We start from the raw sequence: 55,870 nt of genomic DNA on the forward strand, positions 1-55,870 counted from the left end.
GGTTCCACATCAAGTGCTGGCAACATCGGTCAGGGGCCCCAGCGCCGCGCCCTTCGGGAGCCACTGAGAGCCTTGATAGCTGCGTTGCTCTGACTCGATTTGGAACCACCAAACCTTCGCCATCGCGCCTTGCTCTCAAGGCTCTCAGTGGCTCAGTAGGTCAGCGAATTAACCAGACGGGACACTAGGCAGTCGGGTTCTGATCAGAACAACGGCAGGGTCCAGATTCCGAAAAGGATGAGCAAGGCACCACTGGCTTTCCGGACAGCCTGGTGTTTTTGCAGGCCGCGCACCCAACTGGCGGCATAGCCGGTCGCCAGCATGGAAGGCAGGGTGCCGAGACCAAAGAAGAACATGGTCAGAGCAGCCGAAGTAACGGTAGGCTGTAGCGCAGCCCATCCCAGGGTGCTGTATACCAGGCCACAGGGCAGCCAGCCCCAGAGTGCGCCCAGTGCCAGCGCCTGGCCCGGATGGTGGATCGGCATCAGGCGTCGGGTCAGGGGCGAGAGCTTCTGCCAGACCGGAGCGCCGATCTTCTCCACGTAGCGGATACCCTGCCACCACTGCCCCATGGAAAGGCCCATGAAAATCAGCAGAAGCCCCGCGATGGTCCGCAGCACGATCCCTGCCAAAGTCCACTGGCTGGCGGCCCCGGTACTGAGCACCGCGATCAGTGCCGCGATCAGGGTATAGCTTCCGATTCTTCCGAAATTGAAGGCCAGCAGCATCAGCGACTGGCGAAAGCGGAATCCCCGGCCCACTGGCAGGGCCATGGAGAGGGAGGCACTGATGCCGCCACACATGCCCAGGCAGTGGGTGCTGCCGAGCAGCCCGATGAGAAAGGCGCTGGGATAGCTCAGGTAAAGGTCTGCTGTCATCAGCTCTTCGGCCCGGTACTGTCCCGGTCTTCCTCCCCGGTACTCTGCTCCGGTTCTTCACCTTCCTGTTCAGGTTTGTCGGTTCTGGCTTCCCGGGGAATCATGTCCTTGTCATCATCATAGAGGATGCGATGAGCCGGGCCTTCCACGTCGTCATACTGGCCGTTCTTGACCGCCCAGGCAAACAGGGCAATTCCCACGGCAACCAGAATGAGCATCAATGGCACGAGGACCATTACAATCTGCACGGCACTTACCTCATCATGAAGTGTGTCTTTTACGTTATCAGGACAATGCCCGAGTACCAACCGGTGTTGGTTCCGTCGGGGCCTGGTCGGGGCTGGCGCCCAATCTGAGCGCGTTAAGCACCACAATCAATGAGCTGGCGGACATGCCGATGGCGGCAAGCCACGGGGGGACCAGGCCGGCCGCAGCCAGAGGCAGGGCGCACAGGTTATAGGCCAGGGCCCAGATCATGTTCTGACGGATGACCCGGCGGGTCTGCCGGCTGGTATTGAGCGCTTCCACCAACTGCATGAGCTGGCCATTCAGAAGAACCGCATCAGCTTTCAGCTGGGTCAGGTCGGCGGCACTTCCCATGGCCACCGAGAGGCCGGCTCCGGCCATGGAGGGCAGGTCGTTCAGACCGTCGCCGACCATCATCACATGGCGCCCTTCGCCGGTGAGCTTTTCCAGCACTTCCAGTTTCTGCTCCGGCGATGCCTGCCCAATGGCTTCGGTGATACCCAGTGCCTCGGCGACACGGGCCACGTGGCCACTTCGGTCACCACTGAGCAGAATGGTACGGATGCCCTGATCCTGCAAGGCCCTGATCGTTTCGGCAGCATCCTCCCGGGGCTGGTCGTCGAGCCGGAAGCAGGCCAGCCATTCGGCTTCGGAGGCCAGCCAGATTTCCATTCCGGTATGCTGACCACGTTCCGGCACAGGGGCGTTGGTGTGTTTCGCCACAAAATCCAGATGGCCGATGGCGTAGTTATGTTCCCCGTACTGCCCGGTCAGGCCGCCGCCGAGATGATTGCGGACGCCTTGCATGGCCGTTGCCGCGCGGTCGTGGAAGACTCGGGCGATGGGGTGCTCGGAAAATTTTTCCAGGCCGGCGGCCAGGCGCAGGCAAGTGTTGTCATCGAGGCTGCCAACACTTTGCTGGCCCACCAGGCTCAGTTCGCCCCGTGTAAGCGTGCCGGTCTTGTCGAAGATGACCGTATCGACGGTATTCATGGACTCCAGGGTGTGCCCCCGGGTCGGCAGGAACCCCAGTTTCCGCAGACGGATGGTCGCCGCGGTGATGGCGGTCGGTGTGGCCAGAGACAGAGCACACGGGCAGGTTACCACCAGCACTGAGAGAGTGATATCGAACGCGTTGTCTGCTCCGGCCAGCCACCAGCCGATCCACACAAGCGGGGCCAGGATCAATACCCGGCCAACAAACTTGCCCGCGATCCGGTCAGCCATTCTGGCAACCGGCGGTTTCTCCGACTGGACCCGGTCGAGGACCCGCAGGATGCCCGAGAGCCGGGTCTGGGCGCCGGATTTTTCCACCAGTACATCCAGGGGGTTCTCGCCGTTGATGCTACCGGCGTGGACCCTGTCGCCGGGGCCTCGCGACTCCGGCAGATATTCTCCGGTCAATGCCGCCTCGTTGAGGGTGGATTCGCCCCGAACAATGCTTCCGTCTACAGGCAGGGTTTCGCCAGGCCGCACCCGGACCACGTCGCCGGGCCGGATGTCGTGGGCCGGAACTATATCGGTTTTCTCACCGTTCACCCTCGCCGCAACCGCCGGCTGGAATCCGGCCAGGGCATTGCCGGTCAGGCCGGCCCGGTAGCGGGCCTGGACTTCCACATAGCGACCAAGCAACAGGAAGAAGGTGAACATGCACACCGATTCGAAATAGACCTCATCACCGCTGAATACCGTCACCCAGGCGCTGGCGGCATAGGCCAGACCGATGGCGATGGCGATGGGTACGTCCATGGTGAGATGCCTGGTCCGGAGATCACGACGTGCATTGCGGAAAAACGGCCGGGCACTGTACAGCACCACCGGAGTGGCAACCAGCAGGCTGAACCATCGGAAAAAGGAGACAAATTCTGGTGAAAGATCATTGACCAGTTCGAAATACAGCGGAAACGCCAGCATCATGCTCTGGAAGGAACCGATGCCGGCCACCGCGAGCCGGATGAGCATCGAGCGGTGTTCCGCTTTTAACTGTTGCTCGATCTCATCGGCCTGGTAGGGACGGGCGGTGTAACCGAGCTGGTGGATCGCGATCAGCAGGTCACTCAGCTTCGCCTGATCCGGCGACCAGACCAGGCGTGCCCTTTGGGTCGTGTGGTTCACCGAGAAGCTCTGTACTCCCGGCTGTTTCTTCATGTGGTTTTCAAGCAGCCAGATACAGGCGGCACAGGTGATACCGCCAATCAGAAGGTTTGCTTCCTGACCACTTTTGACGGGCGAGACAAAGGATTGCTGGACCAGCGGGTGGTCCAGCTCCCGCAGACGAGTGAGCTCCGAGGAAGACAGTTCCCGGGGTGTTACCGCCGGTTCTGTCCGGAAGTCGTAGAAGCCGGTGAGACCCTCATTGTGGATGGTCTCGCAAACCGCTTTACAGCCCTGACAGCAAAAATGCCTTGTGTTGCCTTCAAGCTCCAGCGTGATCGGCGGATTCCCCTCGGCTGGTTCACCGCAATGGAAACAATCCAGTGTACTCACCCCTTGACGGGTTTTTCCGCCCGAATGGTCAGGCCATCTTTTGCCGGCAGCCAGGCTTCACCTTTCAGGCGCCACTTGTTATCAGGCCCCTGCAGGTCGTAATACCAGCGGCCTTCAATGTCCTGGTACATGGTGCCGGAGAAGTACCCGCCACCTTCGTTACGGAACTGGATGGTGCGGTCCCGTTCGGCCAGAGTCGGGTGGAACAGATTCAGGATCACATAGGGAAATTGTGCCGGACCCTCCTCGGTATTGAGCTTCAGCGTAACCTCACGCTTGTCAAAGCTCATTTCACCAACCATGCCCATCTCATAGGCCTGCTGGTCACGGGCAATGGCAAGGTTGATGCCTCGCCCTTCCTTGGAGTAGTCATCCGTCACCATGGTGTCCTTCATGTTGCTGGCGACAACGATCATGACGGTACACCAGACGATAGCCGCCAGCGGAAAAATGGTCAGGAACCAGAACCAGGGCTGGCGGTACCAAGGTGCAACCGGAGCGTGTTCACTCATAATGCTTCATCTCTTTTCTAGCCGGTGTGTCGGGGCCAATTCAACAAATCAGCGCGTTGGACCGACAAACCGGCTTTCAGTTTCAAGTTTCAGTGACGAATCTGTTTCGGATACCGCCTGGAACCTGATCTCGTTGTTGGATTCGGAGATGGCTTCCGGTGGAACGTCCACGACGGTCGGTAACGAGCGGTTCTCGCCACTTTCAACGGTTACCCTGGTGTCGGTCAGGATCTGGATGCCCTCAAGGCCGCTCACGGAGATGGAGAAGACCTGAGGCACTTCGGTCATGTTGGCAATTTTCAGGGTATAGGAGTTTTCAATCCGCCCCTGGCCATTGAAGCTGTAAAGTGCGCCCCGGTCACGCAGGGCATCCATCTGGGCCGGCACCCGGGTAGCAATGGTGAAGATGATCGCTGAAATCATCAGTGCCAGCATGATGCCGTAGCCGAAGGTACGGGGGCGAAGCAGCTTGGATTGCTTGCCCTCCAGCTCATTCTCGGTGGTGTACCGGATCAGGCCCTTGGGATAGTTCATTTTCTCCATGACCTCGTCACAGGCGTCGATACACAGGGCGCAGCCAATACACTCGTACTGAAGGCCGTCCCGGATATCGATACCGGTGGGGCAGACCTGGACACACTGGCCACAGTCAATGCAGTCGCCGAGGCCCAGTTCGTTCGGGTCAACGCCCTTCTTGCGGCCGCCCCGGGGCTCGCCACGGTTCGGATCGTAGGAAACCACCCGGGTGTTCGGGTCGAACATGACCGACTGGAAGCGGGCATACGGGCACATGTACAGGCATACCTGTTCACGCATCCAGCCAGCGTTCAGGTAGGTGGCGACGGTGAAGAATGCCACCCAGAAATAGGCCCAGCCATTGGCCTGCAGGGTAAATAGGTCTGCAATCAGTTCCCGGATGGGGTAGAAATACCCGACAAACGTGAGACCGGTTGCCAGAGCAATCAGCAGCCAGACCGTGTGTTTGGCGGATTTCTTGGCGATCTTTTGACCGGAGTTCGGGGCCTTGTCGAGCTTCATCCGCTTGTTGCGACTGCCCTCGATCCGCTCTTCAACCCACATGAAGATGAAGGTCCACACCGTTTGCGGACAGGTATAGCCACACCAGACCCGGCCGAACAGGGTGGTGATGAAGAACAGGCCGTAAGCACAGATAATCAGCAGGCCCGATAGCAGGATGAAATCCTTGGGATAGAAGGTCATGCCGTAGAGGTGGAATTCCCGCGCCGGAAGGTCGAAGTGGATCAGTGGCTGACCGTCGATGGTGATCCAGACGAAAAGGAAGTACATGCCCATCAGCAGGGTCAGGCTCACATTCCGGATACGCTGGAAGAAGCCTTTCACTTCCCTGACATAGATTTTCTTTCGACTCGCATAGAGCTCGACGGTCTCGGCTTTTTTGTTCTTGTTGGAGGAATCAGACGAAGGGTCAACCTGTTTGACCGGAATCTCACTGCTCATCGTAACCTCCCGATGAAATGGAAAAGCGGGGGAGCGGGCCTCGGAGGGTCTGCTGATCTTCTCAAGCCTGTGGCCGCAGGGGCAGACACAGGGTTGAAAAGACCGGGCCAGGGCAGGAGCCCTGGCCGGATCATTCTCAGTTGGACAGGCTGTACACGTAAGCTGCCAGGATCTGGATCTGATCCTCGGACAGACGTCCAGCCTGGGCCGGCATCTGGTTCTGGCGACCGTTCATGACGGTTTCCTTGATCCAGTCATACGTGGAGCCGTAGAGCCAGGTGTTGTCAGTCAGGTTGGGGGCGCCCATCGCCTGATTGCCTTTGGCGTCCGGTCCATGACAGGCTACGCAGGCCTGCTGGAATACCTGGGCGCCGGCCTTGGCTGCCTCGGCATCCATTTCCCGACCACTGAAGCTCAGCACATAGTTTACCACCTGATCGACCTGTTCGTTGGTCATTCCGGGCATGGTACCTTTGGCGGGCATGTTGCCCATGCGGCCATTGTGCAGGGTTGCCAGGATGGCATCAGGCGTGCCGCCGTAAAGCCAGTCGTCGTCGGTCAGATTGGGGAAGCCAACCTGGCCACGTGCAGCAGAGCCGTGACAGACAGCGCAATTGTTGGCGAAAAGACGCTGACCGATCTTCAGGGCGTCGTCATTGGTTGCCAGCTCGGGAACCGGAGTGTTGCCGTACTGGGCATAGATTTCGCCGTATTTCTTTTCCGCCGCGGCCACTTCCGCTTCCCACTGATTGGTGGAAGTCCAGTCCAGCAGGCCCTTGTAGTTGCCCAGGCCCGGGTACAGTGCCAGGTAACCGAGGGCAAACACACAGGTTGCCATGAACAGATAAAACCACCACTTGGGCAGCGGGTTATCGTATTCCTCAATGCCATCGAAGGAATGGCCCATGGTCCGGTCTGTTTCGACATCAGTGGTCTGGTTCTTGCGGGTTGCCCACAGCAGCCAGACACAGCCAAATACAGTACCGAGCACGATCACACTGATCCAGATGCTCCAGAAGGTACTCATTGTTTCTTCTCCGTCTTTTCCTGTTCGAGAGTACGCTTGTCCACGTCTTCATCATCGAACGGCAGGTGCGCCGCTTCGTCATTGGCCTTCTTGCGGTGGGCGCTGTAGGCCCACCAGACGATGCCGAGGAAGACCGCCATTACCAGAAAGGTATGAATGCCGCGTAGCTCATTGATATCCATGGGATCACCGTTTGCCTGAAATCACGGTACCCAGCTGTTGCAGGTACGCGACCAGCGCTTCGATTTCGAATGTACCCTGTATGTCAGCTGACGCAGCGGCAATCTGCTCGTCCGTATAGGGCACCCCGAGTGTTTGCAGGGTCTTCATCCGCTCATCGATGCTGTCATGATCGACACGGTTCTCGAACAGCCAGGGGAACGCCGGCATGTTGGACTCCGGAACCACACTGCGCGGGTTATACAGATGCTGACGCTGCCAGGCATCAGAATAACGACCGCCAACGCGGGCCAGGTCCGGACCGGTACGCTTGGAGCCCCACAGGAACGGGCGATCGTAAACGAACTCACCCGCAACGGAGTAGTGGCCATAGCGCTCGGTTTCCGCCCGGAACGGACGGATCTGTTGGGTATGGCACACGTGGCAGCCCTCACGGATGTAGATGTCACGGCCTTCCAGCTCAAGCGCGGACAGTGGCTCGAGGCCCTCGACCGGCTCGTTGGTCTGCTTCAGGAAGAACAGGGGCACCACTTCCACCAGGAAACCACCACTGATGGTCAGGATGATCAGGATGATCATCAGACCAATATTCTTTTCAATAATTTCGTGTTTCATCTGATCTCTCTCCCGTTACGCCGCCTGAGCCGCAGCATTGTCAGCTGCAACCGCTTCTTTCTGACGAACGGTCATATACACGTTGTAAGCCATCAGCAACATACCGGTCAGGAAGATAACGCCACCGAGGAAGCGGACGAAGTAACCCGGATAGGAGGCTTCCAGAGCTTCCACGAAGCTGTAGGTCAGAGTGCCGTCCTCGTTCACCGCGCGCCACATCAGGCCTTGCATGATGCCATTAACCCACATGGCAACGATGTAAAGCACAGTTCCGACGGTCGCCAGCCAGAAGTGCACGTTGATCAGAGCCGTGCTGTACATGGCCTGCAAACCCCAAAGCTTGGGAATCAGGTGATAGACCGCACCGATACTGATCATGGCAACCCAGCCCAGGGCACCCGAGTGAACGTGGCCAATGGTCCAGTCCGTGTTATGGGACAGCGCGTTGACCGTCTTGATAGACATCATCGGGCCTTCGAAGGTGGACATGCCATAGAAAGACAGGGAGACCACCAGGAAGCGCAGGATCGGGTCGGTACGCAGTTTGTGCCAGGCACCGGACAGGGTCATCATGCCGTTGATCATGCCGCCCCAGGATGGAGCCAGGAGGATCAGGGACATAACCATGCCTGCGGTCTGGGCCCAGTCCGGCAGCGCGGAGTAGTGCAGGTGGTGACCACCGGCCCATACGTAGGTCGCGATCAGCGCCCAGAAGTGAACGATGGAGAGACGATAGGAATAGACCGGGCGGTTGGCCTGCTTGGGGACGAAGTAGTACATCATGCCCAGGAAGCCGGCGGTCAGGAAGAAGCCTACGGCGTTGTGGCCGTACCACCACTGCATCATGGCGTCGGTCACGCCGGCGTATGCGGAATAGGATTTGAAGGCCGTGGCTGGCAGGGCCATGTTATTACCGATGTGCAGAGCCGCAACTGTGATGATGAAAGCGCCATAGAACCAGTTAGCCACATAGATGTGCGGGGTGCTGCGCTTGGTAATGGTCCCGAAGAAGACAATGGCATAGGTTACCCAGACCACCGCGATGGCGATATCGATCGGCCATTCGAGTTCCGCGTATTCCTTGGTTGATGTCAAGCCCATTGGCAGGGTAATCGCTGCTGCCACAATGATTGCCTGCCAGCCCCAGAACGTGAACGCCGCCAGGCCGTCCGAGATCAGGCGGGCCTGACACGTACGCTGTACGACGTAATAGGCGGTGGCAAACAAGGCACTTCCACCAAAGCCGAAGATAACGGCGTTGGTATGCAGCGGCCGGAGCCGGCCGAAGTGGGTAAAGGGCAGGTCGAGGTTGAGGGATGGCCAGACGAGCTGCGCTGCGATCAGCACACCCATAGCCATTCCTACAATACCCCATACCACTGTCATGATGGCGAATTGTCTCACCACCTTGTAGTTGTATGTCAGGTTTGCATTTACTGTGCTCATAGCCTTACCAATGGGTTTAAGATGGGAAATTATGCGGGCGCAAGTATGGAGAAACCATTAGCTGTTTGCAATGACTCAGGTCAACTCATGATATCTGTCAAATTCACCGAAATCAGCGACATGGCGAGCATGTGAATCATTCTCTAAGATGAGGTTGCGCCCCGGGAAATTGCTGCTTGCTCCGGCTATGATAGTCCCTGATCTGGCAGAGGTGAATTCAGTGGAATTGATTAAGAGCAATCACTACGAAAATCAGCCGAAAGTCGTAATGATTCTGGCGCATGGTGCCGGCGCACCGGCCGATTCTCCGTTCATGGAAGAACTGGCCGGAGCGCTGGATGCGGAAGGGGTCGCCGCGGTGCGATTCGAGTTTCCGTATATGCAGAAGCGCCGGCAGGATGGCAAGAAACGGCCGCCAGACCGGCAGCCCCGGCTTCTTGAGAGTTTTCGCGAGGTTCTTGCGCAGGTCCGGACGGAGGCTGGGGAGGTATGCCCGATTCTTGTTGGCGGCAAATCCATGGGCGGGCGGATGGCCAGTTTCCTGGCAGCGGAAGAGAGTGGGATCGACGGGGTAGTGTGTTTCGGTTATCCGTTCCATCCCCCGGGAAAACCGGATAACTGGCGTATTGACCATTTTCGCCGGATTGAGTGCCCCATGCTGGTGATTCAGGGAACCCGGGATCCATTCGGTAAGCCCGATGAGGTGGCTGAAAGACAAAAGGACCTCGGGGCCTGCCAGCTGGTGTGGTTGGACGGTGGTAACCACGACTTTCAGCCGCTGGCCCGGCAGACCGAAATCCGGCAGGATCTGATCTACCAGGCTGCCAGCCACGTCCGGACATTCATTGAATCGCGGGTACGCCCGAGTTAGCAAGCCTGGTCTCTGCGAACTGTACCCGGTCACGTCCGGAGGCCTTGGCCTGGTAGAGCGCATTATCCGCCCGGTGGAACAGCGAGCTCTGGTCCTCCGGGGCCGTGAATTCCGCTACGCCTGCGCTCAGGGTCATGGTGAGAGTCTTGCCGTCAGGGGTTTCCAGCGGTGTGTTCCGAAGCTCATCGAGTATCGCCTGGCACACCTTGCGGGCGCCTTTGCTGTCGGCGCCGGGCAGCAGGACGGCGAATTCCTCGCCACCAAAGCGGATGGCTATGTCCCTCGGCCGTTTCACATGTCGGGAGAGGATATCGGCAATCAGCTGTAGGCAGGTGTCCCCGAAACCATGTCCCCAGCTATCGTTCACCGCCTTGAACCGGTCGGCATCGATAAGGGCAAGAGCCAGGGGTTGCCCGGTCCTCTTGGCCTCGGCACAAAGTTCCGGAAGAATGTTGTCCAGATGCCGGCGGTTATACAGGCCGGTCAACGGGTCGTTCAGGCTTAGTGCCGCCAGTTTCCGGTTGGCTTTTTCCAGTTCCCGCATGGCGTTGCGCAACTGCGAGGTGCGTTCGTGAACCTTGAATTCCAACTGGGTGCGGGCCTTGTGCTCCACCTCGAGGAGTTTCTGATTCAGCAGGCGCCAGCGCTGGACCATGGCGTAATTCAGAAGAAGGACCTGACCGCCGATGGTTACCTGCATCAGCGATTCCCGGGCCAGGAAGTCGGCGAGGTAGCCGAAAGCTGCCAGTGCATAGATCAGTGCGCCGGCCAGCATCACCATCCATGACAGCAGGTACCAGATAGCTGGTTGATAACCCTGGCGCCAGCGAATCCCTGCTGAGATCAGAAGGCTGGCGATGACGCTCAGGGCCAGAACCGTATTCAGGATGATGGTCTTGTTGTAGGGCAGAATGAAGGTCAGTGCCAGAAAGACCATACAGAACCAGGCCTGGGCCTTGAGGGTGGTGTTGGCGAGGGTATTCGGCCTCACTTCCAGGAAAGACCGACCGAACAGGGTCATGGCCAGGGCGCACAGTCCCAGGGCCAGAGGAATCGAGGTGTTGGCAAAGCCGGCGCTCTCGGGCCAGAAATACTGGTTGGCGAAACCGCCCATGGCAAACAGGAACAGACCCATCGCAGCCATGTAAAAGGCATTGTAGAAGTAGTAGACAGTCCCGGAACTGAAGAATAGCAGCAGATTGAAGGCGGCAAAGATCGCCAGCGCTCCGTAGAACAGCCCGTGGGTCAGGGTCAGGTGGTTGCTGGTGGAGATGACCTCGGCCGGGGTTTCCAGGGACAGGGGAACGTTGAGCGCGCCACTGCTGCGGATGCGGATCGTGACACCAAGCAGCTCCTGCGCCCCGAGGGTGACGGGCAGCAGGAAATACCGATAATCTATGCCCCGGGATGTAAACGGGTATTGGTCGCCGGTTGCCAGTTTCCGGGTGGTGCCATCGCTACTGGAGGTCCAGAATGTCACCTCATCGAGCAGCGGGTAATCCAGCTTGAGGTACCAGAACCCCCGGGTATTCGCGGTATTATTCAGTTGCAGGTTCAGCCAGTACACCGATTCTGTGTGGCTGAATACCAGGTCATGGCCGTCAGCCGCGGTCCAGGCCAGTGACCGCGGCAGGTCTTCCGGGGATATAGCCTGGTGGGCGCGATCCCCCGGATCGGCGCTGTGATAACAGACATAGTCCATCAGGTTGTGCCGGGCGCTGTCGTCTGCGACATCCAACACCGGACATGTGCCCGGAGTGGGGGGGTGATTGGCCCAGGCCAGGGCAGACAGGCAGCAGATCGTGGCTGCAGACATAAGCCGGGTCAGAAGTGGCATTCAGCGCTTCCAGCAAGAAAGTGAGCTGGAAGTGTAGCCAACATACACTATTTTCACTGTTAAACAGGTTCAAATTTGCGGGGTTCAGGCAGGAGTCCGCTACAGGGGCAACATGGAACAGATTCTCGCATTTTGTCGGCCCGGCTTCGAGACCGAGGCCGGGCGCGAACTTACCGATTCTGCTATGGAATCAGGTATTTATGGTTTTTTTGAGCCGGTCAGGGGCGAGGGGATTGTCTGGTTTTCTCTGCCGGGGCCGGAGCCTGCCAAGGAGCTGTTGGCTCGGGTCAGGCTCGAGAGCCTGGTGTTTGTGCGGGACTGGCTGGTGGTGCTTGGCCGGCTGGAGCTGCCGCCAGAAGATCGGGTAGGTGCGGTCATTGAAGGGCTTCGACAGATAGAAGGTGGCTGGCCGGAGTGTGCCCGGGTGGAAGTCCGCCTGCTGGAAAACAAGGCTGACAAGGATCTGGGCAACTTTGCCCGGAAGTGGGTGGCACCTCTGTCAAAGGGACTCAGGGGCGCAGGGCTCCTGCAGGACGTAGAAGCGGACACGCCTGCCCGGCTGGAGATTTTCCTGCCGGATTTCAGCCATGCGGTGGTTGGCTTCAGTCTCCGGGCTAACCGGGCCCGCTTCGCGGGTGGCATCCCACGGCTTCGGCTTCCGGCGTCGGCTCCAAGCCGCTCGGCACTGAAACTGGAGGAAGCCTGGAAGGTGTTCCTGCCTCCTGAACAGGAGCTGGAGTATCTTGGGGGCGGAAAGAAAGCCGCGGACCTGGGCGCTGCGCCTGGTGGCTGGACCTGGCAACTGGTCCGTCAGGGCATGCTGGTTTCTGCGGTGGATAATGGCCCGATGGACCCGGAACTGATGGCCTCTGGTCAGGTTGAACATGTTCGTGCCGACGGCTATGGCTGGCGGCCGAAGCGCGGTATCGACTGGATGGTCTGCGATATTGTTGATCAGCCCAGAAAGACGGCACGCCTGTCGGTGGACTGGGTGGGTTCCGGTTTATGCCGGTTTACCGTGTTTAACCTGAAGCTGCCCATGAAAAAACGGTATGAAGAGTGGCTGATCTGCCGGGAAATCATTGAGGAGGGGCTGACCCGGGCGGGCGTCGGCTTCCGAATGCGCGCCCGCCACCTGTATCATGACAGGGAAGAGATCACCTGTTTCATCGAACGCACGAGCTGATCCGAAAGGGCCAGGGGCAATCAGAGGGAATCAGATCGCGTTCTGCTGAAGCACCGTGATGGCTTCTTCCTTGTCCATCATCGGGACGAGTTCTGCCATCACGTCCCGACGCTCCTGGGAGCGGTACCAGCGGTCCCAGTCGGCTTCCGAGCGCCAGTTGGCCAGGGTGATCCGGTGATTGGAGTCGTGGCTGTCGACCAGGGTCTCGCCGGAGATGAAGCCCGGCGCCGCCACAGCCTGCTGTAGCACCAGACGGGCCCGCTGTTCATAGGCTTCTTCCAGGGATTCGGCGATATGGCGCTCGATCAAAACCCGTATCATGGTTTTCCTCCGTATATTTTTACCTGTTATAAACAGGAATTTAGCACGTATTTCTGAAAAATCAGCTTAACCAGAAGGAGTGATCGTTTGACGGCCACTGAATTTGACGCCGAACTTGATGCCCGGGGCCTGTTCTGCCCGGAGCCGGTCATGATGCTCCACAACCGCATCAACGACGTCGAGCCCGGCGGCGTTCTGCGTGTGGTGGCGACCGACCCTTCCACCACCCGGGACATTCCTCGATTCTGCCAGTTCCTCGGGCACGAACTGGTGAGCCAGGCGGAGCAGAAGGGGGAGTTCGTCTACCTGATTCGTCGTGGCGGATGATCCGGCCGTCAGGTCCGGATCGGTAATCGCTCAAGGTGGGTCAGAAATTCCCGCTTATCCATCTCGCCGAGGATTCGTTGGTCTTCGAGTTCGTCGCCATCAGCCTGGAAGAAAAGGATCGCAGGTGGTCCGAACAGGCCAAGTTCGTTCAGCAAGGCCTGCTGCTCGGGCGTATTCCGGGTCATGTCGATCTGCAACAGCGTATAGGATGACAGTGCCTGGCCAACCTGGGCATCGCTGAAGACGTTGCGCTCCATGACTTTGCAGGAAATGCACCAGTCCGCATAGAAGTCGAGCATGACCGGTTGATTCCGGTCCCGGGCAGCCTGCAACAGCCTCCGGATTTCCGCTGGTTCCTCGACCCGTTGGAACTCGGCGTGGCTGCTGGCCGCCTGAACTGAGGGTGTCGACGAGGCCACCGTGAATGGTGCCAGGGGTTTGAGTGGGTCGTTGGCGCCACCGACGGCCCCGGCAAGCAGTGCCACGCCATAAGCGAACATGATCAGTCCCACTCCCTTGCGGGTCCTTTGCCAGCCGGCCTTGGCGGCGTCAAAGGCGCCGAGCTGGACCCCGGTAATGGCAATCAGCAAACCCCAGAGGGTCAGTGCCACCCAGGCCGGAACGAGTCGTTCCACCAGCCAGATGGCCACCGCCAGCAGCATCACGCCGTAAAAGTGTTTGACGGCAGTCATCCAGTGGCCGGTGGTGGGCAGTAGCTTACGGCCGCCAACCGCAACCAGAATCAGCGGGACACCCATGCCCAGACCGAGCGCAAACAGGGCGACACCGCCGGTGACTGCATTCTGTGTGGTGGAAATGTACAGCAGGCTGCCCGCCAGTGGTGCCGAGACACAGGGCGAAACGATCAGCGCCGACAGGGCCCCAATGCCGAAAATGCCTGCGACCCGGGACCCGGTGAGCTTGTGGCTGGCGTTGTTGAGGGAATCCCGGACGAAACGCGGCAGCTGGATGTCGAACAGGTCAAACATGGACAGTGCAAACACTACGAACAGCGTGGCAAAGACGCCCAGAACCCACGGGGACTGCAACTGGGCCTGCAGGTTGAAGCTGGCGCCCAGCAATCCGGTCAGGACGCCGGCAGCGGCATAGGTCAGCGCCATACCCAGTACGTAGCTCCCCGAGAGCATAAGGGCATGGCCCGTGGTGCGGGTATTATGACCTGACACCAGGGTGGAGATGATGGGAACCATGGGCAGGACGCAGGGCGTGAAGGTCAGCCCCAGGCCCAGCAGGAAAAACAGACCGGCAATGATCAGGACAGATTGCTCGGAGAGGAAACCCGCCAGGCCGGTGGCCGAGTTGGTATCGACGGACCTGGCAGCGCCTGCGGCAGATGCAGATCCGGTCGCGCTGCTCGTCGCAGTTGCCGCAGAGCCAGTGCCAGCATCAGAACCGCCGGGGTAATAAAGTACCTCCCGGGTCTGAGGCGGGTAGCACAGCCCGGCCTCGGCGCAGCCCTGGTAGGTGACCTCGAGAGTGGCCTCGCGTGCACCCTCCGGCAGGTTGACGGGCACGCGAGCCTCAACCGGCTCATAGAAAACAGTGACTTCACCAAAGAATTCGTCGTTGGTGGTTTCACCCTGCAACGAGAAGGATGGTTCCCCCACGGTCACGCCGTCGGTGGCCGAGGTGACGGCAACACGGTTCTGATAAAGGTAGTGACCGGGCGTTATGTTCCAGCTCAGGGTAACCGCGCCCTGATCGGTGGTGTAGGTGAAGGGCAGCGCTTCGTCTACCGGAAGAAAATCACTGTCGCCACCGAACAGGCCTGAACCGGAACCTGAGCTGCCAAGGGCATGGGCCGGAGAAGCAAGCAGAGCCAGGCATGTTGCCAGGATGGTACAAATAGCGAAGGCAGTCAGGTAAGGGCGGTCGGCAAGGCTGCGGGTTGTCATCTGCAGTGCAAGTTCCCGGTTGTAAGTGTGTGGACGATTCCAGCTTCGAGGGCAGTGGACACCGGCTGGCGGGTAAAGTTCCCGCCGGTCTGGTATTGATTGCGTTAAAGTCGCACAATAGCCATCCAATGAATCACTGTCCAAATGATCTTATCATGCTGTTCAATGACCTGTTCCGGGAGCCGTTCCGGACGATTCTGGTCAGGGGCGGCTCAGAACCCGAGTACCTGCCCCCTGAGGGACTGTCCGGCCTCGCCCGGGTCGTATTCGCGCACGGTTATTATGCCAGTGCTTTGCATGAAATAAGCCACTGGTGCATTGCCGGTGAGTATCGCCGCACACTTCACGACTATGGCTACTGGTACTGTCCGGATGGTCGCACGCCGGAACAACAGCGGGCCTTTGAGCAGGTTGAAGTAAAGCCCCAGGCCCAGGAATGGCTGTTTTCGGTGGCTGCCGGCTCGTGCTTTCACATCAGCGTGGACAACCTCTCCGGAGACGGGGCCTGCGATGAACGGCGGTTCCGTGCCAATGTCCTCGCTCAGGCCGAACGTTACCTGGCAGAGGGCCTGCCAGCCCGGGGCCAGCAGTTTTTTGATTCACTGAAGAGTTTTTACGGAACCGCCCGGAACTTCGATAGCGCCTGGCAACAGGACGTACAACGCCTGGTTCCACCCAATTCGCTTTCCGACAGAGTAAGGAATACAGAGACTGTATGACATCTGACCCCAAACACACCGGCGATCTGAAGTTTAGTGACCTAAATCTTGATCAACGCCTGCTGGACGCCATAACCAACATCGGATTTGAATACTGCACGCCGATCCAGGCCGAGACACTCCCGTGGACGCTGGCCTGTGAAGATCTGATTGGTCAGGCCCAGACCGGTACCGGCAAGACCGCGGCCTTTCTGATCACCGCCATCCAGACACTGCTGGAAACACCGATTCCCGAGAAAGACCGCTTCGCCTCCGAGCCCCGCGTACTGGCGCTGGCCCCGACCCGGGAGCTGGCGATGCAGATTGCCAAGGACGCAGAGCAACTTTGCCAGTACACCGGGCACAACGTTGTCACCGTGGTTGGCGGCATGAATTACGACAAACAGCGGGATCAGCTCCAGAATGAAATTGTGGATATCCTGGTGGCCACCCCGGGCCGGTTGATCGATTTCCTGGGTTCCCAGGATGTCTTTCTGGACCAGGTGGACATCCTGATCCTCGACGAAGCCGACCGGATGCTGGATATGGGCTTCATCCCAGATGTGAAGCGGATCATCCGCAAGTGCACCCTTAAGGACGATCGCCAGACCCTCCTGTTCAGCGCCACCTTTAACCAGGACGTGCTCAACCTGGCGTCCACGTGGACCCGAAATGCCGAGTTTGTAGAAATCGAGCCGGAGCAGAAGACTGCGGAACGGGTCGAACAGACCGTCTACCTGCTGGGCGAAGATGAAAAACTCCAGGTACTGGTTAATTACCTGAAACGCCCGGAAGTGGAAAAGGCCATCGTCTTCGCCAACCGCCGGGACCAGTGTCGGGACCTCGAGGAAGACTTGAAAAACCAGGGGGTCAAGGTCTCCCTGATGTCCGGCGAGATCGCCCAGAACAAGCGCCTGCGCACCCTCGACCAGTTCAAGAAAGGCAATATCCAGGTACTGGTCGCCACCGACGTGGCCGGCCGGGGTATACACGTCAACGGCGTCACCCACGTGTTCAACTACAACCTGCCGGACAACGCGGAAGACTACGTGCACCGCATTGGCCGGACCGGTCGTGCGGGCAGTAAAGGAGTATCTATCAGCCTGGCCGGCGAGGACGACTCGTTCACCCTCCCGGCGATCGAGACCTACATCAACCAGAAGCTGAAAACCGAAGTTCCTGACGATACCCTCAGAGCCCCCCTGGAAAAACCGGCTATCACCCGAAAACGCGGTGGCCGCCGCAGTAGTGGCGGTGGACGTCCCCAAGGCGGCCGCGGCTCCCAGCGCCAGCGCAGGAACTGAAGGACGTAGACGACCATGCTGATCGTAGCTGACGAGAATATTCCGTTACTCGACTCCTTCTTCGGAGACATGGGCGAAATCCGCCGGGCTTCGGGCCGCAACATGAGCCCGGATGACGTCCGCGACGCAGACATCCTGCTGGTCCGTAGCGTAACCCGAATTAACCGCGAGTTACTGGAAGGCAGCCGGGTCCGCTTTGTCGGAACCGCCACCATTGGCACCGACCATGTCGATCTCCAGTGGCTGGAAGAACAGGGCATCCGCTTCTCCGCCGCGCCGGGCTGCAATGCGAACAGCGTCGTCGAATACGTTCTTTCGGTACTTTCACTTTATGCAGAGAGGCGTGGCCTGACTGACTGGACGAACCTGAGTGTCGGTATCGTCGGTGTCGGCAACGTCGGCGGTGAGCTGGCAGCCAAGCTGGAACGCCTCGGCTTCACTACCCGACTGTGCGACCCGCCCAGAGCCGAACGGGAAGGCGAACAGGGCCCGGAATTCGTCAGCCTGGACGAAGCCATGGAATGCGACGTGGTCAGCCTGCATACCCCGCTGACCCGGAACACCCCCCACGCCACATTCCACATGATCGGAGAACGCGAACTCGCCGGACTCACCTCCGACCAACTCCTGATCAGCGCCGGCCGTGGCGAGGTAATCGATACCTCCGTCCTCAAACAGCGCCTGACCTCCGCCAACCCGCCTCTCGTTGCCCTGGATGTCTGGGAGCGGGAACCGAAAATCGACCCGGAACTGGTGGACCTGGCCTGGCTGGCAACCCCCCACATCGCCGGTTACAGCCTGGAGGGCAAGGTTCAGGGCACTGAAATGATCTATCAGGCCCTGAGCACCTTCCTGGGCCTGCCGATCCGCAAAAAAGCCGGCCAGTTCCTCCCGGAACCGGCTTTAAGCAAGGTTTCGTTTACCTCGGCTGCAGACGAAGACAAGGCGATCAAGACCGCGCTCAGGGCCTGTTACGACCCTCGAGAGGATGATGCCCGCCTGCGTCTTGCCATGAACGGTAGTGCCGAGGAGAGAGGAGCGGCCTTCGATCGGCTGCGCCGGGACTATCCAGTGAGAAGAGAATGTTCCAGTCTGAAAGTCCAGCTGAAAGGAACCAGTAAGTCCCTGCAGGACAGTTTCAGAGCGATTGGTTTCAAGCTAAAGATCTAAGATCGATCGGACTTGAGGCGTGCTCGACAGTAGCGTTGCTGGTGGGCCCCTCCTTCCGAAACTGTGCGGAGCCATGGATGGCGGAGCTCAAGCGTCACAGGGGTGAGGCCGAGCGCTTATGAAGCGAAGCTTCATGCGACAGCCGAACGACTGCAATCTATGATTGCAGGCTGGACCCCGGAGGGGTGCCGCAAGGAGCGTGTTTCGGAAGGAGGGGCCCACCAGCAATGCGGGCAGGCCCCCGAAAGTTCATCAGAGATTCGCTTCCTGCAAAGCCCGAATACGGTCTTCCAGCGGCGGATGGGTCATGAACAACGCACTCAGACCGGCCCGTGCACCGCGATTGATACCGAACGCCTGCAATGAATCTGGCATCTGATCCGGCACCTCGCTTTCCTGTTTCAGCCTCGCCAGTGCATTGATCATGGCCGAACGACCCGCCAGCTGGGCGCCGGCAATATCCGCCCGGTACTCCCGACGACGGGAAAACCAGAACACAATCGTGCTCGCAAGGATGCCAAGAACGATCTCAGCAACAATGCTCACCACAAAGAAACCGATACCGTGGCCTTGCTCATTCTTGAACACCACCCGGTCAACAAACGAACCGATCACTCGCGACGCAAAGATGACAAACGTGTTCACCACACCCTGAATCAGGGCCAGAGTCACCATGTCGCCATTGGCCACGTGGCCGATTTCGTGGCCGAGAACGGCACGGATCTCGTCCTTGTTGAAACGATGCAGCAGGCCCTCGCTGACGGCCACCAGCGCATCATTCTTGTTCCAGCCGGTAGCGAACGCGTTGGACTGGGATGCCGGGAAAATGGCCACTTCCGGCATCTTGATGCCCGCGTTCCGAGCCAGTTCAGCCACGGTATCCACCAGCCAGCGCTCGGCAGGGGTGCGGGGGGATTCGATCACCTGTGCCTTGGTACTCCATTTTGCCATCGGCTTGGAAATGAACAGGGAGATCAGGGCACCGGCGAAGCCGAACACCGCGGCAAACGCCAACAGCGAGCCGTATTCGATGCCTTGCTGGTTAAGGTAATTGTCGACACCGAGCAAGCGCAGGGTAAAACTGGCCACCACAATGACCGCAAGGTTGGTCGCCAGAAACAGCAGTATACGCATGTTAATTCCTTGAAAGTTCAGTCAAAGGCACAATTCACCCATCTGACCGGAAGATGCGGTCCGGGTTCTCTGCTTCAAGAGTATTACCGCGATTTAATGGTAGCTGTTGTCGGCAAAAAAGGTAGCCTGCACCACCAGGCTTATGTGGGCGGAGTTACCACTCTTCAGCGCTTGGCGGATCAGGTGAATATGGGTGGAGAGGTCCCGCCGGACTGACCGGGGCAGGTTGTCGGTTTCCGCCACTTGTACACCGGCGGCATCGGCCAAGGCTTGAGGGGCCGGGGCGCTGAGCCTGATAAAGGCATCGCGGGTCAGCACAGCCTGGTCGAGGGCTTCCTGCCGGATGGTGTCCACATAGCGCAGCAAGCCTTCCTCCTCGAGCCAGAGCAGGGCACCGAAACAGGCCATGTGCCGCTTGCTGTGCAGACCGAACTCATCAGGCTCGTCCGGCCCGGCAATGTCTTCCACAAACAGGTTCACCCTGCGGGGGAAAACGCCGTAGAGCTGAACCAGGGCGACGGCGACGTCCTTGTAGAATTCCTCGACGTGAATGTCTGCCATAAATTGTCCGTTACTGCTGATATTTGCTCAGGAAATTGCCGAGGCGGCCCATGGCGTCCTCGAGCGTATCCGTTCGTGGCAGGAAGACCACCCGCAGGTGCTGCTTGTCATCCACGTTGAACGCCGACCCCTGCACCAGCAGGATCTTTTCCTGCAGCAGTAGGTCGAGCACCAGTTTCTCGTCATTGACGATGGGGAACTTCTTTGGATCCAGTTTCGGGAACAGGTACAGGGCGCCCTCCGGCTTCACACAACTGACACCGGGAATATCGTTCAGCATCCGCCAAGCGGTGTCGCGCTGCTCGAACAGGCGCCCCCCCGGGGCGACCAGGTCGTCGATAGACTGGTACCCGCCCAGGGCGGTCTGGATGGCGAGCTGGGCCGGTACGTTGGCGCAAAGGCGCATATTCGAAAGCATCTCGATGCCTTCCATCAGATCCGGGGCGCGGTGTTTAGCGCCGCTGATGATCATCCAGCCGGATCGGTAGCCGGCCGCGCGGTAATTCTTGGACAGGCCATTGTAGGTGAAGAACAGAACGTCATCCGCCAGGGAGGCGGTGGACACGTGCCGGGTTCCGTCATACAGGATCTTATCGTAGATCTCATCCGACAACACGATCAGGTTGTGCTTGCGCGCCAGTTCGATGACCTGCTCCAGCAGCTCCGTGGAATAGACCGCTCCGGTCGGGTTGTTGGGGTTGATCAGCACGATGGCCCGGGTACGCCGGGTGATCTTCTTGCGGATATCGTCAATATCCGGGAACCAGTTCTGTTCCTCGTCACAGTGGTAATGCACCGGCTTGCCACTGGACAGGGTCACCGCTGCAGTCCACAGCGGATAATCCGGTGCCGGAATGAGTACTTCGTCGCCGGTGTTGAGCATCGCCTGCATCGACATCACGATCAGTTCGCTGACGCCGTTGCCGAGATAGATGTCGTCGATATCCACCTTGTCGATGCCGCGTTGCTGACAGTAATGCATGACCGCCTTACGGGCAGAGAACAGGCCTTTGGACTCCACATAGCCCTGGGCCTGGTGCATGTTGTAGATCACGTCCTGCTGGATCTCTTCCGGCACATCCAGCTCGAACGCGGCGGGGTTGCCGATGTTGAGCTTGAGCACCCGGTGCCCCTCTTCTTCCAGCCGACGCGCCTCACGCAGGACTACTCCACGAATTTCGTAACAGACGTTATCGAGCTTGGCGGACTTGTAGTAGTTCTGCATGGATTCAGGTTCCTCGAGAGGTAATGCGGATACACAGCCGTCCGGTTGACGGAAGGCTTTATTCTAGCGGAGCGAAGGTGTGCTACAACAGGGTAATTATGATGAATTGTGGCGGATTTAGGGAGTAAACCTCAGGCGGGTTGCCGGTTTTGTGATCAAGCGGCCTGTAACGGCGTGTTATTTTCCATCGGACTTGGTCACAATCGGGGACCTCGCGCTCACCAAAGGAGACCAGAATGGCGCAATCCAGTATCTACGATTTTACCGTCCGCGATATTCAGGGAAACGAACGGAGCATGGAGGCCTACCGCGACAAGGTACTGCTGATCGTGAACACGGCCAGCAAGTGTGGGTTTACGCCCCAGTTTGAGGGCCTTCAGGCCTTGTACAAAGACCTGAACGAGCGGGGCCTGGAAGTTCTGGGGTTTCCCTGCAATCAGTTCATGAACCAGGACCCGGGAACCGACGAATCCATCAGTCAGTTCTGCAGCCTCAATTATGGCGTGGATTTTCCCATGTTTGCCAAGATAGAGGTTAACGGTGATGGAGCTCATCCCCTTTACAGGTTCCTGAAGCAGGAAGCGCGGGGACTGATGGGATCGGAAAAGGTCAAGTGGAACTTCACCAAATTCCTGGTGGATCGTAACGGCCAGGTTGTCCGCCGCTACCCGCCCACTACCAAACCCGAGGCGATCCGTAAGGATATTGAAGAGTTGCTGTAGCCGTTTTGTACCCCGGAATCCGGGTGTTACTCCCGGGGCGCCCAGCGACTGATGGTGCTGCGGAGCTCGTCCCGGTCGTAGGGCTTGGTAATGTAGTCGTTCATGCCAGCGGCAATGCAATCCTCCCGGTCGCCCTGCATGACATTGGCGGTGACCGCAATCACCGGCAGGCTTTTCCAGTTCGGGTTCTCGCGAATCTGTCGGGTGGCCTCATAACCATCCATGACCGGCATCTGGCAGTCCATCAGGACCAGATCATAGGCAGCATTCTTCAGGGCTTCCAGTGCCCGTTTGCCATTTTCGGCGTGGTCCACGCGGTGGCCAAGCTTTTTCAGCAGGCTGCTGGCGACCAGTTGGTTCACCTGATTGTCCTCCACCAGCAGGATCCGCAAGGGTCGGGTGGCAGCGGTGGGTACTTCCGTTGGCTGCTTCTGCGCATCTTCTGCCGGTATCAGTCCCGCTGCCCGGCACAGGCATCGATAGAACTCAGCCCGCCTCAGGGGGAGCGACAGGATCTGGTGGTCTGTATGGCCGTCTACGCTGTTGCCTCTGGCCTCGGCGAGAATGACACCTTCCCCGGGCCAGTTGTCCGCAAACGCCATGGTTTCGGTGTCACCGGCGTCGACCGTAGACAGCAGGATGCCCTCGGGATGTCGGCTTGCGCCCCGGACCGGTATTCCCCAGGCCCTTAACTGGGTCTCCAGTGCCAGACGGTGAGGATGAGTTGGAGGTACCGACAGTGCAACGCCAATCTGCCTGAGTTTGTCCGGAATCGATTCGACCGCCGCGCCCGTTTCCTCGTGAACGGGCAGGGGCAAGGTGACGGTGAAATGGGTGCCGCTGCCCTCCCGGGAATCCACCATGATCTGCCCGCGCATCCGCTCCACCAGTTGCCTGCACAGGGTCAGCCCGAGCCCGGTGCCTCCGTAGAGGCGAGTGGTATCGGTATCGGCCTGGGAGAAGGGCGAGAAGATCCGATGCAACCCTTCCCGGGACATTCCGATGCCGGTATCGATGATTTCCAGGCGCAGACTGCCCCCGGAATGGGTAGCCTTGATCTTCACATGCCCGGCATCAGTGAACTTGATGGCGTTGCTGATCAGGTTGTTGAGAATCTGTCGGGTCCGGGTGGGATCGCCCAGGAAGGTTTCCGGTAGTTCCGGGTCAATTTCGCTGACCAGGTCGATGCCCTTGGCCCGGGCCTGCTGGGAGTGCAGGGTCGCGGATTCCTCGATCAGGTGGCGCATGCTGAACGGAATATTTTCCAGATTGAGCTTGCCGGCCTCGACCTTGGAAATATCCAGAATATCGTTGAGCAGGTCAAGCAGGCTTTCGCCTGCATTCAGGGCGATCTCGATCCGGTTGCGTTGAACCGGGTCCAGCTCGCCCTCAAGCGCGACTCCCAGCATGCCCAAGACACCATTGAGTGGTGTGCGTATCTCGTGGCTCATGCTGGCAAGGAAGTTGGCCCGCGACCGTGCCGTGCGGACGGCATCTTCCTTGGCTCTCACCAGGGCGCGGTTGCCCCGCTGCAACGCCTTGTTCTTGTCAGAGATTTCCCGGGTACGGTCAGCCACTTCCTGCTCCAACTGATTGGAGTAGTTCTTGATGGCACTCTCCGCGTCTCGCAGATGTTCCAGGCTGGAGTCGATGGTTTCCAGATGCTGGTTTATGATGCCGACCATGGTGCCGATCTCGTCCTGCTCATGCCGGGCGGGCGTGGGCAGTCGGATCTTTTCCGGGGAATCGGCAGAAACCCGGCTCAGCGCAGCGATGACGTTCATCATTGGGCGCGTCAGTACCACGTAGAAAATCGCCAGCAGGGCACCCGACAGTGCCAGACTTTTCAGCAGGCCGCTGAAAAGGGTATAGGTGGCCCGTTTGAGGAACTGCAGTCCGTAGTGAAAGGTATCAATGGTGACTACGAGCTCCCCCAGGGGCAGGTTGGCAAGCTGCCGCACCTCGAGTTCCGAGCTGAAGGAGCGGCTGTCCCCGAACAGCAGGTCACTGAGCCAGCGGTAGGGAGACTCAGGGCTACTCTGATTGGCCGCCGCCATGGTATGCCCTTCGCTGTCGATGATACGGGCATCGATGGTGGCCGGATGGCGCAGCAGGCCATCAAGCAGTTCCTCGGCCAGGCGGACATCGATGTTGTACGCAATCTGGGATGCCGGGCTGTGACTGATCTCGATCAGTGCGTTGATTTCCGCTTCCATGGCATCCCGGGCACTGAAATAGTCCAGGGTGATCTGGACCAGGTTCAGCACAAGCCCCAGCGTCATGGCGACGAGAAGGGTGTCTCGGGTCAGCCTGTAGGAAAGTCGCTTCTTGAAGGTGTTGGTCACGGGTAGTTGCTGTCTCTATTTCCGGCAGGTTAAGCATCGGAGCCCGGCTACTGCGGTTTGCCGATAGTATTCAGCACGCGAGGGCAAGCGTAGCAGAAAAGGCGAATGAAATCCGTGTCCTGGATGACGCGGCCAAGCAGTTCTATAGATTTTGTGAATTCTCCGCCAAAACGGTATCATTGTAGTGAATGTTGTGATTGTTTGGCGACCCACATTATCTCATTTTCCCCTGACGCAACGCCGGAGCGCCTGATGGATCTTTCACGTGTCGACCTCAACCTGTTGGTGTATCTGGATGTGCTGTTGCGGGAACGCAACGTGACCAAGGCGGCCAACCACCTGGGGATTACCCAGCCTGCCATGAGTAACGGCCTGCGTCGATTGCGGGATCTCTTTGCCGATCCGTTGCTGGTCAGAACCAGTGAAGGGATGACCGCCACGGAACGAGCCAGGGAACTGCAGCCGCTGGTTCGAGGCATCCTGTCGGATATCGAGCAGGCGGTGCAGGAGAAAACGCCATTCTCGGCCATGGAGAGCCATCGTGTTTTCCGGATCATGGCCAGTGATTACGCCGAGTCCTGCCTGATGCCACGGGTCCTGCGTCGGATCCGCCAAGAGGCGCCCCATGTCACCCTGGATGTGCTGACTCCAAGTGACGTGAGCTTCCTGGACGTGGAGCAGGGGCGGCTGGATATGGCCATCAACCGCTTCGACAAGATTCCCCAGTCGTTTCACCAGAAGACGCTCTGGACCGAGTATTTTGCCTGCCTGATGAATGCCCGGAATCCGATCCTCAAAGAGCCGTTCACCCTGGATACCTACTTGGCGGCGAGCCATATCTGGGTCAGCAAGACCGGTTTTGGTGTGGGTGTGGGGGTGAATCCCAAAGACGTGCAGCGTCTTGGCTGGGTGGATGAGGCGCTCGGGCGCATGGGGGCCAAGCGGCAGATTTCCGTGTTCACCCGCCACTACCAGGTGGCTATGCTGCTGGCCGAGCAGCACGACCTGATTGCCACCCTGCCGTCACGGGCGGCATGGCTGCAGAAGGACAACCCCAATCTGGTGGTCAAGGTGCCACCGTTCGAAATACCTCCGTTTGAGCTGAAAATGGCCTGGAGCCCTTTACTGCAGCACAACACGGATCACCAGTGGCTGAGGAAGCTTATTGCCGAGGTGGCGGAGGAAGTGGATGAGGAGTTCGCGCCGTTCGGTGCCCGCTTCGAATCCTCGGACCTGCCGCAGGTCTGACATTCAGAGCGGTAGCTGGCGCAGCTCAAGGGAGCTTCTGCCAGCATCCCACATACGCTGAAAAGCTTCCGATAGCAGTCTCACCCGACCGCTATCGGAAAAGTTGCAGAAGCCATCAGGCTTGTAAAAGTCGTGGCGGTATAGCACGCCTTCCCGATCGATCAGCATGAACGGCTGGTCCTCCACCGGATAGTCGTCGTTCACCAGTTTCAGCTCGATTCGGCTGGGCAGGCGGCGCATCAGTTCCACCAGCTGGTGACGGCGTTTGACCAAGGGTTTGTCATCGTGGATCAGCAGCCGGACGTCGCTGAGGCGGTGGCGGCGGGCGAGGGCGGAAATCAGCTCCCGGAACCGGAAACGGTCGTACAGGTCGTGATCCAAAAACCGGTCATACAGCCAGATCCGCTGCCCCGCCTGACCGGCCAGGGAGTCCATCAGGGCCAGCATGCGGGTCTCGTTATCAAACAGCCAGCTTTGCCGATCCTCTCCCAGCAACAGGGGATGGTCGCGTTCCTCCAGTGCGGCTATGGCGAGCTCCGGCGCAAGGCAGCGCATGTCGTAATGGGGAATACCGGCATCGTCGTAGACGTCAGAGCACACATGGAAACCGGACCGTTGGTAAAAAGGAATCGCGTGTTCCTGGGCGGACAGCCGGACCTCATCATACTGGCCCGCGGCCTCGGCCAGCAGATGGCGGAGCAGCGCCCGTCCGATGCCCTTGCCCCGATAGTCCGGCAGGATTGCCATGCGGCCGATGTGCGCAGTTTCGTCAAGACTTGAGAACAGTCGGGCAACGCCCACCGGGGTGTTGTCAGGCAGTACCGCCAGGAAGTGATCCGCAATCTCGTCGGTATCGTCCCACTCCAGCTCCGGCGGCACCCGCTGCTCCTCGATAAACACGCGCTCGCGGATCTCCCGGATATGGCCGGGCGCCAGCTGCCAGTTGTACTTGCGAATCCGGGCAGTCATAACGTACCTATTCGAAATACACGGAGCCCTGGTTGTACAGGGTCGTCATCAATCCGAGCAGGGCCGGGTCCGAAGCAAATCCGGAGAGTGCCCCCATGTCGATACGGGCTGCGGCGCATAGCAGCGGCGCCAGTGGCTGGGCATCGCCCTTGAGCAGGAATTGCTCACCATCCACAAACAGGGCGGTGTCTTCACCGAGTTCATAAAAGGCAAACCTGGACCCCTCGTTCCAGCGAAGTTGTTCGCCGGCGCCGATGGCCTCGGCCAGGTCCTCTTCGGAGGCGGGCTCGTCGGCGGGAACCACGATGTCGAGACTCTTCGGCGCGGTGGCGTACTGGCCAAACCATAGGGCCAGTTGTCGCCGGTTGCCAACTTTCTCCTGGATGATGCCATTAAGCCGGTCAATGACTTCCGGGGCTATGGTGCCGGGGTTGTCCTGAATCCTGAGGTCGGGATCGTTGATGTGCTCGGCGGCATCTGACTGACTACAGAGGAAATCGGTAAAGCCTGTCAGAATGTCGTCAATGGTGGGCGCCCGGAAGCCGACCGACAGGGTGATGCAGTCGTCTTCGGCCACACCGTGATGGCCGATGCCCGGCGGCAGGTAGAGCATATCGCCCGGAGCCAGGTTGACGGTTTCCTCGCCGTCCCAGCTGCTCAGGATCCGCAGGGGCGTGCCTTCCACCCTGGGCGAGGCATGGTCGCAGTGACCGCCGAAGGTCCAGCGGCGATGGCCCTGAGCCTGGAGCAGAAATACATCATACTGATCGTAATGGGGACCGACGCTGCCACCTTTCGGTGCATAACTGGCCATGATGTCATCCAGGCGCCAATTGGGAATGAACCGGAAGTGTTCGAGCAGATCGGCAATTTCCGGGACCCAGTGGTCCAGCCCCTGTACCAGGAGCGTCCAGTCCTGCTCCGGCAGGTCGCTGAACCGGTCGGGAGTGAAGGGCCCGTTGTGCAACTGCCAGGGCTTGCCGTTGTCATTCTCAATGACGATCCGGGATTCCACGCCCTCCTCGCAGGCCAGGCCGGCCAGCTCGTCAGGGCTGACCGGGCATTGGAAGCCGGGGAACGCCTGGCGAATCACCAAGGGTTTTTTCTGCCAGTAATCCTGCAGAAACTCGGAAGGTGTCCGTCCGCCCAGCATATCCATGGTGTGCTCCCGCTATCAGATGTTGCGCGCCTGCTCGATGGCATTGCCAATGTAGTTGCCCGGTGTGAGGGCCATCAACTCTGCCTTGGCGGCGACCGGAATGTCGAGGGTTTCCACGAAATTCTTGATCACTTCCGGAGTCATTGCCTTGCCCCGGGTCAAAGCCTTGAGCTTTTCATAGGGCTTTTCGATGTTGTAGCGGCGCATGACCGTCTGGATCGGCTCGGCCAGGACTTCCCAGGCGTGATCCAGATCCTCGTTCAGGCGGGCCGGATTAATTTCCAGTTTGCCCAGGCCCTTAAGGGACGCTTCATAGGCAATCAGGCTGTGGCCGAAGCCGACGCCCAGGTTCCGCAGAACGGTCGAATCGGTCAGATCCCGCTGCCAGCGTGAGATCGGCAGTTTGGCGGCCAGGTGATCGAACAGGGCATTGGCAATGCCCAGGTTGCCCTCGGAATTCTCAAAATCGATCGGATTGACCTTGTGCGGCATGGTCGAGGAACCCACTTCGCCTTCCACGGTTTTCTGCTTGAAGTAACCCAGGGAAATGTAGCCCCAGACATCCCGGTCGAGGTCGATCAGGATGGTGTTGAACCGGGCAATGGCATCGTACAGTTCGGCAATGTAGTCGTGGGGCTCGATCTGGGTGGTATACGGATTCCAGTCCAGCCCCAGGCTCTCCACGAACTCTTCAGCATTGGCGGCCCAGTCCACGTCCGAGTAGGCGGAAAGGTGGGCGTTGTAGTTACCCACGGCGCCGTTGATTTTGCCCATGATTTCCACTTCGCGGATCTGCATAAGCTGGCGGCGCAGGCGGTACACAACGTTGGCCAGTTCCTTGCCCACGGTAGTGGGGGAGGCAGTTTGGCCGTGGGTCCGGGACAGCATGGGCTGGTCGGCGTGCTCTTTGGCCAGTTCAGCCAGCTTGTCGATTACCCGGTCCATCGCCGGCAACAGGCCGTGGTCCAGGCCCTCACGCAGCATCAGGGCGTGGGAGAGGTTGTTGATGTCCTCGGAGGTGCAGGCAAAGTGCACAAATTCGGTGACGGCATGCAGTTCCGGTACCTCGGCTATCTTTTCCTTGATGAAGTACTCGACGGCCTTGACGTCGTGGTTCGTGGTGCGCTCGATTTCCTTGATGCACTCGGCGTCTGCCAGGCTGAACTCGCTGACCAGCTTGTCGAGGAAGCTGTTGGCTTCGGTCGAGAACGCAGGCACTTCGGCGATCTCCGGGTGCGCGGCCAGCTTCTGAAGCCAGCGGATTTCGACGGTTACCCGGTTACGGATCAGGCCATACTCGCTGAAGATGCTGCGGAATACGCTGACTTTGCTGCCATAGCGTCCATCGACCGGGGAAATGGCGGTCAGGGCGGTGAGTTCCATCGAAAACCTCTCAAGTGATCAAAGAATCGAAACAAGCTGGGAAACAGGGCTGCCAATGATACACCAGCGGGCCCTCTGAATCAGCGTTAATCCCGGCTTTGCGGTTACAGCGGCTGGCGCGCCTTCTCGGCCAGTTCCCGGGCGTGATGAATGACCTTGCGCCGGGAGAAGATCAGCTGCCAGCGGCGCCCGCCGCACTGGCGCCAGAGCACGGCCGAGCGGATACCGGCCAGCAGGAGGGCCCTCACCTTGTCGGCATTCTCTTCCCGCTGGAGTACCGCGGGATCGCCGGTAACCTGGATGCGCTGCCGGAAGGTGCTGATGGTATCGGCGTAGATCGAGGCCAGGTTGCCGATCAGGTTGGCGTGCGTATAGCCAAAATGGCTTGCGGTATGGCGGGCCTGATCGATACGACTGCCGATCACTTCCAGCATGTCGGAACTCCGGTTCAGTTTGGACTCGAGGTGGATCAGGTTGAGCACATACTTGAGCACCTCGATATCCCGCTGCTTGCTTTGCTGGCTCATGACTGTGGAAAGAGTAACCAGGCCTTCCCGGATATCGGGCAGTTCACCGCCATAGACGTCCAGGGTTGAGGCCGGATCCGTGGCAAACAGCGAACGGATGCAGGTCTCCAGGGATGCCGGGTTGCACTGGCCGTTGTGGGCAATTTGCTGTACCAGGTTGGCAGCCTGGAACACGCCGGCCAGCGCCAGGGTCTGATCATGCAGGGACCGGCTCATGCGCTGGCTTCCTTCTGTTCTGTGCTCAGGAGACGCTCGGGCAGGGGTTCTCCGTCACGCCAGGTTTCCTCGATAACGCCGCCGCCGAGGCAGATCTCGCCGTCATAGAAGACCACCGACTGGCCGGGAGTAACGGCGCGCTGGGCATCGTCAAAAACGACCTTCACGCCGCCGTCGAGTACAGCCACTTCGCAATCCTGGTCCGGCTGACGGTAGCGGGTCTTGGCCTTGCAGCGGAACTGCCCGGCCGGTGGCTCGCCGGCGACCCAGTCGATCGGGCCTGAGACCAGACCCCGGGAAAAGAGCAGGGGATGGTGTTTGCCCTGGACGGCAACCAATACGTTGCGAGTCAGATCTTTCCCGGTGACGTACCAGGGCTCGTCTCCAAACTCGCTGAGACCACCGATTCTCAGGCCCTGGCGTTGGCCAATGGTGTGATACATCAGACCCTGGTGCCGGCCTATGACCTGGCCTTCCGGGGTTTCGATATTGCCCGGCTGGGCCGGCAGATACTGTTTCAGGAAATCCCGGAATTTCCGCTCGCCAATGAAGCAAATGCCGGTGGAATCCTTCTTGTCATGGGTGACGAAGCCCTGTTCCTCCGCAATTCGCCGTACCTCGGGTTTTTCCAGTTCGCCGACCGGGAACAAGGTGCGGGCAATCCGCTCGCCGGAAACCGCATGGAGAAAATAGCTCTGGTCCTTGTTGGGATCGAGGCCCTTCAGCAGCAGGGCCTTGCCGGAGCCGTCTTCGAGCGGTCGTTGGCGGGCATAGTGACCGGTGGCGATGTAATCCGCGCCCAGGGTGATGGCATAGTCAAGGAAGGCGCGGAACTTCACTTCCTTGTTGCACAAGATATCCGGGTTGGGGGTGCGCCCGGCCTTGTACTCGGACAGGAAGTGCTCGAATACGCGGTCCCAGTATTCTGCCGCGAAGCTTGCAGTGTGCAGCTTGATCCCGATGTCATCAGCAACGGCCTGGGCGTCCGCCAGGTCGGTCATGGCGGTACAGTATTCGGTGCCATCGTCTTCGTCCCAGTTCTTCATGAACAGGCCCTCGACGTGGTACCCCTGCTGTTTCAGGAGCCAGGCAGCCACGGAAGAATCGACGCCGCCGGACATGCCGACGATGACACGGGTGGATTCCGGAGACTTGGTATCGGGTGTTGTGCTCATGTCAGCCCTGTTGCCGCTAAAACAGCGGATTCTAACATTTCCGCGGAATCACGTCTGCGCATCGACGATGACGTCAAGCGGGTAACGGCGGCCTTTTCGGTAATCTTCTATGCACTGGAGCACCAGGGGGCTGCGCAGCTTGTCCCCGAGTTGGCGGATCTCATCGAACTCGAGCCAGTGGGCGGCGATGATGCCATCGTCGAGCTCGGAGGAGCGGTGGCGAACCGCCTCTGCAGCATAGCAGAAGCGATAATAGGTAACGCCGTTGGCGGGCGCCTTGTAGGTGTACACCCCGAGGAAATGGCGGGGCTCGACCTGCCAGCCGGTTTCTTCGAGAGTTTCCCGGCGTACAGCATCGAGGATAGCTTCGTCCTCTTCGACATGTCCGGCAGGTTGGTTGAAGACAACCCGGCCTCTACTGACTTCCTCCACTATGAGAAAGCGCCCGCGGTCATCTTCGACGATTACGGCAACGGTTGCGTGGGGCGTCCAGGTCATGATCGGGAGCGTCTCCTGCGGCGTTGAGGTCTGGCCGGTTGGTTGGCAGCTGGCACGTGCACCGGGACGGTGCGGTATTGCCCGGAAGCCAGGTTGTCCAGGCTCCAGTCTCCGATACGGTAACGGATCAGGCGCAGTGTGGGGAAGCCGACAGCAGCGGTCATGCGTCTTACCTGGCGGTTCTTACCCTCGGTAATGGTCAGCTCGATCCAACTGGTGGGTACCGTCTCCCGGTGCCGGACCGGCGGAACGCGGGGCCACACCTCAGGATCCTTCATGCGATTGACCCTGGCGGGGCGGGTCTTGCCGTCCTTGAGTTCGACTCCTGCGGCAAGCTGCGACAAGGCCTGGTCAGTAATGTCGCCTTCCACCTGGACCCAATAGGTTTTAGGCATTTTCCGGGAAGGCGAGGCGATCCGGTGTTGGAGGGCGCCATCACCGGTGAGCAGCAGGAGACCCTCAGAATCGAAATCGAGGCGACCGGCCGGGTAGACATCTTTCAGGGGGATCCAGTCTGCCAGGGTCTGGCGCGGGGACTGGCCCGGGTCATTGCGCCGGTCGGTGAACTGGCAGAGAACCTGGAAAGGTTTATTGAACAGAACGAGTTCGGCCATGCCTGCGTTGCATACTGTGGGTTGCTGATCTGACGGGACAGAGATTTGCAGGGTACCCGAATCGGAAGATTTGGCAACAGGGGGCTGGACAATAAACCCCATTGCGGGCCGAGGCGTAAGCTGCCCGCCGTATCGATCCCGATTTTTCTGCAGCCCGACTGGCGCTGGCGCCAGCCATCCGGTTCATACCTGTCTGTCGGGCAGGTATGGGTAAACAGGTTGCCGCCTCAGGCGTTTACTGCCCGCGGGGGGTAGTCTCCACGGCCCTCGTCGCGGGGGGCGGACTTCTTTTCGCTGTTACCGGAAGGTGCCTGGGACTGCCGGGAAGGCATTTCCTCGGGCACGATATTGACTGCGTGAATTCCCTTTTCGCTGGGCTTTTTGTCAAAGGTGACGGCCTGACCGGCTTTCAGTGTCTTGTAGCCATCCATCTGAACCGAGGAAAAGTGAGCAAACAGGTCGTCACTGCAGCCATCCTCGATGATGAATCCGTAGCCCTTGGCATTGTTGAACCACTTGACCTTGCCTCTTGGCATGATGAACTCCCCTGTTCTTTTGCTGTCAGTTCTTATTGTTGGGTACGCCCGGAATCCCGGAACTCCGCCGGGATCCTGTTACTCGGTTGCGCGCTCGGTTACGTTTGCATCGTACAGATTTACAATATTTTACAATGCCTCTTAACTGTCGACCAATCAGCGCCTGGAGTCAATAGTTTCTATCGAGGTTATGTGTGGTTTAACGCGGTCCGGAAGCGGTATCATCCCCGTATTGATAAATATCTCACGTCCGGGGACTCGGGCCGCTTGAAAACCCGGCCCCGGAGAACCACATTAAACCCGAGGACACCGAGAAAACCGGTAAAGAAACATGCGGACTATCGACAATTCTCTACTAGTATTGAATCAGGGGGAGGACGATCAGCCAGGCCGACAGGACGACCTCAGTGTTGCGCCCGAAAAGCCTGCCCTGAAGCACCCGGCGCGTTACCGGGTCGTGCTTCTGAACGATGACTACACCCCCATGGACTTCGTGGTGGATGTATTGATGAAGTTCTTCGGAATGAACGAGGAGAAGGCGACGCAGGTGATGCTGCTCGTCCATACGCAAGGAAAAGCCGTATGTGGGGTATATACCCGAGACATCGCGGAAACAAAGGCGGCACAGGTGAACCAGTATTCCTCGGAATGCGAACATCCGCTCCTTTGCGAGATTGAACGTGCGGACTGACAGACGTTGGGGTGGCCCATGCTGAGCAAAGATCTTGAAATTACGCTGAATACGGCCTTCAAAAATGCCCGGGACAAGCGTCATGAATTCATGACCGTCGAGCATTTACTGTTGGCTCTGCTTGATAATGAATCGGCGGTGGGTGTCCTCAAAGCCTGTGGTGCTGACCTCAAGCGCCTCGAGGAAGAACTGGTGGAATTCGTCGATTCCACCACACCCCTGATTCCCAGTAACGACAACGAACGTGAAACCCAGCCCACGCTGGGCTTCCAGCGCGTGTTGCAGAGGGCTGTTTTCCACGTACAGTCTTCTGGCAAGAAGGAGGTTACCGGCGCTAATGTCCTGGTGGCCATCTTCAGCGAACAGGAAAGCCAGGCGGTGTATGTGCTGAAGAAACAGAGCGTCGCCCGCATCGACGTGGTCAATTTTGTTTCCCATGGCATTTCCCGGGTCCAGGGCGCCGAGGATCAGGAAGGTCCCGACCAGGCTTCCCATGATGAAGCGGGTGAAGAGGGCACCCAGTCCAAGCCGCTGGAAAGCTATGCCACGAACCTGAACGAGCAGGCCCGTCAGGGGCGTATTGACCCGCTGATCGGCCGCGAACATGAAGTGGAGCGGGTGGTCCAGATTCTGGCCCGCCGCCGCAAGAACAACCCGTTGCTCGTGGGTGAGGCCGGCGTCGGCAAGACAGCCATCGCCGAAGGCCTGGCTAAGCGGATTGTGGACGGTCAGGTGCCTGACATTATCTCGGATGCGGTGGTCTACTCCCTGGACATGGGCGCGTTGCTGGCCGGTACCAAGTATCGGGGTGACTTCGAGAAGCGCCTGAAAGGCCTGCTGAGCGAACTGAAGAAGCAACAGCATGCGATCCTGTTCATCGATGAGATTCATACCATCATCGGTGCGGGCTCCGCGTCGGGCGGTGTGATGGATGCGTCCAACCTGCTCAAGCCGATGCTCAGCTCCGGTGAAATCCGCTGTATCGGCTCTACCACTTTCCATGAGTTCCGGGGCATTTTCGAGAAGGACAGCGCGCTGGCTCGCCGCTTCCAGAAGATCGATGTCAACGAGCCGAGCGTCGAGGATACCTACCAGATCCTGAAAGGCCTCAAGCCAAACTTCGAGAAGCACCATGACCTGAAGTATACGGACAAGGCCCTGCGGGTAGCTGCGGAACTGGCGGATCGCTACATTACCGACCGCCACTTGCCGGATAAGGCCATTGATGTGATCGACGAGGCGGGTGCCCGCCAGCGTATGCTGCCGGAAAACAAGCGTAAGAAGACCGTCGATGTCTCGGAAATCGAGGACGTGGTGGCCAATATTGCGCGGATTCCGCCGAAGAATGTCTCCACCAGCGACAAGGATCTGCTCCGGAACCTGGAGCGGGATCTCAAGATGGTGGTGTTCGGGCAGGATCCGGCCATCGAGTCCCTGGCCACGGCCATCAAGCTTGCCCGCGCGGGCCTAAAGGCACCGGAGAAGCCGGAAGGTGCATTCCTGTTTGCCGGTCCCACCGGGGTGGGCAAGACCGAGGTGACCAAGCAGCTGGCCAAGGTACTGGGTATCGAGCTGTTGCGCTTCGACATGTCCGAGTACATGGAGCGGCACACCGTGTCGCGCCTGATTGGAGCGCCTCCGGGCTACGTCGGGTACGACCAGGGCGGCCTGCTGACTGAGGCGGTCAACAAGCATCCGCACTGCGTGTTGCTGCTTGATGAGATCGAGAAGGCACATCCGGAGGTCTTCAACTTGCTGCTGCAGGTGATGGACCACGGTACCCTGACCGATAACAACGGCCGCAAGGCGGACTTCCGCCACGTGATTCTGGTGATGACCACCAACGCCGGTGCCGAGAGCATGGCCCGTCGTTCCATCGGCTTCAGCGAGCAGGATCACAGCACCGATGGCATGGAGGTGATCACCAAGACCTTCACACCGGAATTCCGTAACCGGCTCGACGGCATCATCCAGTTCCGTGATCTCCAGAAGGAGACTATCACCCACGTGGTCGACAAGTTTCTCACCGAGTTGCAGGCGCAGTTGGACGAGAAGCATGTGGTCCTGCATGTGGACGAGGAGGCCAAGGGCTGGCTCGCGGAACGTGGTTACGACGTCACCATGGGTGCGCGCCCCATGTCCCGCCTGATCCAGGACAGGATCAAGCGGCCGCTGGCGGAGCAGATCCTGTTCGGGCGTCTGTCCGAGCATGGCGGGGATGTCTATGTCCACCTCAAGGGGGACGAACTCGAGTTCGAATACGAGGACGAACCCGCGGAAGCCGTCTGATTCCGCTCCATCCGGCAAAGCCGCTGCCTTGTGCAGCGGCTTTTTTATATCGCAGGCAATAAAAAACCCCGCCGTGGCGGGGGTTTTCAGATGTCACTGAGGCAGATTAACGGGCGCGGTAAACAATGCGGCCCTTGCTCAGGTCATAGGGGGTCAGCTCAACCTTGACCTTGTCGCCAGTCAGGATGCGGATGTAGTTCTTGCGCATCTTGCCGGAAATGTGAGCAGTCACAACGTGACCATTGCTCAGCTCAACGCGGAACATGGTGTTGGGAAGGGTGTCGATGATGACGCCTTCCATTTCAATGACATCTGATTTCGCCATTCAGTAGAAACCTCTCTTTGAATATACTTCTCGTGATTTTAAATTGCGCAATTCTGCCTGATTTGTCGTCATTTGGCAAAGTCAGTTGTCATCCATTGTCCGCCAGTGGCCATCGCGTAGGGCCTCAATCGGCTGGAAACGTGTCTTGTAGTTCATTTTTCGGCACTCCTTGATCCAGTACCCCAGGTAAAGGTGTGACAGGCCCCGGCGCCTCGCCTCTTCAATCTGCCACAGGATGGCAAAGGTTCCCGGGCTGCGGAGCTCCAGTTCGGGCGCATACACCGTATAGATGGCCGACAGGCCGTCATCAAGGACATCTACGGCCGCAAGCGCCACCAGTTTGCGCTCCAGGCGCATCTCCAGGAACCAGGAATCTGTGGCACCTTCCACCAGGAATGAGCTGAACTGGTCCCGGGATGGGGGGTACATATCGCCGTCGCTGTGTCGCTCATTGATATACCGGGCATAGAGAGTGTAGTACTCCTCGGTGAAGCGGGCGGGCACCATGGCACACTCAAGGTCCGAGTTCTTTTTTATTACCCGACGCTGACTCCGGTCCGGCTGGAACTCTTGTGTCTTGAGGCGAACGGGGATGCAGGCGTTGCAGTGTTCGCAATGCGGCCGGTAGTAATGGGACCCGCTGCGGCGGAAACCAAGGGCGGTCAATTGACTGTACAGCTTCTTATCGATGTTGGCCCGCGGGTCCACAAACATGGTCGTTGCCTCGCGATCGGGCAGGTAACTGCAGTCATGGGGCGGAGTCGCAAAAAATACCAGGGTTCTGAGGTTACTCATTCACACCTCCGGCCCATGCCATTCCCAGGTGAAGGTCCAGTCGGACTGGTCCGGTTTCTGATCAACACATGCCCTGAGTATAGATAAAAACTCCGCTCTGGGAATGCTCCGGGCGCCCATGGTCAGCAGGTGGTCGCTCTCCACCTGGCAGTCCATGATCCGGTAGCCCCACCGCCGCAGCTGGTTGGCCAGGTGTACCATCAGGACCTTGGACGCGTTGGTCTCCAGGGAAAACATGGATTCGCCAAAAAAGCAGCGGCCAAGGGCGACCCCGTACATCCCACCGGCCAGCTCGTTGTTGCGGTTCCAGATTTCGATGGAATGGGCAATGCCTTGCCGGTGCAGTTCGGTATAGGCCGACACCATGTCATCGGTAATCCAGGTGCCCTCGGCGCGGGTGGAACCACAGAGCCGGATAATGCGACTGAAGGCTCGATCCGCGGTGACATGGAAGCGCCGTTGGTTCAATGTCCGACGAAGGCTTCGTGAGATATGGATATCAGCCGGAAACAGAACACATCGGGGATCCGGGGACCACCACAGGATCGGCTGATCGTCGCTGTACCAGGGGAAAATACCATTCCGGTAGGCAAGCTCCAGTCGGGCGGTGGAAAGATCGCCGCCAAGAGCCAGGAGACCATCCGGGTCTTCCAGGGCCTCCTCGGCGGGGGGGAACCACAAGTGGTCCGGCTCTAGCCAAGGGAGAGTGGTCATCCTGCTCCAGTCACTCCGGCCCGGCTCAGTCCTGCTGGTCCAGGAACTTCTCGGCGTCCAGCGCGGCCATGCAGCCGAAACCGGCAGAGGTTACTGCCTGGCGGTAGACGTGGTCGGCCACATCGCCAGCGGCGAATACGCCCGGGATGCTGGACTGGGTCGCCATGCCTTCGAGGCCGGAACGGATACGGATGTAGCCATTGTCCATGTCCAGCTGCCCTTCAAACAGGCTGGTGTTGGGTTTGTGACCGATGGCGATGAACACGCCGGCGAGCTCAATGTCCCGGGTGGAGTCATCCTTGGTGCTCTTGATGCGCATGCCGGTCACGCCGGTGGCGTCACCGAGCACCTCGTCCAGCGTGTGATTCCAGACGATATTGACGTTGCCGTTCTCCGCCTTCTCGAACAGTTTGTCCTGGAGGATCTTCTCCGCCCGCAGGCTGTCACGACGGTGCACCAGAGTCACTTCGTCGGCAATGTTGGACAGGTAGAGGGCTTCCTCGACCGCGGTGTTGCCGCCGCCAATCACTGCAACTTTCTGCTTGCGATAGAAGAAGCCGTCACAGGTGGCGCAGGCGGAAACGCCCTGGCCCTTGAATTTCTCTTCGGACTCCAGCCCCAGGTACATGGCGGACGCCCCGGTGGCGATGATCAGGGCATCACAGGTGTACTCGCCACCGTCGCCCTTGAGCCGGAATGGACGGTTGCTCAAGTCAGCCTCGTTGATGGTGTCGTACACAATGCTGGTCTCGAACCGCTCCGCGTGCTTCTGCATGCGTTGCATGAGCTCCGGACCCTGAACCCCCTCGTTGTCCCCTGGCCAGTTATCGACGTCGGTCGTGGTGGTGAGCTGGCCACCGACTTCAATGCCGGTAATCAGGGTCGGGTTCAGGTTGGCGCGGGCCGCGTAGACTGCTGCGGTATAGCCGGCAGGACCTGAGCCGAGGATGATCAGTCGGGAGTGTTGGGTGTCGCTCATGAATGTCTCTCACTGATGTTTGAAAATGGATACTATGTGGTCAGACGGTTTTTATTCAAGTACCGAGACCGTCGCCAGTAATTGGCGGACCCGCTCGCTGCTCTTGCCGGATTCGCCCTGCTCGAGGCGGTGCTCCGCAACGGCCGGGAAGACGGCCTGGATATCGTCGGGCAGGACGTGGTGGCGCCCCTCCATCATGGCCCAGGCCTTCGCTGCCCTGAGCAAGCCCAGGCCGGCCCGGGGGGAGAGGCCATAGAGAAGACCGGGCATGCGCCGGCTTTGCTCCAGCAGCCGTTGCACGTAATCCAGCAATGCAGGGCTGGCCGTGACTCGCGTGACGCCGTCCTGAAGGGTCCGGAGGTTTTCGGCAGAGAGCAGGGTGCCCATGCGCTCGGTCATGGCGCGACGGTCCTCGCCCTCAAGCAACTCCCGCTCGGCGCGTGGGTCGGGGTAGCCCAGTCTCAGGCGCATCAGGAACCGGTCGAGCTGGGATTCGGGAAGCGGAAAGGTGCCGCCCTGTTCGATGGGGTTCTGGGTGGCAATCACGAAAAACGGCTCTGGCAGGGGGCGGGTTTCGCCCTCTATGGATACCTGGCGCTCTTCCATGGCTTCGAGCAGGGCGCTCTGGGTTCTCGGGGAGGCCCGGTTGATCTCATCCGCCAGGACCACCTGGGCGAAGATGGGGCCGGGGTGGAAGACCAGGATGCCTGCAGTCTTGTCATACATGGAGTAGCCGAGCACATCGGCGGGCAGCAGATCGTTGGTGAACTGGATGCGCTGGTAGCTCAGGCCCATCACCTTCGCCAGGGCGTGGGACAGGGTGGTCTTGCCCATGCCGGGAATGTCCTCGATCAGCAGGTGACCCCTGGCTAGCAGGCCGCACAGGGCCAGGCGTACCTGTCGGTCCTTGCCCAGGAGAATGCTGTTCAGTTCATCGACAACGCTGTCTACCAGTTTTTTCATCCTGTCCTCAGTCCCTTACCCGCTTCAGAATATCGCCGTAGGCGTCGATACGACGGTCTCTGAGATACGGCCAGATCCGGCGAACCGATTCCGTGCGGGTACGGTCAAGGGTGACTGAGAGGATGCATTCGTTTTCGTCATCGGCGCGAGCGAGAAATTCTCCCTGAGGTCCACATATGAAACTGTTACCCCAGAAGCGGATGCCATCCGATTGACCGGAAGGGTCCGGCTCGGTGCCCACCCGGTTCGGTGCTACCACCGGGAGGTTGTTGGCGACAGCATGCCCCCGCTGGACCGTCACCCAGGCTTCCAGTTGACGGGCCTGTTCGTCCGGATCGTCGGTGACATCCCAGCCAATGGCCGTGGGGTAGATCAGGATCTCGGCACCGGCCAGGGCCATGAGTCGGGCGGCCTCGGGATACCACTGGTCCCAGCACACCAGCACGCCGAGCCTGCCGACCGACGTGTCGATGGGGGTAAAGCCATTGTGGCCGTCGTTGAACTGGGCATCGCCGGGGGTAAAGTAGAATTTCTCGTAGAAACCGGGATCATCGGGGATGTGCATTTTCCGGTAGATACCGGCAACGTCGCCATCTCGTTCAAACACCACGGCAGTGTTGTGGTAAACGCCGTTCATGCGCCGCTCGAAAATCGAACCCACCAGCACCACGCCCAGTTCCCGGGCCAGTGCTGACAACCGGTCACTGGTCGGACCGGGGATCGGCTCGGCGAGCTCAAACACCGAGGTATCCTCGGTCTGGCAGAAATACAGGGTGGCGTGCAGTTCCTGCAGGAGAATGAGCTCCGCGCCCTGGCTTGCCGCTTCGCGAATCAGTTTTTCGCTGGTGGCCAGACTGGCCGCCTTGTCCTCACTGCAGGCTTGCTGGATTGCTGCGATGCGAAGTTCTCGACTGTCGCGGGCCTTGCTCATGTATTAACGACTCCTGCGGGAATTTGCATGGTGACGCAATGCAGACTGCCGTGCTGGTAGACCAGTGGCCGGCAGTCAATGGGGATGATTTCCCGGTCCGGGAAAATGCCCTGCATGACTTCGATTGCCTTGTCGTCCTGGGCGACCCCGTATATTGGCAGCAGGATGGCATCGTTGATGATCAGGAAATTCGCGTACGTGGCCGGTAGTCGATCGCCGTCCTCATCGTGAATCGGATCGGGCCAGGGCAGGGCCGTCAGCCGGTAGGGCTCGCCATTTTCCTGCCGGAACTCCCGCAGCTCCTCCTCCATAGCAGCCAGGGCAGTGTAGTGCTCGTCGGCAACATCGGGACAGGCCACGTAACAGATATGGTCGGGGGCGCAGAAACGGGCCAGGGTATCAATATGACTGTCGGTGTCGTCGCCCGCCAGGTAGCCATGATTCAGCCAGAGGACCCGCTCGGTGCCCAGGACCTCGGCCAACAGATGTTCAATGGCGGTACGATCCAGGCTCGGGTTGCGGCTGGGGGTGAGCAGGCACTCGCTGGTGGTGAGCAGTGTGCCCTGGCCATCGGATTCGATGGAGCCGCCTTCGAGCACGAAATCCAGGGGTTTGAGTGGCACCGAACCAAACACGCCGGCATTGGCCAGGTGGCGGTTCAGCGCGTCGTCCTTTTCCGAGGTGAATTTGCCGCCCCAGGCATTAAACCGGAAGTCGAGAAGTTCTGGACCGTCCCCGGTCTGGACCGTTATGGGGCCATGGTCCCGGGCCCAGGTGTCGTTGGCTGGTGCAGGAACGGTGATGACGCGTCCGGGCAGGCAGTTTTCCTCGGCATAGCGGTTAAGATCACGGCCCAGAGCCTGCAACCGGAAAACATGCTCGCAGCTGATCACCAGATGCTCGAAGCGCAGCACCGCCCGGGCGATGGCTTCAAAGACCGGTTCCACCTCTTCCAGTCGGGAAGCCCAGTCAGTACCGGGGTGGGGCCAGGTCAGCATTACGGCACTTTGAGGCGCCCACTCGGCGGGCAACACGCGTCTTGAAGTCACTGTTGAAGCTACCTTAACTCGCAAAAGCCGCCATTCTAACCAAGGACTGGCCCGGCGTCAGGGCGGCAGCCGTGAAAACAGGCCGGTTTGCGGTGTATTTTTGTTATCGTCCGGTCTCTTGTTTCAGTACTGTGTGAAGTACGAGGTCATTTTCGAAATAGACGACGAAATTCTGATAATGCCATTGTGTAATGGGTGGTTCGCCAACGGGACCCCGAACTTCCTGGGGATTGCCCCACTTTGCCCGGACCGAGGACTGGGACAGCCCGGTTTTCGGATAGTTTCCCTCGTTCCGGTCTGCCTGGCTTCCCGCCGGAGTCCGAAGCTCTTCCGCCAGGACACCGCTGGCCGGTGCAAACGACAGCGTGGCCGCCAGGGCCAGAACACCGAACAGGGTTTTGTTGTTTCTCATTGATGGCTCTCCATTGACGCTACAACTCGGGTCCTCGCGGAGTGCTCCGGAAGGACATGGATAAAACGTAATATCCGAAAAAGATTAGCAAAAGTCACCTGCTTTCCCCCAGTTTATACTGTTTGGGCCCGAAATTTTTGCCAAGACTTTCACAGGCAGAGTGAGGGATGTCCGGTTGCAACCGATTTTGGACAAGGGCCATAATGCGCTCGACCACGCCGAGCTTGCCATTCAGGGATTCTAACAGAGCAGCACTCCTACATGTTCCGACCCTTATCTTTCTATATCGGTTTGCGGTACACCGCAGCCAAGCGCCGCAATCATTTCATCTCGTTTATCTCATTGACCTCCATGATCGGTCTGATGCTTGGTGTTGCGGTTCTGATCATCGTCCTGTCGGTGATGAACGGCTTTGATCGAGAACTCAAACAACGGATTCTGGGCATGGTGCCCCATGCGGTAATACAGGGCTCCGGTCCGCTGCCGGATTGGGAGGCGGTAGATGCCCGTGTGGAGGAACACCCGAGAGTGTTGGCCGCCGCGCCATTCATCCAGGGGCAGGGTATGGTAACCGGAGGTGGCGACGTCCGGGGCGTGATGCTCAATGGCATCCTTCCGGAGCAGGAGCGTACTGTCTCCATCATTGAAAACCACATGATTGAAGGCGGCCTGGAGGATCTGGTGTCCGGTGAGTTCGGCATCATAGTGGGACGGACAATGGCAGCGAGCCTGCGTCTCAAGGTAGGGGACAGGCTGACTGTGGTGCTGCCCGAGGCCTCCGTGAGCCCGGCAGGCGTTCTGCCCAGGCTCAAGCGTTTTACCGTCAAGGGCATTTTCAGCGTGGGCGCGGAGCTTGATGGCAACTACACGCTGGTACACATGGATGACGCCGCCAAGCTGATGCGCACTGGCGGCAAAGCCCAGGGCGTGCGCCTGCTGGTGGATGACCTGTTTGCCGCTCCGAAGGTGGCGGAGGAGGCTGCGCGGCTCCTGGACGGTCGTTACTACATTTCCGACTGGACCCGGACCCACGGCAACCTGTTCCAGGCCATCCGCATGGAGAAAACCATGATCGGCCTGCTGCTCATGTTCATCGTGGCGGTAGCGGCGTTCAACATTGTTTCGACACTGGTCATGGTAGTTACCGACAAGACCGCCGATATCGCCATTCTCCGGACCATGGGCGCGACCCCGGGCCGTATTATGCGGATCTTTATCGTTCAGGGCGCGGTTATTGGTGTGTTCGGGACTCTGGTCGGAACCACACTGGGGGTGTTCGGAGCGCTGAATATCAGTGCCTTTATCTCCTGGCTGGAAAAGGTCCTGGGGCACCAGTTCCTGAGTGCCGATGTCTATTTCATCAGCTACCTGCCGTCGCAGCTCCAGATGCAGGACGTAATGATCATCAGTGGTGCCGGGCTGGCGATGAGTCTGCTGGCAACCATCTATCCTGCCTGGCGTGCATCCCGGATCGATCCGGCGGAGGCACTGCGGTATGAGTGAGGCAAGAGCTACCATGAACGATAAAACACCGGTCATTGACTGCCGCAGCGTTACCCGTACCTACAACGAGGGCCCGGAAAAACTCACGATCTTTTCCGATATCTCCCTGCAGGTAGGTGCCAGTGAGACCGTCGCCATTGTCGGTAGCAGCGGGGCCGGCAAGACCACTCTGCTGAACCTGCTGGGTGGGCTGGATAAACCATCTTCTGGGCAGATCCACATCTGCGGCGAGGATATTCACCGCATGTCGGAGGCCGGCAGGGCAGGCTTTCGTAACCGGCATCTGGGGTTTGTGTACCAGTTTCACCACTTGCTGCCGGAGTTCACCGCCCTGGAGAATGTCATGATGCCATGCGTCCTTGGCGGACTTCCCGTCAAGGCCGCCCGTGACAAGGCTGCCTCTTTGCTGGAGAAAGTCGGTCTTGGCGCCCGTCTGACCCATAAGCCCGGAGAGCTGTCCGGGGGCGAGCGCCAGCGTGTTGCCATTGCCCGCGCGCTCGTGAACGAGCCGGAGTGCGTGCTGATGGACGAGCCCACCGGTAACCTGGACGAACACACGGGTGAAGGTGTGCAGGCGCTGATTGAAACCCTGCGTGACCAGTCCGGCATTGCTTTTGTCATGGTGACCCACGATATGCGAATGGCCCGGAGCCTGGGGCGGGTGTTACGGCTGGAGCAGGGGCGTCTGCTTCAGGAAGCCTGATTGGCGGCGCGGCGACTTTTGCGCCGTTCCAGCCGTCTTTCTCGCCAGTCCGAACGGATTTTCCGGCGCCAGAGGTACTGGATGGCCAGGTAGGAAAGGCAGGCAAAGACGGTGGCGCAGATCAGGGAGCCCAGATACAGGGGGATCCCGATATCCACAAGTCGCTCGCTGATCCAGGGCCAGGAAAGTTCGAACTCGAAGGCCAGCACCGGCCGGTTCAGAATCCACGCGCCGATCTTGTAATTAAAGTAGAACATGGGTGGCATGGTGACCGGGTTACTGATCCACACGAGTGCCACCGACAGCGGAAGGTTGGCGTTGAACCAGATGGCAAACAGCGCGGCCGCCAGCATCTGGAACGGCATGGGGATAAAGCAGAACCAGATGCCGATGAGAAAGGCTCTGGCGACGCTGTGGCGATTGATATGCCACAGGTTGGGTTCATGAAGGATATCGCCCAGAAAGTGCAGCGACTTCATCGACTGCACCCGTTCCGGTGACGGCAGATATCGTTTCATGAACTTCTTTGGCATAGGAAGTTCTGCCTGTAAGCGTGTGATTGCACCGGCAAAAGGATATTGCCGGAGAATAAATATCAGGAGGACAAGGATTGTCCACGAGTCATAGCAGCTCTGAACAGCCGTATAAGCCGCAATCGCACGACGTGGCGTTTCGTTGCGCCATAGCTTTCTCGTGCGGCGTTATCTTACTGTATCGCTTGTCGGTGTTACCAGTATCGTGGTGGCTGCTGGTGGCCCTTGTGACGGCTTTTTACAGTGTGCTGGCGGCGAAGTCCCCGGCGCTGCGGAGTCTGGCTCTGGTGGCCGGCTCCCTGATAGCCGGTCTGGCATGGGGCGCGTGGCAGGCCGGGCACCAGTTGAGTCAGCGCCTGCCTCCGGATCTGGAGCGCATTCCCCTGACGGTCGAGGGCTATGTCTGCGATATTCCTGCGGCCGGCAGTTTCAACAGCCTGCGTTTCAGCTTCTGCATCACCGGCTGGCCAGGGAGGACTGAATCGGGGCTGCCCGAGCGGCTGCGGCTGAGCTGGTATGGCGGTGAGGCGCAGACGCTGGCGCACCATCGCCTGACTGTGCAGGTGGTCTTGAGGCGGCCCCACGGAACCCTCAATCTCTCGGGGTTCAGGTACGAGGACTGGCTGTTCCGCAAGGGCTATCGCGCGACCGGTAGTGTCCGGTCGGCAGAGCCTGTCGCAACCCTGCCTTGCCATCTGCACTGCCGCTACACCGCGGTCCACCAGTCCCTTGCGCGCTGGGTGGATAGCCGATTCTCCGAAGCCAGCCGTTACCCGCTGATCGCATCTCTGATGATCGGCAATCGCGGCGCCATGGAGTCATCTCACTGGAAAGTGCTCAAGGCTACCGGGACCATCCATCTGGTGGCCATATCCGGTTTGCACCTGGGCCTGGTGGCGCTGGGGGCAGGTTTTGTGGCCCGTCGGACCTTGTTGGCCTTTCCCGGGCACCGGTTCTCCGAGGCCTCTTTGCGCTGGGGTGTCTTTGCCGTGGTTGGCGTCAGCTGTCTCGCTTATGCACTGGCATCCGGGTTCACAGTACCGACACGCAGGGCATTGATCATGGTGATGATTGCCACCTGGGCTCTGATAAGTGGCAGGGAGATCTCCCCCTGGAGCTCGCTGGCTCTGGCGTTCGCAACAGTTCTTGTTCTTGACCCTTTTGCTCCGCTGGATCAGGGTTTCTGGCTCTCTTTCTCGGCGGTCGCCATCCTGCTCGTCACCTTCTCCGGGCGGGTGGGAGCCATTGGTTGGCTGGCAGGGCTGGTCCTTGCCCAGATAGCAGTTTTTATAGGGCTTTGGCCCGTGCTCGCGCAATTCGGTCAGGGGCAGCCGATTGCTGGCCTGGTAGCCAACCTGATTGCAATCCCCTGGGTCTCGGTCATTGTCATGCCGGTCATCATCGTTGGTGGCATGGTGGTCGCCCTGATGCCTATGCTGACGGATTGGGTGGTCCCCTTGATGGATGCTGTGCTGGCGGGACTCTGGTGGTTGTTGGTCCGCCTTTCGGAGTGGCAGGTGCCGGTTCTTTCATCGGCAACCCTGCCACTGTCTCTGGTGGCCGCATCCGGCTTGCTGGCTCTGCGTCTTCCCCTGCCCTGGTTTCCTGTCCTGGTCTTCAGTGCGGTAGTTCTGTGGTTGTGGCCCGGGTCGGACTCTGTCAGCGGTGGCCCGGTGAACCGGTATGTGCCTGTGCCGGAAGTGCGTATCCTGGATGTCGGGCAGGGGCTTTCGGTGCTGGTGCGCCATCGTCGGGAAGTCCTGCTCTATGACACCGGCCCGGCGGTACCGGGCGTGTTTTCGGCTATGGAGTCAACGGTCCTGCCAAATCTGCGGGACCTCGGGGTCCGGCGGATAGACCAACTGGTAATCAGTCACAGTGACAGTGATCACGCCGGTGAGGTTGGCCTGTTGCTCGGTAGCCTGCCGGTTGGGCGCGTGATTGCCGGGGAGCCGGAGGCGTTTGCAGGGTTGGAAGTATCAGCCCTGGTGCCAGTTGAAGGTTGCCGGCGGGAGCCGGCAGCACTGGGAGCCCTGGAGCTGACTTTCTGGCGGAGTCCAGACGGTGCGTCCGGCAACGATAGGTCCTGCGTGCTGGTGGTCCGGCACAAGGCGACGGAGTGGATTCTGCCGGGGGACATTACCGAAGCGGTTGAGGCTGGATTCCTGGAAACCCTTGACCGTGTGTCCCGTCCGTCCCTGCATCGGGTTGTCCTCGCGCCGCACCATGGCAGCAAGACATCGTCCTCTGTCGCCTGGGTCAATACGCTGGAGCCGGATCATGTCATTTATACCGCCGGCTACCGCCACCGCTACGGTCACCCTCACCCTGATGTGGTTGCCCGCTACCGGCAGATCGGGGCGGTCGCGCTGAATACCGCGTGCTCCGGCGGCATTACGTTCAAGGCAGCTCCCGGAGGGCTGGAAGTCCATGAAATGAGACACGATTCACCGTTTTGGATCGGTGGAGCGGGTCTGACCCGTGACCAATGTAAAATACCGTGACACAACGGGTGTGGCCTGGATCGGCAGCTATGCTAAAGTAGCGCGGCTTGTAACTAACCAGGGAGACCAAGCGTGTTCGAGTTGTTGAAAGCCGGTGGCATTCTGATGGTGCCCATTGTTGCCTGTTCCGTCCTGGCTCTGGCCATTGTCCTGGAGCGATTCTGGACCCTTCGTGCCTCCAGGGTTGCTCCCCCCCAGACCATCAACGAACTCTGGCGCTGGATCAAGAAAAAGGATCTGAATGGCCGGAAGCTCAAGGCTCTTCAGGCCTCATCTCCTCTCGGGCGAATTCTCGCCGGCGGTCTGCTCAACGCCAAGCATGGCCGGGAAATCATGAAGGAAAGCATAGAGCACGAAGCCAGCCAGGTGATCCACGACCTGGAGCGTTTCCTGAATCCGCTCGGCACCGTCGCCACCATCGCGCCTTTGCTTGGCCTGCTCGGTACGGTTATCGGCATGATCAAGGTATTTGCCGAAATCCAACTGGCCGGTGTCGGCAATGCCGGTAACCTGGCCGGTGGTATTTCCGAGGCCCTGATCACCACGGCGGCGGGGCTGAGCGTAGCGATTCCGGCCCTGATCTGTCATCGCTATTTCATTCGCCGTGTCGATGAACTTGTCGTCAATATGGAACAGGAAGCCATCAAACTGGTTGAGGTTGTACACGGAGACCGCGAAATCGACGTGGAAGGAGCCTGAACACCGTGAAGTTCAAGCGCCAGAGAAGCCAGGAAGTCGGTGTCGACCTGACCCCATTAATCGATGTAGTCTTCCTGCTGCTGATTTTCTTTATGGTATCCACCACCTTTACCCGGGAAAGCCATCTGCAGGTCGAGCTGCCGGAGGCCAGCGGCGATCCAGCCAAGCCGGCTGAGGTGAAGCAGATTGATGTTGTGATCAACGCTGAGGGGCAGTACATCCTCAACGACCGTACCCTGGTCAACAACCGGCGGGAGACCCTGGAGCGGGGTGTGCGAGAGTTGGCGGAAGGGGATAACGCCCTGCCATTCATCATCACCGCCGATGCCCGCACACCACACGAGTATGTGGTTCGCGCCATGGATGTTGCCGGCCGCCTTGGTTTTTCCAAGTTGAGCATAACCACGGAGCGGGAGGCTGATGCCGGTGAATAACCCGGAACCTGCTTCACCGGCCGCTCTGGACAAGGGCAGCTGGGAGACCTACAAGCGTCTGCTGTCCTATGCCCGGCCGTTCTGGATTGCCTTTTCGCTGGCGGTCATTGGCAACATCATCTATGCGGCTGCGTCCACTGGCATGGCGGCGGCCATGGAATATGTCATCACGGCCATCGAAAATCCCACCGACCAGAACCGGTTGTTACTGACCCTGCTGATTGTGGGAGTGTTTGCGTCCCGGGGCCTTGGCACCTACATGAGCACCTACTTCATCGGTTACGTTGGCCGTCATGTGATCAATTCCCTGCGCGGGGACCTGTTCGAACGGCTCATGGCATTGCCGTCCCGATATTTTGATGACAACGCGTCCGGGCGGCTGGTCTCGAAGCTGACCTTCAACGTCGAGCAGGTAGCCGAGGCGACCACCAACGCCGTAACCACTGCCTTGCGCGAGGGTCTGACGGTTATCGGTCTACTCGGTTTCATGCTGTACACCAACTGGAAGCTGACCCTGCTGTTCCTCACTGTGGGTCCGATCATCGGTGCGGTGGTGAGCTACGCCAGCAAGCGTTTCCGCAAAATCAGCAAACGTATCCAGGGCTCCATGGGCGATATTACCCACGTGGCCTCGGAATCGATTACCGGCTACCGAGTTGTCCGTACCTTTGGCGGTGAAGGCTATGAAAAGGAGCGTTTCCAGACTGTTAATGACCAGAACCTGAAGCAGAGCCTGAAAATGGCGGCTACCCAGGCGGTCAGCGTGCCGGTCATCCAGGTGCTGGTGGCGATCGCGATCGCGGCATTGGTTTGGATGATGCTGGCTCCGGAAATCCGGGGCGAAATGACCACCGGCCAGCTGGTGGCCTTTCTGACTGCAGCAACCACCATGGCCAAACCCATCCGCCAGATCACCAACATTCATGCCAAGATCCAGAAAGGCGTGGCTGCGGCCCATGATGTGTTCGAAACCATTGATGAGCAGCCGGAGGAGGATCCGGGGACCTACGCGCCGGATCGCGTTGCGGGGGATATCCGTTTCGACGATGTCTCCTTCCGGTACCGGGACCAGCTCGATAATGTCCTCGAGGGAATCTCCCTCACCATTCCGGCAGGGCAGAGTGTGGCCCTTGTGGGCCGCTCGGGCAGTGGCAAGTCGACCCTGGTTAGTCTGCTGCCGCGGTTCTACGAGTTTACCGGGGGCGATATCCGCATCGATGACCATTCCCTGCGGGAGTATTCGCTCACAGCCCTGCGTGCCCAGATTGCGCTGGTGACCCAGAACGTGGTCCTGTTCAACGACTCCATCGCCGCCAATATTGCCTATGGTGCCCTGAGGCATTGTACCCGGGAGGAAATCCGGGCGGCGGCGGACAAGGCCCATGCCCTTGAGTTTATCGACCGGATGCCGGAAGGACTCGATACCATGATCGGCGACAACGGCGTAATGCTGTCCGGCGGCCAGCGCCAGCGGCTCGCAATAGCCCGGGCCCTGTTGAAGGATGCGCCGATCCTGATTCTGGACGAGGCGACTTCGGCGCTTGATACTGAATCTGAACGCCATATCCAGGAAGCCCTTGAAACCGTCATGCAAGGCCGGACAACCCTGGTGATTGCCCACCGTTTGTCCACCATCGAGAAGGCGGACCGTATCCTGGTGATGGAGAAGGGCCGGATCGTCGAATCCGGACGCCACGAGGAGTTGTTGGTGAACGGCGGCACCTACGCCCAGCTACATCAGATGCAGTTCAGTGAGCATTCATGACTTCCCTGGTGGACCGGGTCTGGTATGGCAAGGGCCGGCCGCTTGGATGGCTGGCCCCGCTGGCCTGGCTCTATCGCACCATTGCTGATTCCCGTCGCCGCAAGGCCTGGGAACTTCGTGATGAACCGCTGCCGGTTCCGGTGGTGGTGGTTGGCAACATTACCGCCGGTGGCACCGGTAAATCCCCGCTGACGGCCCGGCTGGTCAAGGAAATGTCCGCCAGCGGCTGGCGGCCGGTGATCCTCAGCCGCGGGTATGGTGGCAAGTCCGCCCACTACCCGCTTGTGGTCGACGGTGACAGCGATCCGTCAGTGGCCGGCGATGAGCCGGTGATGCTGGCGCAGGCAACCGGTGTCCCGGTGGTGGTGGATCCCCAGCGCCGCCGAGGAGCCGCGTTTGCTGTTACCCGGTTTTTGGGCAATGTCCTGATCTGTGACGACGGCCTCCAGCACTATGCTTTGCCACGGGATATCGAGTTGGCAGTTTTCGATGCCAGCCGTGGCATCGGTAATGGTGGCTTGATTCCGGTAGGCCCGCTTCGGGAGCCTGTTTCAAGGCTTTCGAGTGTCGATTTTGTGGTGGTTAATGGTGCCATAGCCGAAGAGGCCGAGGAGCGGCTCGAGAACTTCGAGGGGGTTGAGCATCCGGACATCTTCCCCATGCGGCTGCTGCCTTCCACCCTGGTTCAGGTGGCAACGGGGCACCAGGTGTCGCTGGCCGAGATTGCCGGGCGAAAGGTTCATGGCATTGCCGGTATTGGCAATCCCGCGCGATTTTTTGCGACGCTCAGGCAGCTTGGTGCCCAGGTCCGTGAAACGCCTTTCCCGGACCACCACCGTTTCAGGGTTCGCGATTTGTCGGCAGAGCGGGGTGAGTGGCTGGTGATGACCGCCAAGGACGCCGTAAAATGCCGGAAGTTTGCGCCGGATAATGCCTGGTATCTTGCGGTGGAAGCGGAGTTGCCGAACAGCTTTACAGAAGCGTTTCTCCATCGGCTTGAGGAATGCTCGCAACAGTTGAATGAATCAAACCAGAAGAGAACGGACCATGGATAAAAAGCTGATTGCCATGCTGGCCTGCCCGGTCTGCAAGGGTGACCTGAAGCTCAACAAAGAGAAAACCGAGCTGATCTGTTATCAGGATGCCATGGCCTTTCCGATCCGGGAGGGAATCCCGGTCATGCTGGCCAGCGAGGCCCGGACCCTGAGCACTGACGAACGTCTTGAAAAGCACTGAACCGAACTGGTAAGGGAGAAAGCATGTCCTTCACCGTTGTGATTCCTGCCCGCTATGCCTCCAGCCGCCTGCCTGGCAAACCGCTGGCGGATATTGCCGGCAAGCCGATGATTCGCCATGTGTGTGAGCGTGCGGCCGAAAGTCGCGCTTCCCGTGTGGTTGTGGCCACCGACGACCGGCGGATTCAGGAAGCCTGCGAAAGCTTTGGGGCGGAAGTGGTAATGACCTCCCCCGACCATGCCAGTGGCACCGACCGGCTCGAAGAGGTCGCGCGCAAGCTGGAGCTTGACCCGGATCACAGGGTGGTGAATGTCCAGGGCGATGAGCCCTTGATCCCGCCCGCTTTGATCAACCAGGTGGCAGAAAATCTCGAGCGGTACCCGGAGACCTCGATTGCCACCCTCTGTGAGCGTATCCATGATATCGGGCCGGTGTTCAATCCCAACGTGGTCAAAGTCGTCTTTGATCATCAGGGCATGGCCCACTATTTCAGCCGGGCGCCGATTCCCTGGGCACGGGATCAGTGGCCCTCCGGTATGGATTCGGCCAGGGGGCTGGTGTCGCTGCCGGACGGTGTTGGATATTTCCGGCACATCGGCATCTATGGCTACCGCGCCAGTGTGCTGAGCGAATTTGTCTCCTGGGCGCCGGCCCCGACCGAGCGGGTGGAATCCCTCGAGCAGCTGCGGGCCCTCTACAACGGCGCCCGGATCCACGTAGACATTGCCGCGCAGAATCCGCCTCCCGGGGTGGACACCGAAGAGGATCTCGAATGTGTCCGTGCGTGGCTGACAACGAATCAGGAGAGGTGAGCATGAACAATGGTGTTCGGGTTCTGTTTGTCTGCCTCGGAAACATCTGCCGTTCTCCCAGCGCCGAGGGGGTTTTTCGTTCTTTGGTGGAGGAGGCCGGGCTGTCGGATCGGATCCACATCGATTCCTGCGGCACCGGCAGCTGGCATGTCGGCAAGTCACCCGATTCCAGGGCCATGGAAGCAGCCCGCAAACGAGGCATTGATATCAGTGATCTCAGGGCGCGCCAGATTATCGAGACCGACCTGGATGAGTTTGACTATGTATTGGTGATGGATCGCCAGAACCTGGCGGATGTGAAGGATATCTGGCACCAGAATGGCGGTACCGAGCCGGAGCTGTTCCTGTCCTATGGCACGTCCCGCCACGGGGAGGTGCCCGACCCTTATTACGGTGGCGAGGATGGCTTCGAGCTTGTGCTGGACCTCATCCACGAGGCCGGTCAGGGGCTCCTTGACGAGATTCGGGGGCGCCTGGGTTGAAGGATCGGATGGCCGTTCTGGAGCGGGTTGATCTGCAGGCGTTCAATACCCTGCAGGTCCCGGCCACAGCCAGGTATTTCCTTGAGTTGCGGGAGCCGGAGCTGTTGGAGGATGCTCTGGCGTGGGCACGGGAGCGTGGTCTGGACACCCTGTTTCTCGGCGGTGGCAGCAACCTGGTGTTTGCCGGTGATTTCCCGGGATTGGTGGTGCACATGGCGATTCGCGGCCGCCACTGGGAGCAGATCGAGGGTGACGAGGCCACCCTGGTTCTGGGTGCCGGGGAGAATTGGCATGAAGCTGTGCTCTACGCGACAAAGTCCGGCTACCGGGGCATCGAGAACCTGGCTCTGATCCCGGGTACGGCGGGCGCCGCCCCGGTCCAGAATATCGGCGCCTACGGCGTGGAACTCTGCGACACACTGGTATCGGCAACCGCTTTTGATCGTGAGACGGGAAAGTGGCTTCGTCTGGCCAATGACCAGTGCGGGTTTGGTTATCGCGACAGCCTGTTCAAGCGCAAGGGCGGCCGTTACGTGATCACCGAGATAAGGTTGCGGCTGTCACGCAGCAAACCCCTGCATTTGGGCTACCGGGACCTGGAAGAGTACCTTGCCAGTCTTCCCGACAGCGAGCCGGCCGGCCTGGCGATAGCTGAAGCGGTGATGGCCATTCGCCGACGCAAACTCCCGGATCCCCAGCAGATCCCGAATGCCGGCAGCTTTTTCAAGAACCCGGTGGTGACTGAGGCGGACTATGACCGGCTGAAAGAGCAATACCCGGAGATCCCGGCGTATCCCCAGGCCCAGGGGGTCAAGGTTGCCGCGGCTTGGCTGATCGACCAGTGTGGCTGGAAAGGTTACCGGGACCGGCGGGTAGGGGTGCACAACCGGCAGGCTCTGGTTCTGATCAACCATGCCGGGGGCAGTGGCGGGGATATTCTGGAGCTGGCGGCCCGGATACGGGAGTCGGTCCGGAAACGGTTTGGTGTGATCCTGGAGATGGAGCCCGGCGTAGTAGGCGGTGCCGGGCTCCCTTCGATAGCTTGAGTCCGCTCGGGACGGCCGCGCTCAGAGCCCCTTGCGCGGCGAAGCATTAATCAGGAAGGGCAGGGCTTCGGCTACCGGAATATCCTGCTTTTCTTCATCCCTGCGACCCTTGTACTCAAGGGTACCTGCAGCCAGACCGCGATCGGATACCACGAAACGGTGGGGAATGCCGATCAGTTCCATGTCCGCGAATTTCACTCCGGGGCGTTCATTGCGGTCATCCAGCAGGACATCGAAGCCCGCCTGGCGCAACTGCTCGTAAAGCTTTTCTCCGGCCTCGGCTACGGTCGGTGACTTGTGGGCGTTCAGGGTGACGATGGCCACCTCGAAAGGCGCAATGGCGTCAGGCCAGATGATGCCCTTGTCGTCATGGTTCTGCTCGATGGAGGCGGCCACGATCCGGGACACTCCAACTCCATAGCAACCCATTTCCAAGACAACGCTCTTGCCGTGCTCGTCCAGCACGGTAGCGTTCATGGCCTTGCTGTACTTGTTGCCCAACTTGAAGATGTGGCCCACCTCGATACCGCGGCGGATCTCCAGGGTGCCCTTGCCATCCGGGCTCGGATCGCCCTCGACCACATTGCGAAGATCTTCAACCCGTCCCGGATGGACGTCCCGCTCCCAGTTAACGCCGGTCAGGTGATAATCGTCCCGGTTGGCGCCGCAGACAAAGTCCGCCAGGTGAGCGGCACCGCGGTCGACAATAATGGGCACCGGCAGGTTTACGGGGCCGATGGAGCCGGGCTCGCAGCCTGTCGCGCTCTTGATTTCCTCGTCGGTCGCCATGGTCAGTGGCTCGGCAATACCGGCAAGGTTTTCAGCCTTGATCTCATTCAGCGTGTGGTCACCACGCAGGATGAGTGCCACCAGGCCAGACTGCCCGTTTTCGTCCTCTTCGCCCTTCACCAGCAGGGTTTTGACCGTGCGGGTGGCGTCGATGCCGAGGAATTCCGCAATGGCTTCGATGGTGCGCTGGCCGGGGGTGTGGACTTCTTTCATCTCCTCGGCCGGCGCGGGACGCTCACCGGAAGGTGCAACGGCTTCTGCCTTTTCGATGTTGGCGGCGTAGTCACTGTCGGTGCTGAACACGATGTCATCTTCCCCGGAGGAGGCCAGCACGTGGAATTCGTGGGAATCGCTGCCACCGATGGCGCCCGAGTCGGCCTGTACCGGGCGATAGTCCAGCCCCAGGCGGTCGAAGATGTTGCAGTAGGTGCGGTGCATGACCTGATAGGTCTCGTCCAGGGATTCCGCATCCAGATGGAAGGAGTAGGCGTCCTTCATGATGAACTCGCGGGCACGCATGACGCCAAATCGCGGACGGCGTTCATCCCGGAACTTGGTCTGGATCTGGTAGAAATTGGCAGGTAGTTCCTTGTAGCTCTTGAGCTCATTGCGGATCAGGTCGGTAATGACTTCCTCGTGGGTCGGGCCAAAGCAGAAGTCCCGGCCATGGCGGTCGTTCATGCGTAGCAGCTCGCCACCGTACTGGGTCCAGCGGCCGGACTCCTGCCAGAGTTCAGCCGGCTGTACCGCTGGCATCAGAACTTCCTGGGCACCGCTCTTGTCCATCTCTTCACGCACAATCCGCTCGACCTTTCGCAGGGTGCGCAGCCCCATCGGCAGCCAGGTATACAGGCCCGCTGCGAGCTTGCGGATCAGACCGGCACGTAACATCAACTGGTGGCTGATAATCTCGGCGTCAGCGGGGGTCTCTTTCTGGGTCGCTATCAGGTAACGGCTTGCTCGCATTGTCTCTTCCGTATGGCTTGAATCAGAATGGTTAGACTAATGGACAGGCGGATCCTCGCCGCCGGCGTCTTATTATGTCGTAAAGTGGTGGTTATTGTACGGAGCCAGCCAGACAAGGTACAGATGATGACTGATGAAACCGTTGATGTTGCCCCCCGTCGCCAGCCTGTCCAGGCCCGGAGCCGTGAGCGGGTAAACACCATCCTGTCGCATGCCGCTGCCATTTTTGATGAAGTCGGTGTGGATGCCACCAGCATGTCCGCTATTGCCCGGCGATCGGGTATGTCCCTGGCCTCGCTCTACCGGTACTTTCCCAACAAGGCAGCGATTGTTCACGCCATCGCCGAACAGCACGTGGAAAAGATGGAGAAGGCACTGCGCAAGCACCTGCCGGAGCTGGGTCTGATCGAAGCGGTGGATGTTCTTATCGATCAGTTC

At 59.5% G+C, this 55,870-nt stretch carries 56 protein-coding genes (1 of these 56 cut by a window edge); 22 read left to right on the forward strand and 34 right to left on the reverse strand.

Annotated elements, in window-relative coordinates:
* Positions 1 to 203: 203 nt before the first annotated feature.
* The 9 genes from R6W86_RS13710 to ccoN form a co-directional block, all read right to left on the reverse strand.
* Entirely contained in the window at positions 204 to 878 is a 675-nt protein-coding gene (locus tag R6W86_RS13710; RefSeq protein ID WP_410329925.1) for a sulfite exporter TauE/SafE family protein, read from the reverse strand.
* Complete coding sequence (gene ccoS, locus R6W86_RS13715; protein ID WP_410329926.1) at positions 878 to 1,126, reverse strand: cbb3-type cytochrome oxidase assembly protein CcoS; 249 nt, start codon at positions 1,124 to 1,126, stop codon at positions 878 to 880. Before ccoS ends, R6W86_RS13710 begins: the two co-directional genes overlap by 1 nt.
* A gap of 37 nt (positions 1,127 to 1,163) precedes the next feature.
* Positions 1,164 to 3,611: a heavy metal translocating P-type ATPase gene (locus tag R6W86_RS13720; RefSeq protein WP_410329927.1), complete on the reverse strand. Its 2,448-nt coding sequence runs from the start codon at positions 3,609 to 3,611 to the stop codon at positions 1,164 to 1,166.
* Positions 3,608 to 4,123: a FixH family protein gene (locus R6W86_RS13725; RefSeq protein WP_410329928.1), complete on the reverse strand. Its 516-nt coding sequence runs from the start codon at positions 4,121 to 4,123 to the stop codon at positions 3,608 to 3,610. The genes R6W86_RS13720 and R6W86_RS13725 overlap by 4 nt, the downstream gene beginning before the upstream one ends.
* 48 nt (positions 4,124 to 4,171) lie before the next feature.
* A complete protein-coding gene (gene ccoG / locus R6W86_RS13730; protein ID WP_410329929.1) occupies positions 4,172 to 5,602 on the reverse strand; it encodes a cytochrome c oxidase accessory protein CcoG in 1,431 nt (476 codons plus the stop codon).
* Positions 5,603 to 5,738: 136 nt separating this feature from the next.
* Positions 5,739 to 6,629 carry a cytochrome-c oxidase, cbb3-type subunit III gene (gene ccoP / locus R6W86_RS13735; RefSeq protein WP_410329930.1) on the reverse strand — a complete coding sequence of 297 codons (891 nt, stop codon included), beginning with the start codon at positions 6,627 to 6,629 and terminating at the stop codon, positions 5,739 to 5,741.
* On the reverse strand, positions 6,626 to 6,811 hold the full coding sequence (locus R6W86_RS13740; protein WP_410329931.1) for a cbb3-type cytochrome oxidase subunit 3: 186 nt from the start codon (positions 6,809 to 6,811) through the stop codon (positions 6,626 to 6,628). The genes ccoP and R6W86_RS13740 overlap by 4 nt, the downstream gene beginning before the upstream one ends.
* 4 nt (positions 6,812 to 6,815) lie before the next feature.
* Positions 6,816 to 7,424: a cytochrome-c oxidase, cbb3-type subunit II gene (ccoO, locus tag R6W86_RS13745; RefSeq protein WP_410329932.1), complete on the reverse strand. Its 609-nt coding sequence runs from the start codon at positions 7,422 to 7,424 to the stop codon at positions 6,816 to 6,818.
* Between the two features lie 15 nt (positions 7,425 to 7,439).
* A complete protein-coding gene (ccoN, locus tag R6W86_RS13750) occupies positions 7,440 to 8,870 on the reverse strand; it encodes a cytochrome-c oxidase, cbb3-type subunit I (RefSeq protein ID WP_410329933.1) in 1,431 nt (476 codons plus the stop codon).
* A 220-nt stretch (positions 8,871 to 9,090) separates the two neighbouring features.
* On the opposite strand from ccoN, the gene R6W86_RS13755 reads away from it, so the two are divergent.
* Positions 9,091 to 9,741, forward strand: a complete 651-nt coding sequence (locus R6W86_RS13755) for an alpha/beta family hydrolase (protein ID WP_410329934.1) — start codon at positions 9,091 to 9,093, stop codon at positions 9,739 to 9,741.
* Here the strand turns inward: R6W86_RS13755 and R6W86_RS13760 are convergent.
* Positions 9,713 to 11,578, reverse strand: coding sequence for a diguanylate cyclase (locus R6W86_RS13760; protein WP_410329935.1), 1,866 nt, complete (start codon positions 11,576 to 11,578; stop codon positions 9,713 to 9,715). The genes R6W86_RS13755 and R6W86_RS13760 overlap by 29 nt on opposite strands.
* 112 nt (positions 11,579 to 11,690) lie before the next feature.
* On the opposite strand from R6W86_RS13760, the gene rlmM reads away from it, so the two are divergent.
* Positions 11,691 to 12,764 carry a 23S rRNA (cytidine(2498)-2'-O)-methyltransferase RlmM gene (gene rlmM / locus R6W86_RS13765; RefSeq protein WP_410329936.1) on the forward strand — a complete coding sequence of 358 codons (1,074 nt, stop codon included), beginning with the start codon at positions 11,691 to 11,693 and terminating at the stop codon, positions 12,762 to 12,764.
* 30 nt (positions 12,765 to 12,794) lie between these two features.
* On the opposite strand, the gene R6W86_RS13770 is transcribed toward rlmM, so the two are convergent.
* Positions 12,795 to 13,085, reverse strand: coding sequence for an antibiotic biosynthesis monooxygenase family protein (locus R6W86_RS13770; protein WP_410329937.1), 291 nt, complete (start codon positions 13,083 to 13,085; stop codon positions 12,795 to 12,797).
* A gap of 87 nt (positions 13,086 to 13,172) precedes the next feature.
* Between R6W86_RS13770 and tusA the strand changes: the two genes are divergently transcribed.
* Entirely contained in the window at positions 13,173 to 13,412 is a 240-nt protein-coding gene (tusA, locus tag R6W86_RS13775; RefSeq protein ID WP_410329938.1) for a sulfurtransferase TusA, read from the forward strand.
* An 8-nt stretch (positions 13,413 to 13,420) separates the two neighbouring features.
* On the opposite strand, the gene dsbD is transcribed toward tusA, so the two are convergent.
* Entirely contained in the window at positions 13,421 to 15,328 is a 1,908-nt protein-coding gene (gene dsbD / locus R6W86_RS13780) for a protein-disulfide reductase DsbD (protein WP_410329939.1), read from the reverse strand.
* Between the two features lie 128 nt (positions 15,329 to 15,456).
* On the opposite strand from dsbD, the gene R6W86_RS13785 reads away from it, so the two are divergent.
* The 3 genes from R6W86_RS13785 to pdxB are packed head-to-tail and all read left to right on the forward strand — an operon-like array spanning position 15,457 to position 18,500.
* On the forward strand, positions 15,457 to 16,047 hold the full coding sequence (locus R6W86_RS13785; protein ID WP_410329940.1) for an elongation factor P hydroxylase: 591 nt from the start codon (positions 15,457 to 15,459) through the stop codon (positions 16,045 to 16,047).
* Complete coding sequence (locus R6W86_RS13790) at positions 16,044 to 17,330, forward strand: DEAD/DEAH box helicase (RefSeq protein ID WP_410329941.1); 1,287 nt, start codon at positions 16,044 to 16,046, stop codon at positions 17,328 to 17,330. Before R6W86_RS13785 ends, R6W86_RS13790 begins: the two co-directional genes overlap by 4 nt.
* Before the next feature lie 15 nt (positions 17,331 to 17,345).
* Positions 17,346 to 18,500, forward strand: coding sequence for a 4-phosphoerythronate dehydrogenase PdxB (gene pdxB, locus R6W86_RS13795; RefSeq protein WP_410329942.1), 1,155 nt, complete (start codon positions 17,346 to 17,348; stop codon positions 18,498 to 18,500).
* Between the two features lie 252 nt (positions 18,501 to 18,752).
* Here the strand turns inward: pdxB and htpX are convergent, their stop codons facing one another.
* From htpX to R6W86_RS13810, 3 genes are all read right to left on the reverse strand, one after another.
* Positions 18,753 to 19,634 carry a protease HtpX gene (gene htpX / locus R6W86_RS13800; protein WP_410329943.1) on the reverse strand — a complete coding sequence of 294 codons (882 nt, stop codon included), beginning with the start codon at positions 19,632 to 19,634 and terminating at the stop codon, positions 18,753 to 18,755.
* A gap of 93 nt (positions 19,635 to 19,727) precedes the next feature.
* Positions 19,728 to 20,195 carry a hypothetical protein gene (locus tag R6W86_RS13805; protein ID WP_410329944.1) on the reverse strand — a complete coding sequence of 156 codons (468 nt, stop codon included), beginning with the start codon at positions 20,193 to 20,195 and terminating at the stop codon, positions 19,728 to 19,730.
* A gap of 10 nt (positions 20,196 to 20,205) precedes the next feature.
* Entirely contained in the window at positions 20,206 to 21,420 is a 1,215-nt protein-coding gene (locus tag R6W86_RS13810; RefSeq protein WP_410329945.1) for a pyridoxal phosphate-dependent aminotransferase, read from the reverse strand.
* Positions 21,421 to 21,656: 236 nt separating this feature from the next.
* Here R6W86_RS13810 and R6W86_RS13815 point away from each other — a divergent pair, with 236 nt between their 5' ends.
* Positions 21,657 to 22,142, forward strand: a complete 486-nt coding sequence (locus R6W86_RS13815) for a glutathione peroxidase (RefSeq protein ID WP_410329946.1) — start codon at positions 21,657 to 21,659, stop codon at positions 22,140 to 22,142.
* Positions 22,143 to 22,168: 26 nt separating this feature from the next.
* On the opposite strand, the gene R6W86_RS13820 is transcribed toward R6W86_RS13815, so the two are convergent.
* Entirely contained in the window at positions 22,169 to 24,424 is a 2,256-nt protein-coding gene (locus tag R6W86_RS13820) for an ATP-binding protein (RefSeq protein WP_410330015.1), read from the reverse strand.
* Between the two features lie 315 nt (positions 24,425 to 24,739).
* Here R6W86_RS13820 and R6W86_RS13825 point away from each other — a divergent pair, with 315 nt between their 5' ends.
* Positions 24,740 to 25,735: a LysR family transcriptional regulator gene (locus R6W86_RS13825; protein WP_410329947.1), complete on the forward strand. Its 996-nt coding sequence runs from the start codon at positions 24,740 to 24,742 to the stop codon at positions 25,733 to 25,735.
* 3 nt (positions 25,736 to 25,738) lie between these two features.
* Here R6W86_RS13825 and R6W86_RS13830 read toward each other — a convergent pair whose 3' ends face one another.
* The 8 genes from R6W86_RS13830 to R6W86_RS13865 form a co-directional block, all read right to left on the reverse strand.
* Positions 25,739 to 26,704, reverse strand: coding sequence for a GNAT family N-acetyltransferase (locus tag R6W86_RS13830; RefSeq protein WP_410329948.1), 966 nt, complete (start codon positions 26,702 to 26,704; stop codon positions 25,739 to 25,741).
* 7 nt (positions 26,705 to 26,711) lie between these two features.
* Positions 26,712 to 27,863 (reverse strand): JmjC domain-containing protein, encoded by a 1,152-nt coding sequence (locus R6W86_RS13835; protein WP_410329949.1) that lies wholly within the window; start codon positions 27,861 to 27,863, stop codon positions 26,712 to 26,714.
* 15 nt (positions 27,864 to 27,878) lie between these two features.
* The gene (gene purB / locus R6W86_RS13840) at positions 27,879 to 29,246 is read right to left on the reverse strand and encodes an adenylosuccinate lyase (RefSeq protein WP_410329950.1); all 1,368 of its coding nucleotides are present in this window, start codon (positions 29,244 to 29,246) and stop codon (positions 27,879 to 27,881) included.
* A 104-nt stretch (positions 29,247 to 29,350) separates the two neighbouring features.
* Entirely contained in the window at positions 29,351 to 29,989 is a 639-nt protein-coding gene (hflD, locus tag R6W86_RS13845) for a high frequency lysogenization protein HflD (protein ID WP_410329951.1), read from the reverse strand.
* The gene (mnmA, locus tag R6W86_RS13850) at positions 29,986 to 31,164 is read right to left on the reverse strand and encodes a tRNA 2-thiouridine(34) synthase MnmA (RefSeq protein ID WP_410329952.1); all 1,179 of its coding nucleotides are present in this window, start codon (positions 31,162 to 31,164) and stop codon (positions 29,986 to 29,988) included. Before mnmA ends, hflD begins: the two co-directional genes overlap by 4 nt.
* Positions 31,165 to 31,212: 48 nt before the next feature.
* Positions 31,213 to 31,662, reverse strand: a complete 450-nt coding sequence (locus R6W86_RS13855; protein ID WP_410329953.1) for an NUDIX hydrolase — start codon at positions 31,660 to 31,662, stop codon at positions 31,213 to 31,215.
* Positions 31,659 to 32,276 carry a pseudouridine synthase gene (locus R6W86_RS13860; RefSeq protein ID WP_410329954.1) on the reverse strand — a complete coding sequence of 206 codons (618 nt, stop codon included), beginning with the start codon at positions 32,274 to 32,276 and terminating at the stop codon, positions 31,659 to 31,661. The genes R6W86_RS13855 and R6W86_RS13860 overlap by 4 nt, the downstream gene beginning before the upstream one ends.
* A 227-nt stretch (positions 32,277 to 32,503) precedes the next feature.
* A complete protein-coding gene (locus R6W86_RS13865; RefSeq protein ID WP_410329955.1) occupies positions 32,504 to 32,812 on the reverse strand; it encodes a cold shock domain-containing protein in 309 nt (102 codons plus the stop codon).
* Positions 32,813 to 33,143: 331 nt separating this feature from the next.
* Here R6W86_RS13865 and clpS point away from each other — a divergent pair, with 331 nt between their 5' ends.
* On the forward strand, positions 33,144 to 33,503 hold the full coding sequence (clpS, locus tag R6W86_RS13870; protein WP_410329956.1) for an ATP-dependent Clp protease adapter ClpS: 360 nt from the start codon (positions 33,144 to 33,146) through the stop codon (positions 33,501 to 33,503).
* Positions 33,504 to 33,521: 18 nt separating this feature from the next.
* The gene (gene clpA / locus R6W86_RS13875; RefSeq protein ID WP_410329957.1) at positions 33,522 to 35,792 is read left to right on the forward strand and encodes an ATP-dependent Clp protease ATP-binding subunit ClpA; all 2,271 of its coding nucleotides are present in this window, start codon (positions 33,522 to 33,524) and stop codon (positions 35,790 to 35,792) included.
* 106 nt (positions 35,793 to 35,898) lie between these two features.
* Here the strand turns inward: clpA and infA are convergent, their stop codons facing one another.
* From infA to R6W86_RS13915, 8 genes are all read right to left on the reverse strand, one after another.
* Positions 35,899 to 36,117: a translation initiation factor IF-1 gene (infA, locus tag R6W86_RS13880; RefSeq protein WP_014421226.1), complete on the reverse strand. Its 219-nt coding sequence runs from the start codon at positions 36,115 to 36,117 to the stop codon at positions 35,899 to 35,901.
* Between the two features lie 81 nt (positions 36,118 to 36,198).
* Complete coding sequence (locus R6W86_RS13885) at positions 36,199 to 36,912, reverse strand: arginyltransferase (RefSeq protein WP_410329958.1); 714 nt, start codon at positions 36,910 to 36,912, stop codon at positions 36,199 to 36,201.
* The gene (gene aat / locus R6W86_RS13890; protein WP_410329959.1) at positions 36,913 to 37,626 is read right to left on the reverse strand and encodes a leucyl/phenylalanyl-tRNA--protein transferase; all 714 of its coding nucleotides are present in this window, start codon (positions 37,624 to 37,626) and stop codon (positions 36,913 to 36,915) included.
* A gap of 25 nt (positions 37,627 to 37,651) precedes the next feature.
* On the reverse strand, positions 37,652 to 38,605 hold the full coding sequence (gene trxB / locus R6W86_RS13895) for a thioredoxin-disulfide reductase (protein WP_410329960.1): 954 nt from the start codon (positions 38,603 to 38,605) through the stop codon (positions 37,652 to 37,654).
* A gap of 51 nt (positions 38,606 to 38,656) precedes the next feature.
* Positions 38,657 to 39,568, reverse strand: a complete 912-nt coding sequence (locus tag R6W86_RS13900) for an AAA family ATPase (protein WP_410329961.1) — start codon at positions 39,566 to 39,568, stop codon at positions 38,657 to 38,659.
* A gap of 7 nt (positions 39,569 to 39,575) precedes the next feature.
* A complete protein-coding gene (locus R6W86_RS13905; RefSeq protein ID WP_410329962.1) occupies positions 39,576 to 40,499 on the reverse strand; it encodes a carbon-nitrogen hydrolase in 924 nt (307 codons plus the stop codon).
* A complete protein-coding gene (locus tag R6W86_RS13910) occupies positions 40,496 to 41,548 on the reverse strand; it encodes an agmatine/peptidylarginine deiminase (RefSeq protein ID WP_410329963.1) in 1,053 nt (350 codons plus the stop codon). The genes R6W86_RS13905 and R6W86_RS13910 overlap by 4 nt, the downstream gene beginning before the upstream one ends.
* Before the next feature lie 103 nt (positions 41,549 to 41,651).
* Positions 41,652 to 41,960, reverse strand: a complete 309-nt coding sequence (locus tag R6W86_RS13915; RefSeq protein WP_410329964.1) for a hypothetical protein — start codon at positions 41,958 to 41,960, stop codon at positions 41,652 to 41,654.
* A gap of 261 nt (positions 41,961 to 42,221) precedes the next feature.
* On the opposite strand from R6W86_RS13915, the gene R6W86_RS13920 reads away from it, so the two are divergent.
* Together R6W86_RS13920 and R6W86_RS13925 are read left to right on the forward strand one after the other, a co-directional pair.
* Complete coding sequence (locus tag R6W86_RS13920) at positions 42,222 to 43,463, forward strand: lipoprotein-releasing ABC transporter permease subunit (protein ID WP_410329965.1); 1,242 nt, start codon at positions 42,222 to 42,224, stop codon at positions 43,461 to 43,463.
* Positions 43,456 to 44,166, forward strand: coding sequence for an ABC transporter ATP-binding protein (locus tag R6W86_RS13925; protein ID WP_410329966.1), 711 nt, complete (start codon positions 43,456 to 43,458; stop codon positions 44,164 to 44,166). Before R6W86_RS13920 ends, R6W86_RS13925 begins: the two co-directional genes overlap by 8 nt.
* Here the strand turns inward: R6W86_RS13925 and R6W86_RS13930 are convergent.
* Positions 44,154 to 44,699 carry a DUF2062 domain-containing protein gene (locus R6W86_RS13930; protein ID WP_410329967.1) on the reverse strand — a complete coding sequence of 182 codons (546 nt, stop codon included), beginning with the start codon at positions 44,697 to 44,699 and terminating at the stop codon, positions 44,154 to 44,156. The two genes, R6W86_RS13925 and R6W86_RS13930, sit on opposite strands and share 13 nt — an antisense overlap.
* 131 nt (positions 44,700 to 44,830) lie before the next feature.
* Here R6W86_RS13930 and R6W86_RS13935 point away from each other — a divergent pair, with 131 nt between their 5' ends.
* The 9 genes from R6W86_RS13935 to murB all read left to right on the forward strand — a co-directional run bounded on the left by R6W86_RS13935 (position 44,831) and on the right by murB (position 53,677).
* Positions 44,831 to 47,203 (forward strand): DNA internalization-related competence protein ComEC/Rec2, encoded by a 2,373-nt coding sequence (locus tag R6W86_RS13935; protein ID WP_410330016.1) that lies wholly within the window; start codon positions 44,831 to 44,833, stop codon positions 47,201 to 47,203.
* 72 nt (positions 47,204 to 47,275) lie between these two features.
* A complete protein-coding gene (locus tag R6W86_RS13940; RefSeq protein WP_410329968.1) occupies positions 47,276 to 47,902 on the forward strand; it encodes a MotA/TolQ/ExbB proton channel family protein in 627 nt (208 codons plus the stop codon).
* Between the two features lie 5 nt (positions 47,903 to 47,907).
* Positions 47,908 to 48,336, forward strand: coding sequence for an ExbD/TolR family protein (locus tag R6W86_RS13945; RefSeq protein ID WP_410329969.1), 429 nt, complete (start codon positions 47,908 to 47,910; stop codon positions 48,334 to 48,336).
* Complete coding sequence (gene msbA / locus R6W86_RS13950) at positions 48,323 to 50,101, forward strand: lipid A export permease/ATP-binding protein MsbA (RefSeq protein WP_410329970.1); 1,779 nt, start codon at positions 48,323 to 48,325, stop codon at positions 50,099 to 50,101. The genes R6W86_RS13945 and msbA overlap by 14 nt, the downstream gene beginning before the upstream one ends.
* Positions 50,098 to 51,156, forward strand: a complete 1,059-nt coding sequence (lpxK, locus tag R6W86_RS13955) for a tetraacyldisaccharide 4'-kinase (RefSeq protein ID WP_410329971.1) — start codon at positions 50,098 to 50,100, stop codon at positions 51,154 to 51,156. Before msbA ends, lpxK begins: the two co-directional genes overlap by 4 nt.
* Complete coding sequence (locus R6W86_RS13960; protein WP_091999861.1) at positions 51,149 to 51,337, forward strand: Trm112 family protein; 189 nt, start codon at positions 51,149 to 51,151, stop codon at positions 51,335 to 51,337. Before lpxK ends, R6W86_RS13960 begins: the two co-directional genes overlap by 8 nt.
* A gap of 23 nt (positions 51,338 to 51,360) precedes the next feature.
* Positions 51,361 to 52,149, forward strand: a complete 789-nt coding sequence (kdsB, locus tag R6W86_RS13965; protein ID WP_410329972.1) for a 3-deoxy-manno-octulosonate cytidylyltransferase — start codon at positions 51,361 to 51,363, stop codon at positions 52,147 to 52,149.
* A gap of 2 nt (positions 52,150 to 52,151) precedes the next feature.
* Positions 52,152 to 52,631: a low molecular weight protein-tyrosine-phosphatase gene (locus tag R6W86_RS13970; protein WP_410329973.1), complete on the forward strand. Its 480-nt coding sequence runs from the start codon at positions 52,152 to 52,154 to the stop codon at positions 52,629 to 52,631.
* Positions 52,628 to 53,677, forward strand: coding sequence for a UDP-N-acetylmuramate dehydrogenase (gene murB / locus R6W86_RS13975; RefSeq protein WP_410329974.1), 1,050 nt, complete (start codon positions 52,628 to 52,630; stop codon positions 53,675 to 53,677). The genes R6W86_RS13970 and murB overlap by 4 nt, the downstream gene beginning before the upstream one ends.
* 21 nt (positions 53,678 to 53,698) lie before the next feature.
* On the opposite strand, the gene R6W86_RS13980 is transcribed toward murB, so the two are convergent.
* On the reverse strand, positions 53,699 to 55,432 hold the full coding sequence (locus R6W86_RS13980; protein ID WP_410329975.1) for a proline--tRNA ligase: 1,734 nt from the start codon (positions 55,430 to 55,432) through the stop codon (positions 53,699 to 53,701).
* A 126-nt stretch (positions 55,433 to 55,558) separates the two neighbouring features.
* Between R6W86_RS13980 and R6W86_RS13985 the strand changes: the two genes are divergently transcribed.
* Positions 55,559 to 55,870, forward strand: the 5' portion of a protein-coding gene (locus R6W86_RS13985; RefSeq protein WP_410329976.1) for a TetR/AcrR family transcriptional regulator. Its footprint extends 303 nt past the window's final position; only the first 312 of its 615 coding nucleotides appear in the window; its start codon is at positions 55,559 to 55,561; its stop codon lies beyond the right edge, outside the window.

Origin of the sequence: Marinobacter sp., from assembly GCF_046484525.1 — a bacterium.
Lineage (GTDB): Bacteria > Pseudomonadota > Gammaproteobacteria > Pseudomonadales > Oleiphilaceae > Marinobacter.

What these genes read in the sequence shown, in the direction of transcription:
- R6W86_RS13710 (WP_410329925.1), bottom strand. Translation starts at nt 878, where the DNA reads ATGACAGCAGACCTTTACCTGAGCTATCCCAGCGCCTTTCTCATCGGG.
- R6W86_RS13725 (WP_410329928.1), bottom strand. Translation starts at nt 4,123, where the DNA reads ATGAGTGAACACGCTCCGGTTGCACCTTGGTACCGCCAGCCCTGGTTC.
- ccoG (WP_410329929.1), bottom strand. Translation starts at nt 5,602, where the DNA reads ATGAGCAGTGAGATTCCGGTCAAACAGGTTGACCCTTCGTCTGATTCC.
- ccoP (WP_410329930.1), bottom strand. Translation starts at nt 6,629, where the DNA reads ATGAGTACCTTCTGGAGCATCTGGATCAGTGTGATCGTGCTCGGTACT.
- R6W86_RS13740 (WP_410329931.1), bottom strand. Translation starts at nt 6,811, where the DNA reads ATGGATATCAATGAGCTACGCGGCATTCATACCTTTCTGGTAATGGCG.
- ccoO (WP_410329932.1), bottom strand. Translation starts at nt 7,424, where the DNA reads ATGAAACACGAAATTATTGAAAAGAATATTGGTCTGATGATCATCCTG.
- ccoN (WP_410329933.1), bottom strand. Translation starts at nt 8,870, where the DNA reads ATGAGCACAGTAAATGCAAACCTGACATACAACTACAAGGTGGTGAGA.
- R6W86_RS13760 (WP_410329935.1), bottom strand. Translation starts at nt 11,578, where the DNA reads ATGCCACTTCTGACCCGGCTTATGTCTGCAGCCACGATCTGCTGCCTG.
- rlmM (WP_410329936.1), top strand. Translation starts at nt 11,691, where the DNA reads ATGGAACAGATTCTCGCATTTTGTCGGCCCGGCTTCGAGACCGAGGCC.
- R6W86_RS13770 (WP_410329937.1), bottom strand. Translation starts at nt 13,085, where the DNA reads ATGATACGGGTTTTGATCGAGCGCCATATCGCCGAATCCCTGGAAGAA.
- dsbD (WP_410329939.1), bottom strand. Translation starts at nt 15,328, where the DNA reads ATGACAACCCGCAGCCTTGCCGACCGCCCTTACCTGACTGCCTTCGCT.
- R6W86_RS13785 (WP_410329940.1), top strand. Translation starts at nt 15,457, where the DNA reads ATGAATCACTGTCCAAATGATCTTATCATGCTGTTCAATGACCTGTTC.
- R6W86_RS13790 (WP_410329941.1), top strand. Translation starts at nt 16,044, where the DNA reads ATGACATCTGACCCCAAACACACCGGCGATCTGAAGTTTAGTGACCTA.
- pdxB (WP_410329942.1), top strand. Translation starts at nt 17,346, where the DNA reads ATGCTGATCGTAGCTGACGAGAATATTCCGTTACTCGACTCCTTCTTC.
- htpX (WP_410329943.1), bottom strand. Translation starts at nt 19,634, where the DNA reads ATGCGTATACTGCTGTTTCTGGCGACCAACCTTGCGGTCATTGTGGTG.
- R6W86_RS13805 (WP_410329944.1), bottom strand. Translation starts at nt 20,195, where the DNA reads ATGGCAGACATTCACGTCGAGGAATTCTACAAGGACGTCGCCGTCGCC.
- R6W86_RS13810 (WP_410329945.1), bottom strand. Translation starts at nt 21,420, where the DNA reads ATGCAGAACTACTACAAGTCCGCCAAGCTCGATAACGTCTGTTACGAA.
- R6W86_RS13815 (WP_410329946.1), top strand. Translation starts at nt 21,657, where the DNA reads ATGGCGCAATCCAGTATCTACGATTTTACCGTCCGCGATATTCAGGGA.
- R6W86_RS13820 (WP_410330015.1), bottom strand. Translation starts at nt 24,424, where the DNA reads ATGACGCTGGGGCTTGTGCTGAACCTGGTCCAGATCACCCTGGACTAT.
- R6W86_RS13825 (WP_410329947.1), top strand. Translation starts at nt 24,740, where the DNA reads ATGGATCTTTCACGTGTCGACCTCAACCTGTTGGTGTATCTGGATGTG.
- R6W86_RS13830 (WP_410329948.1), bottom strand. Translation starts at nt 26,704, where the DNA reads ATGACTGCCCGGATTCGCAAGTACAACTGGCAGCTGGCGCCCGGCCAT.
- R6W86_RS13835 (WP_410329949.1), bottom strand. Translation starts at nt 27,863, where the DNA reads ATGGATATGCTGGGCGGACGGACACCTTCCGAGTTTCTGCAGGATTAC.
- purB (WP_410329950.1), bottom strand. Translation starts at nt 29,246, where the DNA reads ATGGAACTCACCGCCCTGACCGCCATTTCCCCGGTCGATGGACGCTAT.
- hflD (WP_410329951.1), bottom strand. Translation starts at nt 29,989, where the DNA reads ATGAGCCGGTCCCTGCATGATCAGACCCTGGCGCTGGCCGGCGTGTTC.
- mnmA (WP_410329952.1), bottom strand. Translation starts at nt 31,164, where the DNA reads ATGAGCACAACACCCGATACCAAGTCTCCGGAATCCACCCGTGTCATC.
- R6W86_RS13855 (WP_410329953.1), bottom strand. Translation starts at nt 31,662, where the DNA reads ATGACCTGGACGCCCCACGCAACCGTTGCCGTAATCGTCGAAGATGAC.
- R6W86_RS13860 (WP_410329954.1), bottom strand. Translation starts at nt 32,276, where the DNA reads ATGGCCGAACTCGTTCTGTTCAATAAACCTTTCCAGGTTCTCTGCCAG.
- R6W86_RS13865 (WP_410329955.1), bottom strand. Translation starts at nt 32,812, where the DNA reads ATGCCAAGAGGCAAGGTCAAGTGGTTCAACAATGCCAAGGGCTACGGA.
- clpS (WP_410329956.1), top strand. Translation starts at nt 33,144, where the DNA reads ATGCGGACTATCGACAATTCTCTACTAGTATTGAATCAGGGGGAGGAC.
- clpA (WP_410329957.1), top strand. Translation starts at nt 33,522, where the DNA reads ATGCTGAGCAAAGATCTTGAAATTACGCTGAATACGGCCTTCAAAAAT.
- infA (WP_014421226.1), bottom strand. Translation starts at nt 36,117, where the DNA reads ATGGCGAAATCAGATGTCATTGAAATGGAAGGCGTCATCATCGACACC.
- R6W86_RS13885 (WP_410329958.1), bottom strand. Translation starts at nt 36,912, where the DNA reads ATGAGTAACCTCAGAACCCTGGTATTTTTTGCGACTCCGCCCCATGAC.
- aat (WP_410329959.1), bottom strand. Translation starts at nt 37,626, where the DNA reads ATGACCACTCTCCCTTGGCTAGAGCCGGACCACTTGTGGTTCCCCCCC.
- trxB (WP_410329960.1), bottom strand. Translation starts at nt 38,605, where the DNA reads ATGAGCGACACCCAACACTCCCGACTGATCATCCTCGGCTCAGGTCCT.
- R6W86_RS13900 (WP_410329961.1), bottom strand. Translation starts at nt 39,568, where the DNA reads ATGAAAAAACTGGTAGACAGCGTTGTCGATGAACTGAACAGCATTCTC.
- R6W86_RS13905 (WP_410329962.1), bottom strand. Translation starts at nt 40,499, where the DNA reads ATGAGCAAGGCCCGCGACAGTCGAGAACTTCGCATCGCAGCAATCCAG.
- R6W86_RS13915 (WP_410329964.1), bottom strand. Translation starts at nt 41,960, where the DNA reads ATGAGAAACAACAAAACCCTGTTCGGTGTTCTGGCCCTGGCGGCCACG.
- R6W86_RS13920 (WP_410329965.1), top strand. Translation starts at nt 42,222, where the DNA reads ATGTTCCGACCCTTATCTTTCTATATCGGTTTGCGGTACACCGCAGCC.
- R6W86_RS13925 (WP_410329966.1), top strand. Translation starts at nt 43,456, where the DNA reads ATGAGTGAGGCAAGAGCTACCATGAACGATAAAACACCGGTCATTGAC.
- R6W86_RS13930 (WP_410329967.1), bottom strand. Translation starts at nt 44,699, where the DNA reads ATGCCAAAGAAGTTCATGAAACGATATCTGCCGTCACCGGAACGGGTG.
- msbA (WP_410329970.1), top strand. Translation starts at nt 48,323, where the DNA reads ATGCCGGTGAATAACCCGGAACCTGCTTCACCGGCCGCTCTGGACAAG.
- lpxK (WP_410329971.1), top strand. Translation starts at nt 50,098, where the DNA reads ATGACTTCCCTGGTGGACCGGGTCTGGTATGGCAAGGGCCGGCCGCTT.
- R6W86_RS13960 (WP_091999861.1), top strand. Translation starts at nt 51,149, where the DNA reads ATGGATAAAAAGCTGATTGCCATGCTGGCCTGCCCGGTCTGCAAGGGT.
- kdsB (WP_410329972.1), top strand. Translation starts at nt 51,361, where the DNA reads ATGTCCTTCACCGTTGTGATTCCTGCCCGCTATGCCTCCAGCCGCCTG.
- R6W86_RS13970 (WP_410329973.1), top strand. Translation starts at nt 52,152, where the DNA reads ATGAACAATGGTGTTCGGGTTCTGTTTGTCTGCCTCGGAAACATCTGC.
- R6W86_RS13980 (WP_410329975.1), bottom strand. Translation starts at nt 55,432, where the DNA reads ATGCGAGCAAGCCGTTACCTGATAGCGACCCAGAAAGAGACCCCCGCT.